Origin of the sequence: Pectobacterium sp. CHL-2024 (assembly GCF_044751765.1) — a bacterium.
Classification (GTDB): Bacteria; Pseudomonadota; Gammaproteobacteria; order Enterobacterales; family Enterobacteriaceae; genus Pectobacterium; species Pectobacterium brasiliense.
In genome coordinates, this window is sequence record NZ_JBIXKO010000006.1 from 1 (window position 1) to 57,671 (window position 57,671).

The 57,671-nt window shown below is 54.1% G+C and carries 34 protein-coding genes (1 of these 34 running past the window's edge); 15 read left to right on the top strand and 19 right to left on the bottom strand.

The genetic code is table 11. The annotated features are described in order from the left end of the window. Positions 1-157 precede the first annotated feature (157 nt). From proY to phoB, 6 genes are all read right to left on the bottom strand, one after another. Positions 158-1,534: a proline-specific permease ProY gene (gene proY / locus ACIPUG_RS11090; protein WP_010299043.1), complete on the bottom strand. Its 1,377-nt coding sequence runs from the start codon at positions 1,532-1,534 to the stop codon at positions 158-160. 141 nt (positions 1,535-1,675) lie between these two features. Next, complete coding sequence (brnQ, locus tag ACIPUG_RS11095) at positions 1,676-2,995, bottom strand: branched-chain amino acid transport system II carrier protein (RefSeq protein WP_014914506.1); 1,320 nt, start codon at positions 2,993-2,995, stop codon at positions 1,676-1,678. Between the two features lie 478 nt (positions 2,996-3,473). After that, a complete protein-coding gene (locus ACIPUG_RS11100) occupies positions 3,474-4,580 on the bottom strand; it encodes a cobalamin-independent methionine synthase II family protein (RefSeq protein ID WP_039275420.1) in 1,107 nt (368 codons plus the stop codon). 242 nt (positions 4,581-4,822) lie between these two features. Next, the gene (locus ACIPUG_RS11105; protein ID WP_039520975.1) at positions 4,823-5,761 is read right to left on the bottom strand and encodes a PstS family phosphate ABC transporter substrate-binding protein; all 939 of its coding nucleotides are present in this window, start codon (positions 5,759-5,761) and stop codon (positions 4,823-4,825) included. A gap of 15 nt (positions 5,762-5,776) precedes the next feature. Next, the gene (gene phoR / locus ACIPUG_RS11110; RefSeq protein WP_039275418.1) at positions 5,777-7,099 is read right to left on the bottom strand and encodes a phosphate regulon sensor histidine kinase PhoR; all 1,323 of its coding nucleotides are present in this window, start codon (positions 7,097-7,099) and stop codon (positions 5,777-5,779) included. Positions 7,100-7,126: 27 nt separating this feature from the next. Further along, entirely contained in the window at positions 7,127-7,816 is a 690-nt protein-coding gene (gene phoB / locus ACIPUG_RS11115) for a phosphate response regulator transcription factor PhoB (protein ID WP_005975981.1), read from the bottom strand. 294 nt (positions 7,817-8,110) lie between these two features. Here phoB and sbcD point away from each other — a divergent pair, with 294 nt between their 5' ends. Both sbcD and ACIPUG_RS11125 read left to right on the top strand, forming a co-directional pair. After that, on the top strand, positions 8,111-9,337 hold the full coding sequence (gene sbcD, locus ACIPUG_RS11120) for an exonuclease subunit SbcD (RefSeq protein WP_400338411.1): 1,227 nt from the start codon (positions 8,111-8,113) through the stop codon (positions 9,335-9,337). After that, positions 9,334-13,017: an AAA family ATPase gene (locus ACIPUG_RS11125; RefSeq protein WP_400338413.1), complete on the top strand. Its 3,684-nt coding sequence runs from the start codon at positions 9,334-9,336 to the stop codon at positions 13,015-13,017. Before sbcD ends, ACIPUG_RS11125 begins: the two co-directional genes overlap by 4 nt. 18 nt (positions 13,018-13,035) lie before the next feature. On the opposite strand, the gene mak is transcribed toward ACIPUG_RS11125, so the two are convergent. Then, positions 13,036-13,947 (bottom strand): fructokinase, encoded by a 912-nt coding sequence (mak, locus tag ACIPUG_RS11130; RefSeq protein WP_010281792.1) that lies wholly within the window; start codon positions 13,945-13,947, stop codon positions 13,036-13,038. 287 nt (positions 13,948-14,234) lie between these two features. Here mak and rdgC point away from each other — a divergent pair, with 287 nt between their 5' ends. After that, positions 14,235-15,164 carry a recombination-associated protein RdgC gene (gene rdgC, locus ACIPUG_RS11135; RefSeq protein WP_010281791.1) on the top strand — a complete coding sequence of 310 codons (930 nt, stop codon included), beginning with the start codon at positions 14,235-14,237 and terminating at the stop codon, positions 15,162-15,164. A 60-nt stretch (positions 15,165-15,224) separates the two neighbouring features. Here the strand turns inward: rdgC and ACIPUG_RS11140 are convergent, their stop codons facing one another. Continuing rightward, on the bottom strand, positions 15,225-17,015 hold the full coding sequence (locus tag ACIPUG_RS11140) for a methyl-accepting chemotaxis protein (RefSeq protein ID WP_400338414.1): 1,791 nt from the start codon (positions 17,013-17,015) through the stop codon (positions 15,225-15,227). A 536-nt stretch (positions 17,016-17,551) separates the two neighbouring features. On the opposite strand from ACIPUG_RS11140, the gene ACIPUG_RS11145 reads away from it, so the two are divergent. Beyond that, positions 17,552-18,298, top strand: a complete 747-nt coding sequence (locus ACIPUG_RS11145; RefSeq protein ID WP_039275412.1) for a GntR family transcriptional regulator — start codon at positions 17,552-17,554, stop codon at positions 18,296-18,298. Here ACIPUG_RS11145 and ACIPUG_RS11150 read toward each other — a convergent pair. The 7 genes from ACIPUG_RS11150 to ACIPUG_RS11180 form a co-directional block, all read right to left on the bottom strand. Next, positions 18,272-19,249, bottom strand: a complete 978-nt coding sequence (locus tag ACIPUG_RS11150; protein ID WP_400338415.1) for a PfkB family carbohydrate kinase — start codon at positions 19,247-19,249, stop codon at positions 18,272-18,274. The genes ACIPUG_RS11145 and ACIPUG_RS11150 overlap by 27 nt on opposite strands. Beyond that, on the bottom strand, positions 19,249-20,250 hold the full coding sequence (locus ACIPUG_RS11155; protein ID WP_400338417.1) for an ADP-ribosylglycohydrolase family protein: 1,002 nt from the start codon (positions 20,248-20,250) through the stop codon (positions 19,249-19,251). Before ACIPUG_RS11155 ends, ACIPUG_RS11150 begins: the two co-directional genes overlap by 1 nt. After that, positions 20,247-21,527 carry a nucleoside permease gene (locus ACIPUG_RS11160; protein WP_400338418.1) on the bottom strand — a complete coding sequence of 427 codons (1,281 nt, stop codon included), beginning with the start codon at positions 21,525-21,527 and terminating at the stop codon, positions 20,247-20,249. Before ACIPUG_RS11160 ends, ACIPUG_RS11155 begins: the two co-directional genes overlap by 4 nt. A 262-nt stretch (positions 21,528-21,789) precedes the next feature. Next, entirely contained in the window at positions 21,790-22,074 is a 285-nt protein-coding gene (gene ppnP, locus ACIPUG_RS11165) for a pyrimidine/purine nucleoside phosphorylase (protein ID WP_005975968.1), read from the bottom strand. Between the two features lie 139 nt (positions 22,075-22,213). Then, on the bottom strand, positions 22,214-22,735 hold the full coding sequence (gene aroL, locus ACIPUG_RS11170) for a shikimate kinase AroL (protein WP_014914494.1): 522 nt from the start codon (positions 22,733-22,735) through the stop codon (positions 22,214-22,216). Between the two features lie 282 nt (positions 22,736-23,017). Further along, the gene (locus tag ACIPUG_RS11175; RefSeq protein WP_400338420.1) at positions 23,018-24,067 is read right to left on the bottom strand and encodes a type II asparaginase; all 1,050 of its coding nucleotides are present in this window, start codon (positions 24,065-24,067) and stop codon (positions 23,018-23,020) included. A gap of 206 nt (positions 24,068-24,273) precedes the next feature. Beyond that, positions 24,274-25,920: a multidrug ABC transporter permease/ATP-binding protein gene (locus ACIPUG_RS11180; RefSeq protein ID WP_400338422.1), complete on the bottom strand. Its 1,647-nt coding sequence runs from the start codon at positions 25,918-25,920 to the stop codon at positions 24,274-24,276. 721 nt (positions 25,921-26,641) lie between these two features. Between ACIPUG_RS11180 and ACIPUG_RS11185 the strand changes: the two genes are divergently transcribed. The 4 genes from ACIPUG_RS11185 (at position 26,642) to ACIPUG_RS11200 (ending at position 46,566) form a co-directional block, all read left to right on the top strand. Next, complete coding sequence (locus tag ACIPUG_RS11185; RefSeq protein ID WP_400338423.1) at positions 26,642-41,254, top strand: Ig-like domain-containing protein; 14,613 nt, start codon at positions 26,642-26,644, stop codon at positions 41,252-41,254. A gap of 513 nt (positions 41,255-41,767) precedes the next feature. Continuing rightward, on the top strand, positions 41,768-43,207 hold the full coding sequence (locus ACIPUG_RS11190) for a TolC family outer membrane protein (protein ID WP_400338425.1): 1,440 nt from the start codon (positions 41,768-41,770) through the stop codon (positions 43,205-43,207). Between the two features lie 39 nt (positions 43,208-43,246). Further along, on the top strand, positions 43,247-45,385 hold the full coding sequence (locus ACIPUG_RS11195; RefSeq protein ID WP_400338427.1) for a type I secretion system permease/ATPase: 2,139 nt from the start codon (positions 43,247-43,249) through the stop codon (positions 45,383-45,385). An 11-nt stretch (positions 45,386-45,396) separates the two neighbouring features. After that, entirely contained in the window at positions 45,397-46,566 is a 1,170-nt protein-coding gene (locus tag ACIPUG_RS11200) for an HlyD family type I secretion periplasmic adaptor subunit (protein WP_400338428.1), read from the top strand. Positions 46,567-46,660: 94 nt separating this feature from the next. Here ACIPUG_RS11200 and ACIPUG_RS11205 read toward each other — a convergent pair whose 3' ends face one another. Further along, a complete protein-coding gene (locus ACIPUG_RS11205; RefSeq protein WP_010281756.1) occupies positions 46,661-47,869 on the bottom strand; it encodes a glycoside hydrolase family 28 protein in 1,209 nt (402 codons plus the stop codon). Positions 47,870-48,447: 578 nt separating this feature from the next. On the opposite strand from ACIPUG_RS11205, the gene pelI reads away from it, so the two are divergent. Then, positions 48,448-49,491: a pectate lyase PelI gene (pelI, locus tag ACIPUG_RS11210; protein WP_010281754.1), complete on the top strand. Its 1,044-nt coding sequence runs from the start codon at positions 48,448-48,450 to the stop codon at positions 49,489-49,491. Positions 49,492-49,791: 300 nt separating this feature from the next. Here pelI and uxuA read toward each other — a convergent pair whose 3' ends face one another. Then, complete coding sequence (uxuA, locus tag ACIPUG_RS11215; RefSeq protein ID WP_400338430.1) at positions 49,792-50,988, bottom strand: mannonate dehydratase; 1,197 nt, start codon at positions 50,986-50,988, stop codon at positions 49,792-49,794. A gap of 392 nt (positions 50,989-51,380) precedes the next feature. After that, positions 51,381-52,115: an FCD domain-containing protein gene (locus tag ACIPUG_RS11220; protein ID WP_010281749.1), complete on the bottom strand. Its 735-nt coding sequence runs from the start codon at positions 52,113-52,115 to the stop codon at positions 51,381-51,383. A 212-nt stretch (positions 52,116-52,327) separates the two neighbouring features. On the opposite strand from ACIPUG_RS11220, the gene ACIPUG_RS11225 reads away from it, so the two are divergent. The 6 genes from ACIPUG_RS11225 to ACIPUG_RS11250 all read left to right on the top strand — a co-directional run bounded on the left by ACIPUG_RS11225 (position 52,328) and on the right by ACIPUG_RS11250 (position 57,656). After that, positions 52,328-53,521 carry an alpha/beta hydrolase gene (locus ACIPUG_RS11225; RefSeq protein WP_400338432.1) on the top strand — a complete coding sequence of 398 codons (1,194 nt, stop codon included), beginning with the start codon at positions 52,328-52,330 and terminating at the stop codon, positions 53,519-53,521. A gap of 198 nt (positions 53,522-53,719) precedes the next feature. Continuing rightward, a complete protein-coding gene (locus tag ACIPUG_RS11230) occupies positions 53,720-54,964 on the top strand; it encodes a SpoIIE family protein phosphatase (RefSeq protein ID WP_039520927.1) in 1,245 nt (414 codons plus the stop codon). 13 nt (positions 54,965-54,977) lie between these two features. Then, positions 54,978-55,532 (top strand): SiaB family protein kinase, encoded by a 555-nt coding sequence (locus ACIPUG_RS11235; RefSeq protein WP_039276236.1) that lies wholly within the window; start codon positions 54,978-54,980, stop codon positions 55,530-55,532. Between the two features lies 1 nt (position 55,533). Further along, positions 55,534-55,986, top strand: a complete 453-nt coding sequence (locus tag ACIPUG_RS11240; RefSeq protein WP_039466925.1) for a DUF1987 domain-containing protein — start codon at positions 55,534-55,536, stop codon at positions 55,984-55,986. After that, entirely contained in the window at positions 55,973-56,680 is a 708-nt protein-coding gene (locus ACIPUG_RS11245) for a GGDEF domain-containing protein (RefSeq protein ID WP_039276240.1), read from the top strand. The genes ACIPUG_RS11240 and ACIPUG_RS11245 overlap by 14 nt, the downstream gene beginning before the upstream one ends. 79 nt (positions 56,681-56,759) lie before the next feature. After that, positions 56,760-57,656: a LysR family transcriptional regulator gene (locus ACIPUG_RS11250; protein ID WP_400338433.1), complete on the top strand. Its 897-nt coding sequence runs from the start codon at positions 56,760-56,762 to the stop codon at positions 57,654-57,656. On the opposite strand, the gene ACIPUG_RS11255 is transcribed toward ACIPUG_RS11250, so the two are convergent. Then, positions 57,653-57,671: the final stretch of a sulfite exporter TauE/SafE family protein gene (locus tag ACIPUG_RS11255; protein ID WP_400338434.1), read on the bottom strand. Its footprint extends 707 nt past the window's final position; 19 of the gene's 726 nt are visible here — the last part of the coding sequence; its start codon lies off the right edge, out of view; the stop codon is at positions 57,653-57,655. The genes ACIPUG_RS11250 and ACIPUG_RS11255 overlap by 4 nt on opposite strands.

A 57,671-nucleotide genomic window follows, 5' to 3' on the forward strand; every position in this document is an offset into this window, starting at 1 on the left:
CAGATTCACCCTGTTTCAGGTGATGGTAGCTAACCATCACCCACTACCTAGTTCAAGATACAATGGACGTATTCACAGCGTCTTTACGATCTATCCGTTACTCCCGCTCTGCGGACTTTGTCAGCAACCTCGCTTCTTCTGATAGCAAGCGACTAACTTAATTCTGTGCCGCTACCGCGTTCTGACGCTTCTTCTTCCAGACATAGCCCACTAAAAGCAGCAATATCCAGATGATACCGACATACAGCGACACGCGCGTGTCCGGGAAGTAGCCAATCAAACCAATGATGAAGAACAGGAAGACAATACCGAACACGGAGGTCACGATGCCGCCGCGCAGTGGGAACGCCAGCGCCTTCACTTCATCCGGGCTCAGACGACGGCGGAAGGCGATCTGAGAAAACAGAATCATGATCCACACCCAGACCGTTGCAAAGGTGGCCAGTGAAGCAATCACCAGGAAAACTTTACCGGGCATAATGTAATTCAGGTACACCGCCACCAGCAGCGCCATCATCATCACAACAACCGTGACCCACGGGATACCTCGTTTGGAAATACGGCTAAACACCTTCGGTGCATGCCCCTGCTCTGCCATCCCGTGCAGCATACGGCCAACGCCGAAAACATCACTGTTAATCGCCGACAGCGACGCGGTAATCACAACAAAATTCAGGATACCTGCCGCCGCCGTAATACCCATATGCTGGAACGTCAGCACGAACGGGCTTCCGTTGGTGCCTACCTGATTCCATGGGTAAATCGACATAATGACGAACAGCGTACCGACATAGAACACCAGAATACGCCATGGCACAGAGTTAATCGCGCGAGGGATAGACTTCTGCGGGTCTTTGGCTTCACCGGCCGTAATCCCGATAATCTCAACGCCGCCATACGCAAACATCACTAGTTGCAGCGACAGAATCATCCCCATCACGCCGTTACTGAAGAACCCGCCATTGCTCCAGAGGTTGTGGATCCCCGTCGGTTCCCCCCCGTTGCCAATACCCCAGATGATGATGCCGATCCCGGCTGCGATCATGATGATAATGGTGGCGACTTTGAAGAAAGAGAGCCAAAACTCCAGTTCACCAAAGGCTTTCACATTCATCAGGTTAATGGCACCAATGATGAGCACTACACTCAGAACCCACACCCAGTGCGGTACGGCAGGGAACCAGACGCCCATGTAGATGCCAAACGCGGTCACATCGGCAATGGCGACAATCAGCATTTCAAAACAGTAGGTCCAGCCAGTGATATACCCCGCTAATGGTCCGAGATAATCCTGCGCATAGCGGGAAAACGAGCTGGACTGCGGGTTGTGCACCGACATTTCGCCCAGTGCGCGCATGATGATATACGCGACGACCCCGCCGATCAGATAAGCCAGTAACACACTGGGGCCAGCCATTTGGATCGCACTCGCGGAACCATAAAACAGACCGGTTCCGATCGCCGAGCCAAGGGCGATAAAGCGGATATGCCGCGTGCTTAACCCACGCTTGAGCTTGGAGGATGGTTGTTCCATTGATAAGCAACCCTGTCTTATATAAAGAAAAACATTACAAAAAGAAAAACCACAGGCAAAGACCTGTGGTGCATAAACCCAACCTTGTGCTGGAGCAGTACGCTATCTCTACCGCCCCAGCGCTATCAGGCATTAACGATATTATTGATGTACCGTCACTTCCTGACGGCCACAAAGTCTGTCGTAAATTACCGCAACCAGTAAGATCAGCAGTGACGGAGGCAGCCAGGCCAACCCTTGCTCGCTCAGCGGCAGGTTGAGGCTCCACTCTGGCAACAGCGATTTGAAGGCCGACGATTTTATACCATCAATCATGCCAAATAACAGACTGACTAACATGACGGGGGCCACAATACGTGAAGCGCTATTCCACCAACGCAGCGTAAAGCTCAATAAAACCAGAATGATACACGGTGGATAAATCGCCGTCAGTACAGGAATGGAAAGTTGAATCAGATGGCTCAAACCCAGATTAGATACCACCATCGAGAACATTCCCAGCACAAATACCAGCGTGCGGTAAGACAACGGCAGGTATTGCGCAAAGAATTCCGCACAGGCACAGGTCAGCCCCACCGCCGTTACCAGACACGCGATGAAAATTAACAACGCCAGGAAGCTGCTTCCCATGTTACCGAACGAATGTTGCACATAGGCGTGGAGAATTTCTGCACCGTTCTGCGCCTGCGGCACCAGTTCACCACTGACGGAACCGAGCTGGAACAGGCTCAAATAGACTAATGTCAGGCCAATACCAGCAATTAATCCTGCCCACATGGTGTAACGCGTCAGTAGCACGGAGCTGGTCACCCCACGCGAGCGCGCCGCATTGACGATCACGATACCGAATACCATCGCGCCCAGCGTATCCATCGTCAGATAGCCGTTGACGAAACCATTAGAGAACGGCAGTTGCTCATACGTTTCTGTCGCCGGGATAGGCGAACCGGCAGGCCACAGCACCGCAGCAATGCCCAGAACAGCCAGCGCAATGATCTTTAACGGTGCCAATACATGGCCGACCGTATCCAGCAGTTTGCCCGGATACAGGGAAATCGCGATCACAATGGCAAAATAAATCAGGCTATAAATCAGCAGCGGAGAGGCTCCGTTGCCGACCAAAGGAGCAAGACCGACTTCAAACGAGACGGTTGCCGTGCGAGGCGTGGCGAACAGTGGCCCAACGGCCAAATAGCACACGGTAGCCAGAACAACACCGGCCTTTTTACCAATCGGCGAGCTGAGCGCATCGACGCCACCGCCAACCCGGGCCAGCGCGATCACGGTCAACACAGGTAGACCAACCGCCGTTAGCAGAAAGCCGAGCGCTGCGGTCCAAACGTGCTCTCCCGCCTGCAATCCCACCATCGGCGGGAAAATAATATTTCCTGCCCCCACGAACAAAGCAAAGGTCATAAAACCTAATGCCACGATATCTTTGGAAGTTAAACGATGACTCATAGTTATGTCGTGTTGCCTGTATCAAATCGATAAAAAGAAAACGGTGCCGTTTATCGTCGCCAGAAGACATTCACAAAGAGCTAGCTCGAAGCTGACGCCAACACTCTGGAAACGCGAAAGATGGCGAGCATAGAGGAGTTATTTTTTGCACAGCCATATTGGGTGCTAAGTAAAACGTTTATAGCGTAAAAAGACAAGCAGAGATCCAAAAACCAGAGTATATGGCCTAACTATGCAAAAAAATAAGAATATAAATTGGTTTATCCTGATTTGCATAACACATGATTTGCGCATTTATCGATATTTCATTGCAATAAAACTGACAAAAAACGGAATAAAATGCGTTGTTCGATCATAAAAAAAACATATTTCACAAAAATGCCGTGAGTGGAAAGCCGGATAACGGGCACAAAAAAGGCCGGATCGTATGATCCAGCCTCTGTATCTCTGTTGCAGAGATAGCGCTACCTCATCGGTATCACCACACGCGGTTGGCGATATCCACAACAAGCTTCAGCTTATTCCACTGCTGCTCTTCCGTCAGGCTATTGCCCTCTTCCGTTGAAGCAAAGCCACACTGCGGGCTTAAGCAAATCTGGCTGAGATCGACATATTTTGCCGCTTCCGCGATACGCGCCTGCACGACTTCTGCCTCTTCCAGCTCACCGTTCTTCGTCGTGATCAGTCCCAGCACCACCTGCTGATGGCCTGGCTTCACAAAACGCAGCGGCTCAAATCCACCGGCTCTCTCGGTATCGTATTCCAGGAAGAACGCATCAACATTCACTTCGCCAAACAGAATTTCTGCCACAGGCTCGTACCCGCCTTCAGAAATCCAGGTTGAACGGAAATTACCGCGACAGACGTGTAAACCGATAACCAGATCCGCAGGCTTATCAGCCAGCGCTTTATTCAGCACATCAGCGTAGGTTCGCGCCAGCTGTGCCGGATCTTCACCACGTTCACGGATCTGGCGTTTTTGATCGTCAGAGCACAGGTAGGCCCATACGGTGTCATCCAGTTGCAGGAAGCGACAGCCTGCGTCATAAAATGCGTGAATCGCATCGCGCCAGGTTTGTGCCAAATCGTCGAAATAGTCCGCCAGATCGGGATAAACCGTCGCATCAATCGCTTTGCGACCGCCGCGGAAATGCATCACGCTAGGGCTTGGAATCGTCATTTTAGCGACGGCATCGCCAGAAATGCTGTTCAGGTAACGGAAATGATCGAGCATCGGATGCTGGGGATTGAAACTCACTTTATCCACGACACGAATCGCATGGGATTTGGTCTGAATACCGTTGAATTGAATACCGTGATCGGCTTCGTAGCGCTCCACGCCGTTCAAATCGGCAAAGAAGTCGAAATGCCACCAGGCACGACGCAGTTCACCATCCGTCACAACCTGCAGGCCCGCTTCACGCTGCTTTTCTACCACCCGCAGAATCTCACGATCTTCTATGTTACGCAGCGCGGTATCATCAATTTCACCCGCCTGATGCTGAAGACGTGCTTCCTTAATCGCTGCTGGACGCAAGAAACTGCCGACGCTATCGGCACGGAAAGGGGATAAGGTATTCGCCATATGTCGCTCCTGACATGTTGCCAGCACCAATCTTTGGGAAAGAAGCGTACTGACAGATAGTTTCAATATGAAATATTTGCCCAGAGGGATAGTTACATTTAATCTTATTTAGCCATCTGGACGTCTATATTTAAAACTATCCTGTCACGTGACGAATCACAGGGCAATGGAAGAATTTTCACGTCACATGAAGAAAGTTCATGTGACGTGAAAACATCACAAATTCGTAGTGGAAAGAGGAATTATTGCGGCAGGCCAATCTGCTGGCGCGCCTGACGACGCGTTTCTTCCGGCAGCGGTAAATAACCATCCTGATTCACCAGCGCTTGCCCCGTTTCGGACAGCACACGATCTAAAAATGCCGCCGTCAGCGCTTCCAGCGGTTGGCTGGGCGCTTTGTTTACATAGATATAGAGATAGCGGGTGTAAGGGTATAAACCACTACGGATATTTTCAGTCGAGGGGTAGATGTAGTCGGTGCCTTGTGCGGCTAACGGCAGCATCCTCACGCCGCTGGTACGAAAACCCACGCTGGCATAGCCGATGGCATCGGTTGACGCCGCAACCGCTTGTACGACAGACGCTGATCCCGGTAACTCATTAACCTGAGGAAGGAAATCGCCACGGCATAGCGCCTTTTGCTTAAAGAACCCATAGGTTCCCGACGCAGAGTTTCGTCCATAGCGCAGTAGCGTGCGCTTTTCCCAACTGCCGTGTAGGCCGACATCACCCCACTGTTTTATCGGCTGGTGGTTACCGCAGCGCTGCGTAATTGAAAAGATGGCGTCCAGTTGCGACAAATTCAGCCCAGGTAGCGGGTTATCCTGATTGACCAGCACAACCAGCGCATCCATTGCCACCGGCACCGCCAGCGGCGGATAGCCATAGTGCTGGACGAACGCCTCAATTTCGCTGGCCTTCATCGCCCTGCTCATCGGCCCAAGCTGCGCGGCACCGGATGCCAGAGACGTCGGCGCAGAGGACGAACCGGCGGCCTGAATCTGTAAATTCACGTTCGGGTAATGCTGGCTGAAATCCGCCGCCCAAAAGGCCATCAGGTTAGCCAGCGTATCCGACCCCGCACTGGAGAGGTTACCCGCCAGCATCTGACGAGGCTGTGCGGAGCACAACGCGCTGAACAGCAATAAAAAAGCGCCCGCAATACGAGTGGCGGATGTCATAGATAGCGTCTTCCGTCAGGCTGAAGGTTTCACCGTATTTTCAGCCAGAGAGGCAGGGACAATCAACCGATTCGGCAACGTAAAGACAAAACGTGAGCCCAGACCATCCTCACTCATGATCTCCAGACGAGAATCATGATGGCTGAGCGCATGCTTCACAATCGCCAGCCCCAGCCCGCTGCCGCCCGTTTGTCGTGAGCGCGCCTTATCCACCCGATAAAAGCGTTCCGTCAGGCGCGGCAAGTGCTCGGCCGCAATGCCCGGCCCGTTATCGCTGACCTGAAATTGCGCGCCCTGTGGGATCTTCTGCCAACAAACTTCGATACGCGTTCCCGCTGGCGTATGGTTGACCGCGTTATACACCAGATTGGATACCGCACTGCGCAGTTGTTCTTCATTACCAAACACGCGGAGGCTTTCGTTCACACGAAAGACGATCTCATGACGCCCCTGACTCAGCGTCTGCGCTTCACGCTGCAATACGCGCAGCATCAACGGAATATCGACCTTTTCATTCAGATCGATTGCCGTTGCCGCCTCAATACGGGACAGGGTCAGCAGCTGTTTAACCAGCCCATCCATGCGTCGGGTCTGTTCCTGCATGGTATTCAGCGCTTTTCCGCGTAGCGCCGCATCCAGCGTTTCTTCCTGCATCATTTCCAGATAACCCTGCAACACCGTCAGCGGCGTACGCAGTTCATGGCTCACGTTGGCAAAAAAGTTACGTCTGGCACCTTCAAGCTGGTGCATTTGCGTAATATCACGCGCCACCATCAATAGCTGGCCTTCAGAATAGGGCATCACGCGGAATTCAACATGGTGGGAATTATTCAACTGCAGCGTGAGAGGACGGCTAAAATCCTGTCCTTTCATGTAATTCGTGAATTCGGGATAGCGCAATAAGTTGAGGATATTCTGACCGTTATCCTCCGGCCAGCGGAAATTCAACAGGTGCTGCGCCAGATGATTACACCAGAAGATCGTTCCTTCTTCGGTGGTGATCACCACCGCATCGGGCAAGGATTCGGCACCGCTGCGAAAGCGCTTGATCAGGAGCGCTAGCTCACGGCGTCGGCGTCGATTACGCAACTGCATCTGATAGAGCCCGTAAAACAGCGGTTCCCAGCTCCAGCGGCCGGGCGGCGGCGTCATGCTGCGGTCAACCCACAGCCAATAAGAGAGTTTTAGCTGGTTATAAAAGTTCCAGCACAGCAAGCCTAATACGGCGACCAGCAGAAACCAGGGCAGATAGCCAAAAATCAGCCCCAGCAGTAAAGCGGGCAAACAAAAAAAAGCTAGCTCCAATGCCAGCCTTTTCCAGGATAAACGTTCTAGCACGTTAATGTGTCTCCGGTTACGATCACCTCAGTAACGCGTTGAAAAACGGTAGCCCGTTCCCCGAACGGTTTGCACCATTTTGTCATGTCCGCTGGTTTCCAGCGCTTTACGCAGGCGACGAATATGGACGTCGACAGTACGATCCTCAACATAAACGTTAGTGCCCCAAACGTGATTCAGCAACTGTTCCCGGCTATAAACACGTTCAGGATGCGTCATAAAGAAATGCAGCAGTTTAAATTCCGTCGGCCCCATGTCCAACGCGTGCTCTTCGGTCGTCACACGATGTGAGGAAGGATCAAGGCTCAGACCACGCATTTCAATCACTTCTTCCACCGCCATCGGTGAAATGCGGCGCATAACGGCTTTGATACGTGCCACCAACTCTTTGGGTGAAAACGGTTTGGTAATGTAATCATCCGCACCCACTTCAAGCCCGCGCACGCGGTCTTCTTCTTCGCCGCGCGCGGTTAACATCATAACCGGAATATCACGCGTCAGCGCCTCGCGTTTCATATGCTTGATGAATTGCAGGCCCGACCCGCCTGGCAGCATCCAGTCCAATAACACCAGTTCCGGGAATGGCTCCGACAGTTGCGTTACCGCGCTGTCATAGTCTTCAGCTTCAACAGGTTGATAACCATTTTGTTCCAGTACAAAGCAGACCATTTCACGAATTGGTGCTTCATCTTCCACGACTAATATGCGTTTTGCCATTGTTAATCCTGTCGTTAATCATCGTCGCTGTTAGCAGGCGGAGGCATTATGCGTCAGTTTTATGACAGATTTATGAAAAACGCACGGACCGCTCTGCACGATTGTTACAGCGCGTACATCCGATTTTTCGAGCCGCTTTCCAAACGTCTGATTGCACCGCGACAGCCGCCATCCCTGCTATATATAATCATGGCATTACGATGACAAAGCACCAGGGCGACGACACACCCTTTCACATAATAAATAATGACAACGTCATCCACCGCCACGCGGTATGAATATCGAGAGAACACGATGCGCATTATCCACACCGCCGATTGGCATTTAGGACAATATTTTTATACCAAAAGCCGCGCTGCTGAGCATCAGGCTTTTCTGAACTGGCTTATTGTTCAGGTGGAACAACACCAGGTCGATGCCATTATCGTTGCTGGCGATATTTTTGATAACGGTTCGCCCCCTAGCTATGCGCGGGAAATGTATTATAGCTTCGTGGTCGCGCTACAGCGCACAGGCTGCCAGCTCATCGTTCTCGGCGGTAACCACGATTCTGTCGCGATGCTAAATGAATCTCGCGAGCTGCTGGCCTGCCTGAACACGCAAGTGATTGCCTGTGCCAGCGACGATCCGGCCCAACAGGTGCTCCTGCTAGAAAACCGTCAAAGGCAGCCCGGCGCCCTGCTCTGCGCGATTCCGTTTTTACGTCCACGTGATGTGTTGACCAGCAAAGCCGGGCAATCCGGGGATGAAAAACAGCTGGCGCTACAGGAAGCGATCACCGCGCACTACCAGCAGTGTTACCAATTGGCTTGTCAAAAACGCGACGAACTTGGCCTGCCGCTGCCGATTATCGCAACCGGGCACCTGACGACGATTGGCGCAACCGCCTCAGAATCCGTACGCGATATCTATATTGGTACGCTCGATGCCTTCCCTGCTCAGGCTTTTCCGCCTGCGGATTATATCGCGCTCGGCCATATTCACCGCCCGCAGCGCGTGACCCAAAGCGAGCACATTCGCTACAGCGGTTCGCCCATCCCGTTGAGTTTTGATGAGCTAAACAGCGAGAAATCCGTCTGTCTGGTGAGCTTTGTACCCGATGTGCCACCGAAAATAGACATCCTGCCGATTCCCATGACTCAGCCGATGCAGCTGATTAAAGGTAGCCTGAGCGACATTGAACAACAGTTGGCCACCTTCAAGAACTATCAGGGCGATAAGCCTGTGTGGTTGGATATTGAAATCAACACGCAGGATTATCTGAGCGACATGCAAAAACGCATTCAGGCGATGACCGAGAACCTGCCCGTGGAGATACTGCTGCTGCGTCGCACGCGTGAACAGCGCCTACAGGCGATTACCCGACAGGACAAGGAAACGCTGAACGAACTGAGCGTACATGACGTTTTTGAACGTCGCCTGGTAACGGAGACAGACATGGAAGACAGCCGCCAACAGCGGGTTCGCACGCTGTTTAGTCAGGTTATTGATGAACTGGACAATAGCGAGACGGCCAAATGAAGATTCTCAGTCTACGCTTAAAAAACCTTAATGCGTTGAAAGGCGAATGGAAGATCGATTTCACGCAGGAGCCATTTTCCAGCAACGGCTTATTTGCCATTACCGGCCCGACCGGCGCGGGGAAAACCACGCTGCTGGATGCGATCTGTCTGGCGCTGTACCACGAAACGCCACGGCTTGGCCTGCTTTCCGCCAGCCAGAATGACCTGATGACGCGTAACACCGCTGAGTGCCTTGCCGAAGTCGAGTTTGAAGTTAAAGGCGTCGGATATCGCGCCTTCTGGAGCCAGCGTCGGGCAAGAAACGCCCCAGACGGTAACTTGCAGTCTCCCAAGGCCGAACTCGCGCTCATTGAAGACGGCAAGATTCTGTGTGAAAAGCTCAATGATAAGAAAGAGATGATCACGCAGCTCACCGGGCTGGATTTTGGCCGCTTCACGCGATCCATGATGCTGTCACAAGGCCAGTTCGCCGCCTTCCTCAATGCCAAAGCAGACGACCGAGCAGAACTGCTGGAAGAGCTGACCGGCACGGACATTTACGGCCTGATTTCCGAACGCGTCTATGACAAGCACAAGCAGGCAAACGTCGCACTGAGCACGTTACAGGCACGTGCATCAGGCATTCAGCTTTTAACCGACGACCAGCGTCAGCAGGTGGAAGAACAGCTTGCCGAGTTGATCCAGCAAGAGCAACGGGGCAACATCGAACGTGAGCAAGCGCTGACTACGCTGCGCTGGTTTGAGCAACTCACGCAGCAGCACACGCAGAAAACCAATACGCAGGCGCAACATGCAAGCGCCGAATCCGCCATTCAGCAGGCTAAACCGCAGCTCGACAGGTTAACTCACAGCGAACCGGCAGAAAAACTGAGGCCGCTACATCAGGAACGAGAGCGCTACCGACAGGAATCTCTCACGCTGGCACAGCATATTGAGCAACTGACCGGGAAGCAGGCCGCCAAACAGGTGACGTTAACCGCGCTACGCCAGCAGGAAGAAAAAGCAGAGCGGGATGTGAGTGAGCACAAACGTGTACGGCAGCAGCAAGAGCAGGTGATCAACGAACAGGTTGTGCCACTTGACCATCGCATTGCCACGCTGGAGCAGCAAAAAGCGCAGCAACAGGACGAACTGACAAAAACGCAGGCTCGTCTGCACGCCGATGAAAGCAAACAAACCCAGACGGCAGCGGAACAGCAGCAGGCTAAACAGCAGCTTGAACAGATCCAGTCTTACCGCCAGCAACACGCGCATCATCAGCAGTGGGGAGAACAACTTCCTCTGTGGCGCACCCAGTTTCGACAATTGCGCCAACTTCAGGACGAGCAAGAGAAGCTGAAGCAAAAACAGGTGCAGCACACCGCACAATCGGCAGTGCTACAGCAAGAGACTCTGACTCTGGCGGCACAGCAGCGTGAACAACAAGCGGTCGTTGATGCAGCCCGTCAGCAGTTCATGCAACACGATGAGACACGGCAACAGCAGGAAGCGCACCAGCCGCTTTCCGTCCTGCAACAGCAGTTTAATCAACGCATTGACCAGCGCGCTGAACGCCAACGGCTCGCGACAATCAGCGACCAGTTCCAGCGTCTGCATGTTCGCAAGCAACAGTACCTCGCCAAACAGGATGAGGTACAAGGGCATATCAGCCAGTCAGAAATCTTAAAGAAACAGCAGCAATCCGAGCATGAGCAGCGCAGCCAGCATCTGGTCGATCTGGAAACGGTGTATCGGCAGGAAGAGCGTATCGTTAAGCTGGAAGCCGAACGTCAGCGGCTACAGGCTGGAGAAGCGTGCCCGCTATGTGGTTCAACCGAGCATCCCGCTATCGAACGCTATCAGGCGCTGCAACCGTCTGAAACCCAGCAGCGCCTGACGGCGCTACAGCAGGACGTGAACCAGTTAACGACAGCGCTGGCGAATACGACCGCACAGTTGGCCTCGCTAGCGCAACAGCGGGAATTGTTGCAGCAGGAGATCGCTCAGATCGATAGCGAACATCACGTCCTGCAGCAACAGTGGCAAGATGTCAGTGAGCGCTTACAAGTTAACTACACGTTGGAACAGCCAGATGAGATCGCGGCCTGGCTTGCGCAAAATGAAGTTGAAGAACAGGCTATTCGACAGCAGATTACCGCACGCGAGCAATTGCAAAAACAGTGGCAGGAAAGTAAGGATTTACTGACTGCCGCAGAGGCATTGCAGCGGGAACTCGACCAGAAAATCGCGCTGAATACCCAGCAGCAATCCTCGCTAAGCATTACGCAGCAAGAAATCGATCAATCGCTGCAAAACGTGCATCAGCAGATCACGCAGCATACGCAGGAAATCACGCAGACGCTGGCAACCTTAAACCTTCCTCTGCCAGCGGCCGATGCCCAGAATGACTGGCTGGCTCAGCGTGAGAACGAGTGGCAAGACTGGAAAACCAAAGAGCAGGAGCAATCTCGCTTAGTTCCTCTATTAGCCACGCTGGAAAGCGATCTTCAGCATCTGAATCGCAGCGTGGCCGAGGCAAAACAGCTGTTCCAAACGCAGCAACAGCACCTGGAACAGCACCTCGCGTTACTCAGCGCGAGCCAACAAGAGCGGCTGGCGTTGTTTGGGGACAGGCAGATCGCTACCGTGCGCGAACAGCTACAGCGAACCAGCCAGCAGTACGACGATGCACTCAGACTAGCCCTGTCAGCTCGTCAGCAAACCGAAACAACGTTGAGCCGTCTGACGGGAGAGCTGGCTAGCACGCAACAGCAGTATGAACAGAGCACACGCCAGCATGAGAGTGCGACCGAACGCTTTACTCAGGCGTTGCAGCAAAGCACTTTCGCCGATGAAACCACGTTCCTCAATGCGCTGCTTGATGAGCAGGAACGCCAGACGTTGCAGGCATGGAAGGAAGAACTGTATCAGCGTTTGCAGCAGGCGGCGGCACTTCACCAGCAGGCTGAACGGGAGTTGCTCGCCCATCAACAAAAGCGCCCCGCTTCCCTGACGGAAGACACCACACAAGAAGCGATACAGCAGCAGTTGGCAGCGCTGGATGAAACGCTGAAAACCAACCTGCGGCAGCAAGGCGAGTTCCAGCGTCAGTTGGCTGACGATAAACAACAGCGCCAGAATCAGCAGGATTTACTGAATGAGATCGCCCAAAGTCAGCAAATGTATGACGATTGGAGCTGTCTTAATACGCTCATTGGTTCACAAAGCGGGCATAAATTCCGTAAGTTTGCTCAGGGGCTAACGTTGGATCATCTGGTTTATCTCGCCAATCTCCAGCTTTCTCGCCTGCACGGACGCTATATGTTGAAACGAAAACCCGGTGACGATCTGGAGCTGCTGGTGATGGATACCTGGCAAGCGGACGCCGAGCGTGATACGCGTACGCTGTCCGGCGGCGAGAGCTTCTTAGTGAGTTTGTCGCTGGCGCTGGCGCTATCCGATTTGGTCAGCCACAAAGCCAGCATCGACTCTCTGTTTCTGGATGAAGGCTTCGGCACGCTGGATGCCGAGACGCTGGATATCGCGCTGGATGCCCTTGATAACCTGAACGCCTCCGGTAAAACCATCGGCGTCATTAGCCATGTCGAAGCCATGAAAGAGCGTATTCCGGTACAGATCAAAGTGCAGAAAATTAACGGGCTGGGCGTTAGCCGACTGGCGCCGCAGTACGCCGTGTAGCCATCATTCGATCTGCAATTACTTCGTCTTCGGCCAGAGCCAGGCGGCTCCGCGTACCCCGCTGGAGTCGCCGTGTATGGCCTGAAGCACGGGCGTTTCGCACTCACCGCCGAAGATCCACGGTTTAATTTTTTCCGGCACGGTCTGATAGAGGCGAGCAACGTTGCTCATTCCGCCCCCCAGCACCACGACATCAGGGTCGAGCAGGTTAATCACGTGCGCCAGCGATTTTGCCAGACGATGTTCATAGCGCTGTAACGCCAGTTCTGCAATGGGATCGCCCTGCTCCGCTAAGGAAATAACTGCCTCACCCTTGTGCGGCTGGCCGCTCAGGCGCTGGTAATCCACGGCAAATCCGGTGCCGGAGATAAACGTTTCAATACAGCCAGACTTACCGCAGTAGCAGGGAACCGTCTGCCGATAGCGCAGCTCATCGTCATCCATCCAGGGCAGCGGATTATGTCCCCACTCGCCCGCAATACCGTTGCCGCCGACGTGCGCCTGACCATTCAGCGCAATACCCGACCCGCAGCCGGTTCCGATGATGACGGCGAAAACGGTCTGCTTCCCAGCCCCGGCACCGTCAACCGCTTCTGAAACCGCGAAACAGTTTGCGTCATTGGCAACCCGCACGGGCCGATTCAGCAACGTGGCGAGATCGAGATCCAGCGCCTGACCGTTGAGCCAGGTGGAGTTGGCATTTTTTACCTTACCGGTAAACGGCGACAGCGTACCGGGGATCCCCACGCCGACGCTGCCGCGAGAGCCGGTCGCTTTTTCAGCCATTTCCACCAGCGTGACGATAGTCCGCAGCGTTTCCGGGTAGTCATTTCTTGGCGTCGGCATACGCTGCCGAAAACGTTCCTGCCCTTCATCATCCAGCGCAATGACTTCCGTTTTCGTCCCGCCTAGATCGATACCGATTCTCATGATGTCTCCCCGCGTGTTGTAAATAGGCCCGAGGCAATTCGCCACCGACCTGAAAACGTTCTTATATGGATAAGTACCCTAAATAATTCGAGTCGTGCAGCCAACGCACATGCAGCTTGAAGTATGACGGGTATAACCAGAGAAACCAATCAGCTGCCATTCAAAGCGTGATAGGTATTCCTCTGAATCCCGGTATTTTATTCCACATAACCGCTTCGAATTCGTTATCATGCGCGCAACATTACAAACCCGCGTGCAAACCTGCGCGCCCAGTCAGGGATAACACCATGTTGTGGTTTAAGAACTTAATGATTTACCGCCTAAGCCGGGACAGCGTGCTGTCCAAAGATAACGTTTTGTCTGCGGACGAACTGGAAAAACGGCTCAGCGCTTTCGCCTTCACCCCATGCGGCAGTCAGGATATGATGAAAACGGGTTGGGTATCGCCAATGGGATCCCATAGCGATGCCTTAACGCACGTCGTTAATGGGCAAATCGTTATCTGCACCCGCAAAGAAGAAAAAATCCTGCCTTCCCCGGTCATCAAGCAAACCCTTCAGGCCAAAATTGAGCGTCTGGAAGCGGAGCAGCACCGCAAGCTGAAAAAAACCGAAAAAGACTCGCTGAAAGATGAAGTGCTGCATAGCCTGCTGCCGCGTGCATTCAGCCGTTTCAGCCAGGTTTGGCTGTGGATCGATACGGTTAACGGCCTGATTATGGTCGATGCCGCCAGCGCCAAAAAAGCGGAAGATACGCTGGCGCTGCTGCGTAAAACGCTGGGCTCGCTGCCCGTTGTGCCGCTGACGATGGAAAACCCTATCGAGCTGACGTTGACCGAGTGGGTTCGCTCCGGTGAGCCGGCGGCAGGTTTCGCGCTACAGGATGAAGCAGAGCTGAAAGCCATTCTGGAAGACGGCGGCGTTATCCGCTGTAAAAAACAGGATTTGGTCTGCGATGAAATCGCCGTACACATTGAAGCAGGCAAACTGGTCACCAAGCTGGCGCTGGACTGGCAGGAACGGATTCAGTTGGTCTTGTCCGAAGACGGTTCGGTAAAACGCTTGAAGTTTTCCGATACGCTGCGGGAACAAAACGACGATATCGATCGGGAAGATTTTGCTCAGCGGTTTGATGCCGATTTTATTTTGATGACCAGCGAGCTGGCGGCATTGATTGCGAATCTGATTGAAGCGCTGGGCGGAGAAGCCCAACGTTAATGCTGTCGGTGATTGCCCGCCAATGTTCGGCGGGCAATACCTCTTTAATGCCTGAACCCGTTAGACCCGGAATGCCCCGACAACGGCGTTCAGTTCTTCAGCCTGTGTCTGCAACGCCCCCGACGCAGCAGCAGATTCCTGCACCAGCGCGGCGTTTTGCTGCACCATCGAATCCAACTGCGCGACCGCTTTGTTGATCTCGTTGATGCCACGCATTTGCTCATCAGCCGCATGCGTAATTTCAGACATCACCGAACTCACCGTGGAGACGCCGCCGACAATTTCATTCATCGTGTCGCTGGCCTGACGAACCTGCACAGAGCCAGACGTCACGCTGGAGACCGTCGATTCAATCAGCTCTTTAATTTCTTTTGCGGCCTGCGCACTGCGCTGTGCCAGGCTGCGAACTTCACCGGCAACCACGGCGAAACCACGGCCCTGTTCACCCGCACGCGCCGCTTCTACCGCAGCGTTAAGCGCCAGAATGTTAGTCTGGAATGCAATGCCATCGATCACGCCGATGATATCGCCGATTTTGCCAGACGCGACCACGATCTCTTCCATCGTGACAATCACATCGGAGACCACTTTTCCGCCCGTACCGGCATCTTTCGACAGCAGCAGCGCTTTCGCGTTAACCTGCTGCGCAGAACCTGCCGACTGCGTGACCGCCGCAGAAATTTCTTCCAGCGAGGCTGCGGTTTGCTGAATGCTTGATGCCGCAGATTCAGTACGCGCAGAGAGATCGTTGTTCCCCGCCGAGATTTCATCCGCCGCCACCTGAAGCGATGCGCTGATATCGCGAATCTGCATCATGACCTGACTGATCTTGTCGACAAAGATATTAAACGAGCGGGCAATTTGCGCCACTTCATCATGCCCTTCGTCCGGCAGACGTTGCGTCAGATCGTTATTACCGTTGCTGATATCATCCATTGCGTCGCGAATTTGCAGCAGACGCTTGAGCGCAGACGCAATGATGAAACCAATCACCAGCGTGCCCAGCAGCGCGATAACAACTAGCGTAATAACAGAGGTAGACAGCAGAGAATTCATGCCCGCTGTCGCTTCAGCTTTATCCAACGCCACCAGCATGAACCAGTTCGTGCCCGCAATCGGTTTTGCCACCACGAGCTTTGTCACGCCAGAAAAGTCAACATCGCGGGCGCTATCGGCTGAAAGAATGTCGTTCAGATCAATCTCAGGGGCAATGTCGGTGATATTTTTCAGCGTCAGTTTTTCATCCGGGTGAGCAATGATCAGACCGCTACGTTCGATGAGAACACCGAAGCTATCTTTGGCTGGGTTAATCGCTTTGACGTTTTCAATCACGCTTTTCATCGTGACGTCGCTACCGACAACGCCTCTGACCGTTCCGCCTTCCACCACGGAAGCAACGAAAGAAACCACCAGCGTATTCGTCACCGCATCAACGTAAGGGGCAGTGACCAGCGGTTTGCCCTCTTTCACCGCCTGCTGATACCAGGGTCGGACAGTAGGGTTGTAATCGGGGGGGATACCGCCAGAATCGGCAAACTTGGCCGTGCCATTGGCATAACCCATGTACACATTCAGGAGTCCGCCGGATGCCGCAATCTGTTTAAACAGCGGAATCGGATCCTCATCGGTGATGACACGATCGTGCAACGCAGAAATCATCAGCGTTTTAGAAGCAACCCAGTCGCTAATAGCAATACTATGGCTAGTGGCTACCGCATTCAGCGTATTCTGGATCGATTCCTTATTCGCGTTATTGGCGATGGTGTAATTAAGAAAGGTATTGATAACAAGTGAAAGCACAACAATGGTCGAACAGGCCGCAAGGATGCGGGAGCGGGTCGTTTTCAGCATAAAATACTCTTTGCGTAGAATAGTTATACTATCCATAACGGCAGAGAAAAATAAAACTTGAATGCGATCACATTCAACAATCGCTATTTGTCTTAAAACTCAGAAAAATAGTTACTACGTTTAACCACACTCTTATAAAAAAGAAGACATCAAATGGATTTCCAATCGGTAACTCAACATAAAACCCCAAATTAAAGAAAATAAATAAAATAAAAAACTTACTTAACCGCATAATGTAAAATTATTATCACATGCCGTAATGTGTTGCATTTTAACAACTCAGGGATTATTCCTAATAATCGTGACATTCTTTTACCCTGTTAATTAATAAAAATCATTAAATAAAATAACTCATATATGGAATTAATGATTAGCGTTACAAAGAATGGATGACATTTTCATTACAGAGCAACATGCTAAAAATCACTAAATATATTTTATTTTATATGGTAACACGCGGTTGCCATTTTCAGTATAGAGGTAATAAGACCAGTGGTATTATGGCGTCTACGCAGGCCGATCAGGATCAGAGAAAAATGGAACACGCGCATACTCGATTAATAGAACAGCTTACGCAGCGCTTTGCGGCAACAGACAATACCCCACTCTACCTAAAGTTTGCCGAAACGGTAAAAAATGCAGTACGCAGCGGCACATTGGAACATGGCAATATTCTGCCGGGAGAACGTGACCTGAGCCAGTTGGCTGGCGTGTCGCGCATTACCGTGCGCAAAGCGATGCAGACGTTGGAAGAAGAAGGCGTGGTGACCCGCGTACGCGGCTACGGTACGCAAATCAATAATATTTTTGAATATTCGTTGAAAGAGGCGCGCGGATTTTCACAGCAGGTCGTGCTGCGGGGCAAAAAGCCCAATACGCTGTGGGTGAACAAACAGATCGTAAAAAGCAGCAAGGAAGTGGCCGAGCAGTTGGCTATTGTGCCAGACACCCCTGTTTTTCTGTTGAAACGTATTCGCTATGTGGATGAGGACGCCGTTTCGATTGAAGAATCGTATGTTCCTGTTGATTTGATCGCTGACGCTGACGATATTGGCGTCTCGCTTTATGACTATTTTCGTAGCCAGAATATCAATCCGCAGCGTACACGCAGCCGCGTCAGCGCCCGTATGCCCGATGCCGAGTTTCAGTCACACATCCAGCTTGATAATAAAGTACCGGTTCTGGTCATCAAGCAAATTGCACTCGACCCACAGAACCGGCCCATTGAGTACAGCATCAGCTATTGCCGCAGCGATCTATACGTTTTCGTCTGCGAGGAGTAGCCGCGCACGCAGTTCAGCCAGCGTAGGCGCACAGTCTCCACCGCGGTGGCTCACGACATATGCCGCAACGGCGTTCCCCAGCGTGACGGCATCGGCCAGCGACCACCCTGCGGCCAGGCCGGCCAGCGTCCCGCCCGCGTGGCTGTCCCCCGCCCCGATAGTATCCACCACCGTTGCGGGGAACGGGGCAACGATGCCCTCAGAAGCGGCATCGAAATACCACGCCCCCGCTTTGTCCTGACGAATAATCACCGGTGCTCGGTACGCCGCCCGCCAGGCTCGCCCCAGCGTTTGTACATCAGCCGACACGCCGAGCAGGTCCGACGCCACGTCCGCTTCCTGACGATTAAGGGAAACTACAGGGTGAAGCGCCATAATGCGAGCCATCAGGCTTGCCGGTATATCAGCAATACGTGGGCCAAAATCGATGAATGGCGTGACGTTATGCAAATTTTCCAGCCAGCTCACCAGACGTTCACCGCACGGTGCCGCCAGTTGATAGCCAGAAAGGTAGACCAAACTCCCCGATGCGACGGATAAGGACGCCAGCCAGCTGTCGCTCCACTGGTTCTCGACGCCGCTAAAGGACATAAAAGTCCGTTCGCCGTCCGGTTCAACCAGCGCCAGACACCAGCCGTTGTCTCCCGAATCGGTTTGTACCACCGTGGTGATATTCTGCTTTTCCAGACTATGACGAATGATATCCGCCCACACGCCCTGCCCGACGGGCAAAGCGTTTTGTGCGGCTATCCCAAGGCGTTTAAGCGCGATGGCAATGTTCAAGGCACAGCCGCCAATATTCACGCTTTGCTGCTTCAGTTCGATATCACACCCGCGATACGGCAGGGCGTAAGCATCGGCAATCACGTCAATCACCGCCGCCCCGATGATGGTCAGCGGCTGACGTGTCGTTAGCCCATCCAGTTTTGCGGCAAGTTCGCGGGCCTTCATCACGCCTCCCGTGCTGAGCGGTATTGCTGGAGCAGGCTGGCATAGCGGCAAAAATCAAGCTGGTTAATGTCATCCAACTCCTGCTTCAACGTGGCATCAATCACCGTGACCCCGTGCAGCGCACCGCATATTGCGGTCGCCATCGCCCCGATCGTGTCGGTATCCCCTCCGAGGTTGGCACACAGAATCGCACAGCGATTTGGATCGGTCTGTGCCAGTTCCACCATCGCGATGGCGGTAGCAACGGATTCAATGGTGTTCGTTCCCGCACCAATCAGCTGATAAAGCTGCTCGCTGGCGCTTTCCGTCCCGTTTGCACGGCGCACGATACTCAGCGCCAGCTCCAGACGCGCGGCAAGGGAGGCGCTAAACGTCGTGATACGCTTTTCCTGCGCGTGGCGTGCCACCGACGGCAACGCATCGACAATCTCCTGCCAGCTGGCACCGTCGATCGCCCGGGAAATAGCCCAGGCAACGACAACCGCTCCCGCAATTGCCAAATCGGATTTATGCGTCGGACTGGATGCCAGCGCCACCTGATCGATGAATTCATCAAGATCGTGTGCAGGCAGCAGGCAGCCTAACGGAGACGCCCGCATCGCCGCGCCGTTCGTGACGCCATTATTTTCCAGCTCACTGACCGGTGTGCCCTGTCGAATCGCCTTCAGCGCAATTTTAGAGGTCGGGCCGAGTACATTCTTATTAAAGGCATCGAACGATTCCGCCCACTTCAGGATGTGCCGGCCAATCGCATCAGCATTGATTTCACCTTCACATTCAATGATGGCGTCGGCCAGACTCAGCGCCATCGAGGTATCATCCGTAAACTCACCACGGCCAAAATAGCACGCCGCATTGTTTTCCGCCGGACCGGGTAAAAAGCGATCAATCCAGCCAAAATGCGCTTTCACGCGCGTTCGCGGCCACAGTTCCGATGGCATACCCATCGCATCCCCTAAAGCCTGGCCGTATAAGGCACCGAGAATACGTTCTTGTTTCATTTGCTTTCCTCTGTACTGAAATGCTGGTTTTTTGCACCGTCTACATCAATGGTCGAGATCGTCTTATCCGATTCACGGAAAAACAGGATAAAGATCAGCGCAATAATCGCGATCATCACTGCACCAAACAGCCACATGCCGGTCCAGTTAAAGGTCAGGCCGTTCACCGGTTCACCGTGGGCGAAAAGTTTCTCCATCATCACGCCCCCCAGACGATATCCCAACAGGCTGCCGACCCCCTGACAGCAGAGCGTAATCAGCCCCTGCGCGGCCGTACGCATATGCACCGGCGCTTTTTTATCAACGTAGATATAGGCGGTCACATAGTAAAAATCGTAACTCACGCCGTGCAGCAGAATGCCGAGGAACAGCAGTGCATACGTGAAGTAGTGGTAAGCGTCGCCGTAGACGAAGAAGACATAGCGGATCGCTGCCGTAATTAGCCCCAGCAATAATACCTTTTTAATACCAAAACGCTTGGTGAAAAACGGCAGCGCCAGCATAAAGAAAATTTCAGAGAACTGGCCCAGCGTCATCCAGCCAGTGGCATTTTTCATGCCGACTTCGGTGAGGAAGCCCGTGGCAAAAATGTAATAAAACGCCAGCGGCATCGCGAATAAGAAGGAGCAGACAAAAAACACCAGAAAGTTTTTGTCTTTCAGCAACACAATCGCGTCCAGCCCCAGCATGACTTTAACATCCATCTTGCCAGTACTTTTTGGTGGCGTATTGGGCAGGAAAAACGCAAAGAAGCCGAGCAACGCGGAGCTGGCAGCCGTAATCAGCAGCGGAATGTTGGTGGGCGAAATATCGTTAAATCCGAGCCATGTCGGCAGAAAGCCGCAGACGATCCCGGAAGCGATCCAGCCAATGGTTCCCAATACCCGGATGCGAGGAAAATCACGCTCCACATCGGCCACATGCGAGAAAGCGATACTGTTAGTCAGTGCGATAGTCGGCATGTAGGTCAACGAATAGGCCAACAGCAGCGGGAAGAAATACATAAATTCCGTTTGCTGCGCCGCCAGGTACATCAGTATCGCCCCGGCGAACATCAGTACTGCCAGCACCTTTTGCGCGGCAAAGAAGCGATCGGTGAGCGAGCCCACCAGAATCGGCGACAAGATCGCGGCAATCGCAGTACAGGCATACGACCAGCCGATTTCACCCGCCGTAAATCCGCTTTTGCTCAGATAAAGCCAGAGTGGAACAAACCAGGCTCCCCAGATAAACCATTCAACGAACATCATGAACGACAGCTTTGCTGTAGTTTTCATATTTACATCCTTCATGACTGAGTAAGGTACACCTTTAAAATACCAATTAATAATACCTTTTAAATACCTTTGCGTTCATTACTTGAGCTACTTAACATTTTTGCAGCATTATTTATTACCATCAGGGGAAGAATGGCAGAGAAAGGTGCTAACCGCGTTGGGGGTAACAAGGGGAATGAGGCAGGACTCGCATAAGAAAACGCCGCGTTATGTCGTACATAACGCGGCGAGAATGATCTACTCTACAGAGAGAGAATAGAAATTACAGATACTTACACAGATAAGAGGTCGGCTCGACCACCTGTAAGTTGAACTCACTTTTTCCCGGAACGAAAAACGTTTCTCCCGGTGTGAAAACCTGCCAATCCGGTGCGCCTGGCAGCAGTACTTTCAATGCTCCGGTGATCACCGTCATTTCTTCCGGCTGCCCAGTTCCAAAGGTGTATTCACCCGCATCCATGACGCCGACACTGGCGCGGCCAATGCTGTCGCCTTCAAAACCGATTGATTTGACCTTCCCTGCAAAATACTCATTTACATTCAGCATAGCGCGGCACCTATCATCGAAAAAATTCAGGAAATTCATCTTAAAAGGAGAGTCGAGCCACTGTCACGATCTATTCATTGAAAGTTGGTGTTCGGTAACACTGACTGGTGATTATTTTGCCAGTGCCCGGTCCACCTTCCTATGCTGCAGACGGACGCAGTGCCTTCAACACGCTTGCCACAATCGCTTCTGGCGTTTGTGAGGCATCGATGACGTGGTGCGCAACACCGCGATACAGCGCCTCGCGCGCGGCCAGTACATCCGCCATTTCCTCGGCGATAGGACGACCGGTCAACGTCGGGCGCTGGTTATCCTGCGGATTTTCTTCCAGCCGCTGGGCCAGCAGTTCGGCATCCGCGTGGAGGTAAATGACGGTGCCTTTATCATGCATAAAGCGCCGATTGGCTTCCGCCAGCACCATACCGCCGCCTGTCGCGACGATACAGCGGTTGGACGTCACCTGCTGAAGTGCCAGACTTTCACGTTGGCGGAACCCATGCCAGCCTTCCTGCGCAACCACATCAGCCACCGTCATATTGGTGGTCTGCTGCATAAACAGGTCGGTATCGACAAAGTCATATCCTAACGCCTGCGCCAGTTGATGCCCAACGGTGGTCTTCCCACAGCCTCTGGCACCAACCATAAAAATGGGGTGTGTCATATAATGACGTATCCTTCTTCTTTAATTCACCCGCTCCGCCATACTTCAAGCTGGACGCGCGTAGGCCGTCCCGCCACTCGAATTATTTCGGGTATCAAAGATAAATAGGGGTGATTACCTGCTTTGTCGTGGGTTGAATCATACCGATAAAATCAACAGAGAGGGAAGTGACTTCTCAGTGGAAACGAAAAGTTGAATAACTAAAAGTCAAAATCGAATGACAGGAAATAAAAAGCCCCGCGTTTAAAGACGGGGCTATCACGCTAAAAATCGATCGGCCGATTAATACGCGTGGAAATAATCCTGAATCACCGCAGGATTCGTCGTTTTCGTCAGCGCCAGCATCAGCAGAATGCGTGATTTAGCTGGGCTCAGAGAATCAGCAACCAGACCCGGCTGACCCGCATCCGGTGGTACGATGCCGCTGCCGGTACGGCTGGAGCGTACAACAACAACGCCTTTGCTTTCCGCTTTACGGATACCTGCATCGCCGCGTTTAGATACGCTACCTGCGCCCATACCCGCATACACAATGCCTTTTACGCCGTGTTTGATGGCCGCGTCATACATGTATTCTGGATCGTCCTGATAGCCATAAATAATGTCAACGGCTGGCAGTTTATCGACGTTGGTCACGTCAAATACGGAACGCGTGGTGTGCACTTTATCCAGACGCGTCTGGTAGTAAACTTTGTCACCGATAATCACGCCCAGATAGCCTTCCTCTGGCGCTTTAAAGGTGTCCAGCGTAGAGGCGTTGGTTTTGCTGATGAAACGAGCAGAACCAATGCGGTCGTTCAGCACGACGAGCACGCCGCGACCGCGAGAGTTTTTATCCGCTGCCACTTTTACCGCACCGTACAGGTTCATCGGGCCGTCAGCACTGATTGCCGTTGCCGGACGCATCGCGGCGGCAAAGACCACTGGTTTGTCACTCTTCACCGTCAGGTTCAGGAAGTAAGGCGATTCGTCGAGTGTATCCGTACCGTGCGTAATCACCACGCCATCAACATCGCTGCGTGCCAGCAGCTCGTTCACGCGCTTGCTTAGCTTCAGCAGAACATCGCTGGTCATATTTTCACTGCCGATGCTGGCAACCTGCTCGCCTGAAATATTGGCAAGCGTTTTCAGCTCTGGCACCGCTTGAATCAGCGTCTCTACGCCCAGCGCACCCGCTTTATACCCCGTGGTTTGCGTATTGGCCGCAGCGGAACCGGCAATCGTACCGCCCGTTGCCAGAATAACAATATTAGGTAGGTTTTCTGCGGCATTTGCCAGAGACGAAAAACAAACAAAAACAACAACGAATAATGCGTTAAACATCCTTTTCATAACATATACCAACTTATTGAGTTAAGTGGCAGACCAGATACGTCAGGTGCCTGATCTGTAAGTAAAAAACGTCCATTCTGTTAGCAGCCTGCCAACATTGGCGCTTATTCTGCCCCAGAATTCAACGAATTAATATATGCCTGTCAGACTTCACATTAACGATGTGTGATGCCTCACAGCGCGGCATTCCGCCGCGCTGATTAACGTTACCGACTAATCTGCGCCACGGCATCCTGCGAGGCCTGTTCACGCGCGTCGCCCGTCAGCTCTGACAGCGTTCCCTGATGCATTTCCAGCAGGCGATCGGCATGTTCAAAGTAGTGATCGTCATGGCTGATCGCCACAATCGTTTTCCCCAATGCACGCAACTGCGGTAACAGCTCAAGATAGAACACGCGGCGGAATTGAGGATCCTGATCGGCTGCCCATTCATCCAGCAGGAGGATGTCACGCTGTTCAGCGACGGCCAGCAGCAGCGCCACGCGCTTACGCTGCCCTTGAGAAAGCTGTAAGTTCATCACCTGATGCTTCTCCAGCGTCAGCTTATGCCGCATGTTCAGGCGATCCAGCCAGCTATCGACCAGCGCCGTATCCGGCTCCGTTCCGTGCGGCCCCATCATCTGTCCGAACAGGTGGAAATCCGTAAAGATGGCAGAAAATAGCTTTTGGTAATCCTCGCGCGTTTCCGCCGTAACGGGGCGGTTATCCAGCAGCAGCGAGCCGGAAACTGGGGTATAGAGCCCCGTCAGCAGCATCGCCAACGTCGATTTTCCACTCCCGTTCCCGCCAATCAGAAACACCAGTTCGCCACGTTTTATCACCAGATTGATCGGCCCGACTTCAAAGCCGGAATCATCATAGCGAAACACCACGTTACGCAGTTCCAGCGTGTGCCAGTCTGCAGGGGCAACCGCAGCGGAGAACGGTTCCTGATAATCTGCCAAATCGAAACGTTTCAACTTATTAAACGCGACTTGTGCGCTCAACAGCGTCGGCAGTGCGCCAACGGCCTGTAGCATTGGCGTGCGTAAAAACAGCAGCGTCAGTGAGTACGTCGCCGCCACGTTGGTATCCGCCCAGCCGAGATTGTTGGCCATGAAAAAGACTGCGCCAATCACGCCCAGCATCATAATGTTCGACCAGTTCACCGCACTGAGGTGAAAGGTGTCGGCGCGAATCACGTTCTGTCGGTAATCCTGCGCATTGGCCTGATAAATATCTTCATACAGCTTCTGTGCCCGTTCACGGTTGAGCGTCAGCTCTTTACGCCCGTTAATCACGGTTTCATAGTCTTTCTGAAGACGATCTTCCGCTTCTCGCACCTTAGTGAGATGGCTATACACGCGGGAAACCAGCATAAAGCCGCCCCAGAGCGTTATCGCAATCCACACGGACGTCACCACCAGCATTTTCGGGGAAAGCCAGGCCAGATAAGCGGCCGAACCGATGGTAAGCACAATGCCCTGAATCAGCTCCGGCAGACGCACAAACGCAATCGTGATATTGCGGATATCGCTGGACAGGCTGGCAAGCAGCTGCGCACTGCCGATCTGTTCGATACGGGCAATGTTAGTGTCCAGAATACGCTTGATAAATTGCCCACGCAGACGATAAACGAAGTGGTGCCCCAGCGTGGTCAGCGCCAATTGCGACACCAGCGTGACGCCCATCAGGAGGAGCAGCAAGCCCAGAAATTGTGGCAATACGCTCAACGACTGATTGACCGTTTCAATCAATTGCAGGTTGATAAAGGCAATAAGCCCAATGCCCAGCGCGGCACTCAACAAACTTAACAGGATAACGGCCAGAAATGGCCAACGGTACTGCTGGTAAACAATGCGGAGCAACTCCATAACAACCTGGTCTCTCTGATGAAAACAATCGCCCGCAGTGTAATAGGGATGACCGTGATATCAAGAATAATTCTCATATCCAGCGTTACGCCAGACGCCATCTGTTCAAAACCCACACCCGACATTACCAGCACCAACCATAAGAAAAAGTCATTGATTATCACGCTTCGTTATTACTTTACTGGCAACACGTTTCGTTTAACGCCACGCATTAACAAAAACACAAATTGATACAACAAATATAGATAAAGACACTATCTTCACGGTGAGTATCCCCCATCGCCTCCGGCTCAAATGTGGACAAAAGGCGTATTGCCACGCCACAAAATGCACTAAGAGATGGTAATTTAACATGATAATTAGTGTGGTAATGATAAGACTGGAAGGGTAATGTCGCTAAGTTATTTAATACGTAAGAATATTGTCACATTTTTTATTTTCAAAACATTTCAAAAAAGTTGGATTTTTAGTTAAGCCACACCTATAAATATCAAGAATTGGGTGAATATGACCCCGATAACCTAATCCCCATAGCAGAGGGATACACAGCAATATTATTAATCATATTTGACGACTACTGCTTTTTGTTTCTGAACCAGGTCAGCTTTAGCACCCCTCTTTTTGTGTTGGCGGTGCATATCCCCATACGTCTCCCGTTGCGGCTCCAATCCGCCGTGAGAGGTATTAAGACAATGGTTGCAGATAAGCAAGAGGCTATTTCATGTCAGATATGAATGTTATTGCGGGAAATGCAAATATCCTGTCGCGTCATAGTGGTCAGTTCATCAACGCCGTTCCTCAGGGAACAACGAATATCGAATTGCTGGAAAGCAGCACCGTCAGAATCTTTGGCACACCTGACGTGGTGTCTCGCTATGAGCGTGTTGGCAACGATCTTATCTTGCACATGAAAGACGGTACCACCGTCCGCTATGAAAGCTTCTTTACTCTGGATGCCGCCGGTTATCACAGCGAGCTGGTTTTTGACGATGGCACCCGACTCATCCACGCACAGTTCTCCGGCGCAGCCGCGGCAGAAGGCGCCGCACTCGCGGCGGAAGCCGTTGCCCTTACGCCAGAATACACCGCGCTGGGCGATATGACGTCATTACTGATTGGTAGCACAACCACCAGTACGTTATCTGCAACCACGCTGGGCAGCATTCTGGGTGCGGTCGCCGTCGGCGGAGCCGCTGTCGCTGGGGTCGCCGTCGCGGTTGCGTCATCAAGCAATGACAACAGCTCCACACCGCCACCGCAAGAACCCTTAACCGTCGATGCCTTTGCCGGAAATAACGGGCTAAACCGTACGGAAATCGGCCAGCCCCATGTCCTCAGCGGGAAAACAACCGGCGTCAATGCAGGGCAAACCGTCACTATCACGCTGAACGGCGTGGTTTACACCACCACCATTGCCGCCGACGGCAGTTGGCGCTTTACGCTGCCAGCCGATGCATTTACCGGGCTGCAAGACGGCGTTTATGCATTGAAAGTGAGCGTACCGGGTGCAAACGGCGTCATCCATGAGAAAACCATCGATCTCACCATTGATACCCTGCCGCCGAATTTAACCGTTGATAAATTCACGGGCGATAACTACCTCACCGTCGGAGAGCTGGCAAACGGCCAGATCCTCAACGGAACCGGTGAAGTCGGCCAGAACGTCAGCATCACGCTTAATGGAAAAACGTATACCACGACCATTAATGCCGCCGGTACCTGGACCCTGACCGTACCTGCCGCAGACCTTCGCGCACTGAGCGAAGGTGAGCACGCTATGTCGTTCACGATTAGCGATAGCGCCGGCAATACCACCGTGGTCAACCGCACCATTATTGTCGATACCACGCCGCCAGAACTGTCCCTGTCACCGTTTACCGGCAACAACCTGATCACCGCCGACGAACTGCAATCCTCACAGTTTGTCTCCGGTACGGCTTCCCTGTCGGATGTCGGCCAGACCGTGACGGTGACACTCAACGGCATCACCTATACCACCACCGTAGAGAGCGATGGCGCCTGGAGCGTGTTCATTCCTTCCGGTGATATTCAGGCGCTGACTAACGGCACCTACAATCTGGTGGCGTCATTAACGGATAAAGCGGGTAACACCACCACTCTGCCGCCACAAACCATCACGGTGGACACCAACGCCGAAGCGGTCAACATCAGCATCATCTCATTTGATAACCGTCTGAATGCCGTGGAAGCCGGGCAGCCGCTAACGATTGATGGCACAACGGCCAACGTTGCCGCAGGCCAAACCGTCACAGTGACATTGAATGGGAAACCCTACACCACCACCACGGGGGCAGACGGCAAATGGTCTTTGGATATCCCCAGCGCCGACCTGCTTTTGCTGTCAGACGGCAGTAATACCCTTACCGCCAGCGTACAGGGAATCAGTGGTGATACCGTCACCGTCGACCGCACGCTGGATGTACATATCAACACGCTCCCTTCCATTACGCTGACACCGCCTTTCGCCGACGGCGTATTAAACGGAGCCGAAGCCGCGCAGGATCAGGTCATCCGCGGGGAAACGGGGATTAGCGGCAGGGGCCAGACTGTCAGCCTGACGATTGGCGGGAATTACGTTACCGGAACGGTGGATGCCAACGGGAACTGGACGGTCACGATCCCTAAAGACGTGCTGCAAAGCCTGCCCTCGGACAACATCAGCGTACTGGAGATCGTCGTCCGCGATATCGCAGGCAACGAAACCATCGTAACGCAAAATATCACCGTGGATACGACGCCGCCGACGATCACCGTCTCCGCGATTGCTCAGGATGACGTCCTCAATGGCGCAGAATTGGCCGTCAATCAGGTGGTCAGCGGGACAGCATCGCTCAGCGAAGCCGGTCGCACGGTCACCGTGACGCTGAATGACAAACCCTACACCACCACCGTTGGCAGCGACGGAAACTGGAGCGTTACGCTGCCAACGGCCGATCTGGTCGCTATCGCAGACGGTAACCAGAATCTGACCGTTACGCTGACCGATGCCGCAGGCAACACCACCACGGTTACCCGTCCGCTGACCATTGACAGCGGTACAACCAGCGCGCCAACCATTACCATCAATAATTTCGCGGACGATAACGTCATTGATGGCGCTGAAGCAAAAGTCAGCCAGCAGTTGAGCGGGACCACCACCAATGTTGAGGCAGGACAAGTTGTCACCATCAGCCTGAATGGGAAAACCTATCTTGCCACCGTGCAATCCGGCGGCATCTGGAGCATCAACGTTTCAACCGCAGATATCGCCTTGCTGGCGGACGGTGCGCACAGCATTAGCGTTAACGTGAGTAACAAAGCGGGCAACGCCGCGAGCGGAAGCCAGAATATCAACGTCGATAAGTCTGGCGACAGCATCGCCATCAACATTATCGCCAGCGATAACCTGTTAAGCCGGGCAGAATCCCTGCAACCGCTGGCGATCAGCGGGAATACCTCCAATGTCCCTGCGGGGCAGACGGTGACCGTGACGCTGAACGGGAAAAATTACACCACCACCGTTGCCGCGGACGGCAGTTGGACGCTGCAAATCCCCAGTGCCGACCTCCAGCTTCTGTCAGATGGCAATGCCACCGTGACCGCCAGCGTGAATGTGGCGGGAAGCGGTGCCGTAACGGACAATCACACGCTCGGCGTTCACATTCACACCCTGCCGCAACCGACGATTGATACCCCATTTGGCAACGGTTCACTGAACGGTGCAGAGGCGCTGGTCAGCCAGACGATTACTGGTCACACCGGCATCAGCGGTGCGGGTCAGACCGTCATCTTGTCCCTCGGCGGGAAATCTTATTCGGGAACGGTTGATACGGCAGGTAACTGGAAAGTCACCGTTCCTGCGGCCGATCTCCAGCAGTTGCCGGAAGGTAATAACACCCTGTTGGTGACCGCACAGGATGCCGCGGGCAATCAGGCGGGTAAAACGTTTGTTAGCCCAACCGACTTTACCGCCCCTACCCTGACTATCGGCACCATTGCTGGCGATGACACCATCAATCTGGTCGAATCCCAAAGCAACCAGACCGTCAACGGCACCGCCTCAATCAGCGAAGCGGGTCGTACTGTCGTTATCACTTTCGATGGGCAATTTTATACCGGCGTTGTCGGTAGCGATGGCAACTGGAGTATCAACTTACCCACAGCAGCCTTGCGCGGCATGGCCGATGGCAGCTACAAACTGTCTGCCTCTCTAAGCGATGTCGCCGGGAATACCGTCAGCGTCGAGAAATCCGTTGAGCTCAGCGCAGATCCGGCATTCCAGCCGACGATCTTCGTTAACGCCTTCGTCAATGAGAATAACGTCATCACCGCGGCCGATCTCAAAGTCAGCCAGTGGCTGACGGGTACCAGCGCGAATGTGGAAACCGGTCAGGTTGCGACCATTCTGCTCAACAAAAAATTCTACTTCGCCGCTATCAAGAGCGGTGGCAACTGGAGCGTGGAAATCCCCGCCGCCGACATGGCACAGCTCTCTGAGGGCACCGTGTCCATCAGTGCGCAGGTCGCGGATCTGGCTGGAAACGAGGGCAGTCATGAGAACTGGTCCAATGTTGATATGGATAATGACAGTATCTCCATCAGCATTGTCGCGATTGATAACCAGATCAACCGTCTGGAAGCCTCACAGCCGCTGATCATTTCAGGTTCGACGGTCAACGTGACTCTGGGAGAAAGCGTTACCGTCACGCTCAATGGCAAAACCTATATTGGTACGATTGCCGCAAACGGGAGCTGGAGCGTCACAATCGAGAGCAGCGATATGCTCGCCTTGCCGGATGGCACCGCGACCATTACCGCCAGCGTCGCCAACCCCGGTGATGCCCCTGTCACCGCCAGCCGCAATATTGATATCCATATTAACAACCTGCCACAGCCAACGATTGACCAGCCTTTCGGTGACGGCATACTGAATATCGTCGAATCGGCCAGCGGACAGAACCTGACGGGGAAAACCGGGATTACCGGAGCGGGCCAAAGCGTCATCGTCACGCTGAACGGCAAAACCTATACGGCAACCGTGGATAATCAGGGGAACTGGAGTGCTGCGCTTCCCGCCGCCGACCTGCAATCCCTCCCATCCGGCGTACAGACCATCCATGTAGAAGCAACTGACATTGCTGGCAACAGCATAGAGAGCATGAGAGATATTACCGTCGATACGGTTCGCCCTCTTCTGACGCTGAAACCACTGACCAACGACGGCATCATCAACGCTACCGAAAGCCTGAACGATCAGACGATTTCAGGCAATGCGCTACAGTCAGAAGCTGGGCGCACGGTGATTGTCACGATCAACAATAAAAATTATCAGGCGCAGATTCAGGCTGACGGCAGTTGGAGCACTACCGTTCCCGCCGCCGATCTTCAGGCGCTGGCTGACGGCAATTACACAGTGACAGCAACATTGACCGGCGCATCAGGCAACAGCACCGCCGTCACAGGGACATTAACGCTGGATGCCAGTCCGGCCAATCTGCCTCTGCTCACCGTCAACGCCATCGCGCTCAATAACATCATCGACGGAGGCGAAATCAACGTCGCACAAATCATCAGCGGCGGCAGCCTGAATGTCGAGGCGGGGCAGCGCGTTACCGTGACGCTCGGCGATAATACCTACACCGCAACGGTTGACAGCAACGGCCAATGGCGCGTCAGCGTACCGTCTGTCGATCTCCTTCATCTGGCACAAGGCACGCATACCGTCACGATTGGCGTCAACGACGTCAGCGGTAACCCGGCAACGCTCAGCCAGACAATTACGGTGAATACCTCCCTGAGCGGTATCGCCATCGATACCGTCGCGGGCGATGACAAACTGAATCAAGCCGAAGCCGCGCAAGATCTCACCGTCAACGGCAGCAGCCAGAACGTGGCAGCGGGCACCGCCATCACGATTGCGCTGAACGGGAAAAGCTACGGAGGCGTCGTACAGCCTAACGGCACGTGGAGCATTACCGTTTCTGCGGCGGACGTCGGCGCATTAACCGATGGTACGTCAACCCTCACCGTCACCACGGTAGACAGTACAGGGAATGTGTTAAGCGGCAGCCGTACCATCGAGGTATTCACTCACAGTAGCCCGTCGCTGACGCTGAACACACCGTTCAGCGACGGCATCCTCAATGCCGCAGAAGCAGGCGTGACTCAGACGCTCAGTGGCACAACCGGTATCGTCTCACCAGGGCAAACCGTCACCGCTACACTCGGCGGCGTGACGTACACAGGGATCGTCGATGCAGCAGGTAACTGGACGATCTCTCTGCCTGCAAATAGCCTGCAAAATCTGCCGAATGGCACCACCGCATTGCAGGTGAGCGTCAGCGACGCAGCCGGAAACAGCAGCACCCTAACCAGTAACGTTACCGTAGCGCGAACACCGCCTACCTTAACGGCGGGCAACTTTGCTACTGACAACATTCTGAACAGCACCGAGGTACAAAGCAGTCAGTTACTCACTGGCACCGCCTCACCGTCCAGCGCGGGGCAAACGGTCACCACCACGCTGAATGGCAAAACCTACAGCGGCACCATCGGCAGTGACGGCACCTGGAGCATCACCATTCCGTCGGCCGATCTGAGCAACCTGTCCGATGGCAATTACCCCATCGTGACACGCCTGACCGATGCCGCAGGCAATACCACGACCACAACGCAAACCATTGTCGTCGATGCCAGTCCACTCAACGCACCGGTCGTCACGATTGGTACGTTCGCCGGCAACAACATTATTGACGGGGCGGAAGCTCGGGTCAGCCAGGTGCTCAGCGGCACCAGTAAAAACGTTGAGCAAGGCCAGACGGTAACGATTAGCTTCAATGGCAAGCCGTATACCGCACAGGTTCTGTCGAATGGAAGCTGGAGCACCACGATTTCAGATGCCGACATGGCACTGCTGGTTAACGGTAGCCAGACGATTACCGTCAGTGTGAGCGATGTCTCTGGCAATACCGCGACATCCAGCAGCAGCGTCACGGTAAATACCAATGCGAGCGGGCTGTCTATTGCGCCAATCACCGGGGATAACCAGCTCAATGCGCTGGAAGCGACAAACGGCATTACGATTAACGGCGGTGCCGTCAACGTGGCACCGGGCACGGATGTCAACGTCATCCTCAACGGGAAAACCTACACCGTACAGGTGCAGCCAGACGGCACCTGGAGCGCCACCATTCAACCGAGCGATCTGCAAGTGCTGGGAGATGGCGTCATCACGGTTAACGTCACGGCGGTCGATCAGGCGGGTAATGCCCTGTCGGGGACGCAGCAGTTGGGCGTCAGCATCCACAATCCACCGGTGGCATCGCTGCATATGCCATTCAGCAACGGTTACCTGAATCTCAGCGACGCTCAGGCCGGACAAACACTTTACGGCACGACGGGCCTGCGTGGTGCCGGGCAAACCGTCAGCGTCACCATTGGCACCACGGTCTATGCCGGCACGGTGGACAGCAGTGGCAACTGGAGCCTGCAACTGCCGCCGTCCGCTCTGACGGGATTGCCAGATGGCCTCCTCAACATTTCTGTGACCGTCAGCGATGCGGCAGGCAATACCTCCACCGTTCAGGGCGGCGCATTCGTTGACTTGACCCCACCGGTGCTGACCATCAATCCGATTGGCATTGACGATATCATCAACATTGCGGAAAGCCTGCTGCCACTGGAGATCACCGGTACGTCGCCCATCCACGACAGCGGCCGTCCTATCATTGTTAACGTCACCATCAACGGGCAGATCTATCAGGGGCTGGCGCAGACAGATGGCACCTGGAGCGTCACCGTGCCTGCTGGCGACCTGCAAAATATGCCAAATGGCATCACGGCAATCACCGCCAGCTTGACCGATGCTGCCGGCAACACCGGCACGGTAAGCCATTCGATTACGCTGGATACCGACCCGGCCAAAGCACCGACCCTGACGATAGCCACGCTGTCGAACGATGATTACCTCAATCTGGCCGAATCGGGCCAGCCGTTGACCATCAGCGGTAGCAGTCAGAATGTGGAACAGGGTCAGCAAGTGACTATCACTCTCAACGGTGGAATTTATTTCGCCACCGTGGGTGCGGATGGAAGTTGGAGCGTACAGATCCCTGCAACAGATGTCGGCAACCTCCCTGACGGCAAGCAGACCGTGAGTGCCAGCGTAACAGACGTGAGCGGCAACCCCGGTTCAGCAACGCACAGCATTACCGTCATCACCGATGCGACTAACCTGCCAGCCATCACCATCGCCACCCTGTCCGGCAACGATGTCGTCAGCGCGCAGGATACGCAATCCGACCTGCTCATTTCTGGTTCAACGACGAATGTTCAGGTAGGGCAGCGCGTCACGGTGACGTTGAATAGCAAAACGTATCTGGCGACCGTTGGCGCTGACGGCAGTTGGAGCACCACCGTTCCCGCCAGCGATGTGCAAAATCTACCGCAGGGCAGCCAGAATGTGACCGCAACGGTCAGCGATATCGCGCAGAACCCAGCCTCGGCAACCCACCCGTTTACAGTCGATACTGTCCCACCGCTGCTGTCTATCGATATGCTGGTTGACACCAGCGACATCGGTCTGGCAGACGCGCTGGCTGGGCTCCCGTTAAGCGGCAAAGCCGAAGCGGGTCTTCTGGTTACGATCAAAGTGGGTACGGCAGTGTATAGCGTTGTCGCCGATGGCAATGACGTCTGGCAAATCGCCATTGCAGCGAACGACCTGCTGGCGCTGGGCGACGGCGTGAAAACCCTTGAGGCCAGCGTGACCGACGGCGCCGGGAATGCCAGCGCCACCAGCATTAATATCACATTAAAAACGCAGTCACTGCCGACGCTGACGTTGGATACGCTCTATGACAACAACGTCCTGACTGTCGCGGAGCTGGCGACGGCAACGACGATTGGCGGCAGTTACACCAATCTGCCTGTCGGGACAACCATTCAGGTCACGATAGGGACTTACACCACGACGGGCGTGACGCTCGCGGGCGGCTTGTGGAGCGCCACGATTCCGGCCAATGCGCTGAGCATTCTGGCAGATGGCAACATGCAGGTCAGTGCGACGGTCACAGACAGTGCAGGCAATACCGGCAGTGCGAGCGGCTCATTGGATGTCGTCATCAACACCAATTTCGCTGTCAGTATCGCCACCCCGTTTGTTGATGGCGTGCTCAATCAGGCAGAAAGCACGGTAGATCAACTCCTGACGGGCACGACGGGGTTCATCGATCCGGGCCAGAGCGTGTCGGTTTCGGTAACCAACGGTACGATCACCACCACCTACAACGCGATCGTAGCGGCAAACGGCCAGTGGAGTGTGACGCTGCCCGCCGCCGATCTCGCTGCACTGGGTGATGGGACACACACCATCAACGTGACCGCCACGGACCATGCCGGCAATACCGGTTCAGGCAGCGGAACCTTCACCAGCGTCATTGTGGGCGTTCCCGTTGCGTCGCTGGATACCCCGTTCGGCGATGGTAAACTGAGTCTGGCCGATGCGCAGCCGGGCGTGACGCTATCCGGGCAAACGGGGCTCACCAGCAACGTGGGGCAAACCGTGTCGGTCAGCATTAACGGCACAAGCCTCCCCGCGACGGTGAATGCCGACGGCAGTTGGTCATTATCGCTGGGTCGCCAGGCACTGATCGACCTGCCGGATGGCACGGTGAATTTCACCGTCATCGTGACCGATTCTGCGGGCAACACCAGCACCGCAACAGCCACAGCAAGCGTGCTAACCACCACCCTGCCTGCAGCCACATTGGATCTGCCGTTTGGCGACGGCATCCTTAACGCCACTGAAATTCAGGCCATCCAGACATTAACTGGTAAAACCGGCATTACCAGCACGGGTCAGGAAGTCATCGTAACGGTGACCAATAAAACCACGCTGGCAGAAACCACCTTTACCGCCGTCGCTGACGGGTTGGGCGGCTGGTCCAGAGATCTGAGCCCTGCCGATTTGGCGATCTTCACCGAAGGCAACTACAGCATTAGCGTCAAGGTCACCGACTGGGTAGGCAATACCAACACCAGCGCCTCGCTCGATGTGAGTTCGGCGCAGACGCTGCCAGCCCCGCTTATCGACGTGGTCCCGTTTGGTCTCGATAATATTCTGAGCAGTGCCGAAGCTGCATCCGCACTGACCTTCTCTGGCCGCACGCAGATTGGTGGCAACGGGCAAAGCGTTAAACTGGAGATCGACCTCAACGGCATCCGCTACACTGCGACAGTAGACAGCGCGGGCAACTGGTCGGTGACGCTGCCGCCGAATGCCTTGAACTCACTGGCCGACGGTTCACATACCATCACGGTGACAGCCGTCGATGCGGCCGGCAACGTGGGCTCCGCACCGATTTCTTTTACCAGCGATCTCACCCCACCGGCCATTACGCTGAATACGCCGTTTGACGATGGTTATCTGAATATTGTCGAAGCTGGCACACTGGCGGGCAGAACATTAAGCGGTAACGCGGGTGACGCAGAGAGCGTGAATGTCACATTTGGCGGGCTGCCGCTTGTCGTACAGCTTAGCGGAGGTATATGGACCGCAACGCTGACCCCAACCCAGCTTTCCCAGCTTGCTGACGGCACCCACACTATCAGCATTACGGCAACGGATAGCTTGGGCAACAGCGCTACGTTGAATTCTCAGGCAATCCTTGCCGTGCAAGCGGCCCCCACCGTCACCATTACCACTTTTGCGGGTCTGGACGGCCTTAATTATACCGAAAGCCGCGCCACGCAGGCTGTCAGCGGGACATCGACCGGGCTGGAGGTCGGGCAAAACGTCACCGTCAGGCTGAATGGCGTCGACTACACGACGAAAGTGCTTACTGGTGGTACGTGGAGCGTTAATATTCCGCCTTCTGCATTGCAGGTTTTACCCAATACGTCGCACACGCTTTCCGTCAGTGCCCAGGATAAAGCGGGGAACCCAACGGACCCATCCAGCGTTAACTTTAACGTCAACCTGACACCGCCTCCGACGGTGATGACCATTAACCCGATTTCGACCGACAACATCATCAACGCCGTCGAGATCGGCGGCAACATCACGATTTCCGGTCGCTCGATCGGGCCAGCTTCCGCGCAAACTGACATACTCGTTTCGGTCAACGGAGTGCTACTTCAGCCTAATCCCGTCACCGATATCAACGGCAACTGGACCATTACCATCCCCGCACTGCCTGCCTTTGCCGGTCAGGGGCCGATCAGCGTAACGGCGACATCAAATGACGCCACACTGACCACGATCGTCACCGTGGACACCGTCGCACCCGACTTGAATATTGTCGCTCTGGCTACGAACAATGTGCTCAATGCCACGGAAATGACGACGGAACAGGCGATTACCGGTACCGCCTCAGTCGCAGATGCCGGGCAAATCGTCTCGATTAGCCTGAATGGGAAAACCTACAACGCGCAGGTTTCTGTGACAGGAGACTGGAGTGTCAATGTGCCGGCCGCCGATCTGGCATTGCTCGCGGATGGCAGCCACACCATCACGGCGACCCTCACCGATAAAGCGGGCAATACCACCACCGATACGCAGGTCGTTACCGTTGATACCGACATCCCGCTGCTCAGCGTCACGCTGTTCGATAACAATATCCTGACGCTGGCTGAAGCACTGGCTGGCGCAGCGATTACCGGCAGAGGGGAAGTGGGGGCCACAGTAACCTTAACCGCAGGGCCGCTGACGGGCACCACCACTGTAGGCCTTGACGGCAACTGGAGTATTCCAATCCTGTCCGCCGATCTGCAAAGCCTGACAGACGGGGCACAGGTCATTGGCGTCACGCTGACGGATACCGCCGGCAACACTGCGCACCTTGATGCCACACTGGACGTCGCATTGAACCAAACGCTCGGCGCAGGCATTAATGATATCTTCGGTAACGACGGTATCCTCAATCTGGCCGAATCACTGGTCACACAGGTCATCAGCGGTAACGCAACCGGCAACTATCTCGGCGCGAAAGTCGTCATTAAAGGATTAGGCGCCGATCTGGAAGGCACCGTTGGTGCTAACGGAGCCTGGAGCATTTCGATTCCGGCTGATAGATTCAGTTTGCTAAGCAACGGACTGTTGCAAGTGAGCGTAGACATTGTCGATTCACACGGCAACGTGAAGAATCAACTGGTCGATATTGACGTGTTGAAATCCCTGCCGGTCATTAACTCCGTCGTGGCCTTCACGGATGGCGCGCTGAATGCGGCAGACGTCGTAACCAGCCAGATTATCAGCGGCGTGGTCAGCAATGTGAATATCGCCGCGGGTGCAACGGTCGCCGTGACGCTGGGTACCAAAATTTACACCGGGATTACCGTCGGTGCAGGTGGGGCATGGAGCTTATCCGTCCCTGCCCTCGACTTGCAGGCGCTACAGGACGGAACGCTGTCGCTGGGCATCGCGGTCACCGATCACGCGGGCAACACGACCAGTCAGATAGTCAACGTTCCGACGGTCATCAAGAACTTGCCGAGTATTACGCTGAATCCAGCCTTTGGCGATAGCGTGCTGAATCTGGCCGATCTGCTGGTCAATCAGACCCTCAGCGGTACGGCTACCGGTCTGACAGGCGGAACCATTACGCTTAGCATTGCGGGGTCACAAGTCGCCACCGCTACTGTCGGCACGGATGGTAAATGGAGTGCCGCTGTCACCCCGAGCGTATTGGGTATTTTGCAAGGTCTGGGCAACGGCGATTTCACCGTGACGGCTACCGCGACAGACAGCGTCGGCAATAGCGCCAACGGCACTGCCGGCATCAAATTTGATTTCGCCCAGCCGGTGATTACGCTGAACCCGGTATTTGGCGGAGATGGCTTCATCAATGCGGCAGAAGCGCTGGTGGCGCAAACCATCAGTGGCGTGGTGACCAATGCCAGCGCCGGATCGCAGGTTTCAGTTACCCTTGGCGGCAAAACCTTCCTGTCTACGGTCGGGGCGGGTGGCGCGTTTAGCCTGACGCTGCAACCGTCCGATCTCAGCACGCTGCTCGATGGCAACACCACGCTGAATGTGTCGGTCACGAATACGTCCGGCAATATCGGCACGGTCAATAACGCTATCAATATTATTGCCAAAACCCTGCCAACGATTAGCCTTGGTTCACTGTTTGGCGGTGATGGTTTCCTCAATGCCGCAGAAGCGGCGCTGACGCAGACGATTAGCGGCACCACCACCAACGCCGTCGCGGGATCGTCGGTCGTGATACGCATCGGCACTCTGACGCTAAACGCCACCGTCGGCAGTGACGGCACCTGGAGCACCAGCGTTACGCCACTGCAACTGTCTGGCCTGACGAACGGTAACCTCACCGTCAGTGCGACGGTAACCGACCCGGCAGGCAATAGCACCGGCGTCAGCACCGGCCTCAACATCGCCATCTTGCCACCGACAATCACGCTCAATCCGTTGTTCAGCAACGGTGTACTGGATCTTCCTAGTCTGTTGAGTACGCAGCTCATCGGCGGGACCACGGCCAATGTGCCAGCGGGCACCGCGATCAACGTCACGCTGGGCAGTAAAACCTACACCACAACGGTCGGTGCAAACGGCAGTTGGAGCCTGCCGGTCCCTAGCCTCGACCTGAAAGCTCTTGCGGATGGCGTCACTAACGTCGGTGTTCGTCTGGTTGATGCGGCGGGTAACGTCGGCACGCAAACCGGTACCGTAAGCGTGGCGATTAACGGTCAGCCGACGCTGACCATCAATCCGCTCTTTGGCGGTGACGGCCTGCTCAATGCCGTCGAGGCAGCAGCGGGTCAGCTCATCAGCGGAACCAGTACCAATGCGATAGGTTCCACGATCCAAATCTCACTGGGTACCAAGACCTACTCTGCCGTGGTGCAAAGCAATGGTAGCTGGTCCGTCAGCCTGCCTGCACTCGATCTCAACGGTTTGACTGACGGCACGCTTTCCCTCAATGCCTCTCTAACCAACGCGGCAGGAAAAAGCACCAGCGTGGGTGCATCCATCGGCGTGGGCGTTCACACACTGCCAACGGTCAGTCTCGGCTCCCTGTTTGGCGGGGACGGTTACCTGAATCTGGCCGAAGCGGGCATAAACCAGATCATCAGCGGAACCACAACCAACGCGGCAGGCGGTAGCGTCACGCTCACCGTGGGCGGGCTCGTGCTCAACGCCGCTGTCGCCAGCAACGGCACCTGGAGCATCAGCGTACCGAGCGCTAACCTGCTCAACATCGCCGATGGCAATTTGTCCGTCGGCGTCAAAGTTACCGACCGCTATGGCAACACCAACAACACCAGCAGCAACGTGATCGTGAAAACGCACCAGTTGCCGCAGTTGGGCATTGATGCAGTGGGATCGCTGATTGGCAACACCGTTGGCCTGCTGGCAAACGGCATCACCGTCAGCGGAACATCACGCTACGTACAGCAAGGTGCCAAAGTGACCGTCACGCTGCTCGGCCAGACGCTACAGGGCACCGTCGGTGCCGATGGCAAGTGGAGCGCGCATTTCACCAGTTCACTACTGGGGATCAACATCCTGAACGTTGGCGCAATTTTGACGGCGCTGCTGGGTACGGCGGTTGAAGCCTCCGTCACCGATCAGGCAGGTAACTTCACCGGCGTATCCGCCGGATTAACCTCCGGTATCTCTCTCGGGTTACCGCTGATGAGCATGATGGCGCTGGACGTTGACGATAGCAGCCTCGCGCAGGTGGCCTCGCTGTCCAGTGAACCGCTCGACACTGGGGAAAGCACGAATGTGCAGCCTCTTAATGTCAGCTCGAAAATGGCGGCGGCTGCGCTCAGCGAGACGAACACGACCAACAATAGCACCAGTACCGAAGCGGAAGACGGTGTTTATGCCATCGGCGGTGTTGTCATCAATCTGGCCGACGGCAGCGTGCAAACGGGCGAGGATGTCGAAGGGGGTGAAGGCGACGATCTCATTACGCTCTCAACGCTCGATTTTACCCAGATCGATGGCGGCAACGGCATTGATACGCTGGTTCTGGATGGCACCGATCTCAATCTGGACCTTACCGCGCTGGGGCTGAAAATCGACAACGTGGAGGTCTTCGATTTAGGCCAAAACGGCACCAACAGCATCACGCTGGATCTCGACCGCGCTCTGAATGTCACCGACCGCCCAGAAGACGACTTACTGATCGTCGGGGGAGAAGGCAATCAGGTGAACCTGATTCCGGGCGAAGGCGTCTGGAGCACGGTAGGACAGCGCGATATTGATGGTCAGCGTTTCGACGTCTACCACCATTCATCGCTGGATAGCGCCAACAACCTGGGAGATGTACTGGTGCAACAAGGCCTGCTCGTCAATATGGTGTAACGGTGTTTTAAGCGCCGGCTCTACCAAGAGCCGCTGCTTATACACAAATGCGGAGATCAACGCGGATTTTGTCGTTATCCGGCGTAAAAAATTATGCTGAGGAGATAGCAGGTTTAGGATGAGCCGCATGGACGCGGCGAAAGCTTGCGCCACGTCGGACAAAAACGTCAGAGACGTTTTTGAACAGCACTTGTGCTGGCCCGAAGGGCTAGCCCCATTTATGGGGCGAGTAAACGTGTCGCAAGCGGTCCGTTAAACCTGATATCTACGAAGGAACCGCGCCAGCGGCATAATTTCCGCCAAAAGCCTGGGGTCTCGGGGCGAGCGGCGTTTGAGCCGTCCCGAGTCGGGCGCGTGCTACGAGATAGCATAAAAAATCGCCATTATCGCGCACGAAACGGCCTCTGCAGCGGCATAGATACGTGTCCAAGAGACGGTACGAAACTGCCTCGATAGCGGCACAAATATGTGTAAAGGAACTAAAACAAAGAGTGATGAAAACAGGGGTCATTGATGCACAAACCATTTTTTATCAGGGGCATGTTTTTTCCACGCAATCGCGCTTTTTTGACGCGCACATTACGCCATCACACGCCGCGCGATGTGCTGACGATCGGGATGGCGATCGGGCTGGCCTTCGGTGGCCTTCCTTTCTTCTCTAGTTCGCCAACGTTCGCGCAGACCGTCGCGTTTGACTGGTCCGCCGCCCCGACAGAGCAGCAGGTCGATAGTCTGGACCTCAAACAGGCCATTCTCCGCGCGTTCGCACGCAACCCGCAAATCGCACAGGCCTCGGCACAAATTCGCGTTGGCGAAGCCGACCTGCGCGTGGCACAAAGCGCCTGGTTCCCGCAAATCGGCCTAAGCGGCAACGTCGGCCGGTCAGATCAAAGTGATACCGGCGGCACGATGAGCAATAATTCTACGGCGGGTCTTACGCTGAAACAGCTCCTGTACGATTTCGGGAAGACGGGCGGCAGCATTGATGAACAACACAGCTTGTCAGACGCTTATCGCTATCAGCTCTACGGCACCATGACCACGGTCGGTCAGCAAACCTTGCTCACCTACCTGAAGGTCAAACGCTATCAGGAACTGAGTCAGGCGGCCGAGCGCAATATCACGTCACTCAATGTGGTAAAAGACACCGCGACGCTCCGTGCCGAAGCTGGTCTCAGTACGCAATCCGACATCCTGCAAGCGGAAACCCGCATCGCGGGTATGAGAGCGACGCTGGAACAGTACCGTGCGCTGGAGCGTTCCTCGCTGGCGCAGCTCAGCGTGTTGACCGGCGTTATCCCCACCGCCCTGCCCGATCTGCCACGCGCGCTGCTGCAACAAAAGATTACGCTCAAGGCACTCCCGTACCAGCAGAGTAATGCGGTGCTGAGCGCACAGTCCAAACAAGAGGCCTCGCGCCACCGGATTCGTCAGGCAGAAGCGCAACACTGGCCGACCATTGCCGTGCAGGCGGGCCGCACCCGCTATGAAACCGACAGGCGTAATTACTGGGACGATCAGCTACAGCTGGTGGTAGAAGCCCCGCTTTATCAGGGCGGCGCCGTCAGTGCTCGCGTTGATGCCGCGTCAGGCACGCGCGAAGCGGCGCAAGCCGAAGTCGAAGCGGCAAAGCTGGATATGAACCAGAAAGCCTCCACGGCCTATGCAGATCTCATTGGTGCACAGCAGCGTGAAAAAGCCAGTCAGCAGCAAATCACCAGCGCGACCTACACCCGCAACGTCTATCAGGATGAGTACAAGCTCAGCAAGCGCAGCCTGAACGATCTGCTCAGCGTGGAACAAGACGTGTTGCAGGCCGAAACCTCACGCATCGGCGCGTTATACGACGGCTGGGAGGCGACGGTTAACTACGCCGCTGCCGTCGATAATCTGCTGGATATGCTGGGTATTGAGCGTCATGAAACCACTGGCGAGACGTTACCGTCGCTGTAAGCCGGCTTGCCTGCCGGATAAGAACATGCAGGAATATCAATGACACAAGCAACGAAAACGGAGATCTGGATTGCCGCCATGGCCCGCGCCGCCGCCCACTATGGACAGGTAGTCGATATCCAGTCGGTACGCCAGCAGATGCGCTGGTACGAACAGCAGCCGATTGCCCGCCAGTTAGAACAAATCAGCCACCTGATGGGGTTGAGCATCAGCCTGCGCCACACGGAGAAACTCCGCTGGCGCAACAAGATCTTACCGGTACTGGCAGAAACCGATGACGGCGGCGTGATCGTCATCGAATCATTGAATGAGGAAGGTATCGCCACCTACTGGCTGAATGACGGCGGCGACCTGCAACGCGAAGCCGAACTGACGGAACTCATCAAACACAGTCAGGGGATTATCGTGCTGGTCGGCATCGCAGAGCGTGGCCGCGATACCCGCATCGATGATTTCGTCAAACCGTACCGCAAGCACTGGTTCTGGCAACACTTTCGCGGCGCAAAACGACAGATCGGGGAAATTTCTCTCGCGTCTATCGTGGGTAATGTTTTGGCACTGGCGGGGATTCTGTTCTCCATGCAGGTGTATGACCGCGTGATTCCGGCGCAGTCGATCCCCACGCTGTGGGTTCTGTTTTTCGGCGTGCTGCTGGCCGCCGCATTAGAGTATGCCATCCGTTTATCACGCACCATCGTCTCCGATCTGATGGGAAAAAGCATCGATCTTAACGTGTCGGGGATGCTGTTTGCCCGTGCGCTAGCGATAAAAAACGAGGCTCGACCGAAATCCACTGGCTCGTTTATTTCACAGCTGCGAGAAATTGATCAGGTGCGTGAACTGCTGACCTCGACGACCGTCGGGGCGGCAGCCGACATGCCGTTCGTTTTGCTGTTTCTCGGCATCATGGCGATGATCGGCGGTCCGCTAGTGTTTATTCCCATGCTGGCAATCCCACTGATTGTGATCCCCGGCCTGCTGCTGCAATGGCCGATGGCGAAGCTCGCCAAAGAAGGGATGCGTGAAAGCGCATTGCGCAATGCGGTGCTGGTCGAATCCATCGAAGGGATCGAAGATATTAAAGCGTTGCAGGCCGAACCCTACTTCCAGCGCCAGTGGGAGCAAACTCACGAAGTCAGCGCCGCCATCGGCATGAAGCAGCGCGTATGGGGCGCACGGCTCAGCGGCTGGGCATCGACCGTTCAACAGCTCACCTACGCTGGCATGCTGGTCTTCGGCTGCTATCTGGTGATGGCGGGCGATATCACCACCGGTACGCTCGTGGCCTGTAGCCTGCTTTCCTCCCGCACCATCGCCCCGCTCATGCAGCTAACAATGGTATTTTCCCGCTGGCAGCATGCGAAAACCGCCATGACAGGGCTGGATGACCTCCTGCAAAAACCGCTGGATCGGCCGGAAGAGGGAAAAATGGCGCACTGTCCGATCCTTCAAGGGCACTTCCAACTGCACAACGTGCAATACAGCTACGACCCCGAAAAGGGCGATACCGCCTTGCAGGTCGGCAAACTGGAGATCAAACCGGGCGAAAAAGTGGCGCTGCTCGGTAAGGTCGGTGCGGGGAAATCCACGCTGCTCAAGCTGCTTGCCAATCAGGTCACCGCGACGCGCGGCAAGGTCATTATTGATGGCGTGGATATCAGCCAGATCGATCCGGCCGATGTCCGCCGCCAGTTGGGTTTTCTGTCACAGGAATCGCGTCTGTTCTTCGGCAGCCTGCGGCAAAACCTGATGCTCGGCAACCCACACGCTACTGAGCAGGAACTGTTGCAGGCGCTGCGTATTAGCGGCGCGCTCAGCCTGATCCAACAGGATGCTTCCAGTCTGGATCGCATTATTCATGAAGGCGGGCGCGGCTTATCCGGCGGGCAGCGACAGATGATCCTACTTAGCAGAATGCTGTTACGTAATCCCCAGATCGTGCTGCTGGATGAACCCACCGCGTCGATGGATGAACAGTTGGAAAGCCACGTTATCCACCAGCTAAGCAGCTGGCTCACGGGCCGCACGCTGGTACTGGTGACACACCGTCCGGCGCTGCTCAAGCTGGTTGATCGCGTCGTCGTCATGGATGGCGGTCGCATCGTGGCGGATGGCCCGCGCGATCAGATCCTGAAAGCGGTCAGCAAACCGGCAGACACCGCACAGAGCGTGGCGTAAGGGGAAAGACAATGAGTAGCATCACTATCCATGATGACCTGAAACGCCAGGGGCGACGCGTCTCCGCGATTATCTGGCTCAGCCTGCTGGGGCTGATCGCGTTTTTTATCTGGGCCACCTTCGCCGTACTGGATGAGGTTTCCGTCGGGAGCGGCAAAGTCACGCCGTCGACCCGCGCACAGGTGATTGAAAGCCTGGATGGCGGGATTATCGGGCAGATCTATGTGCAGCAGGGCAACGTCGTCGAGAAGGGTCAGGTGCTGGCACAGCTGGACATCAACCGCTTCCAGTCCGTCTACGGCGAAGCCTTCTCTCGCGTGCAGACGCTGCGCGCCTCCGCCGAACGCCTGCACGCCGAGCTCAGCGGTGCGCCGCTAACCTTCAGCGAAGAAACCCTGAAGGAGCCAGCGCTGGCCGCACGTGAACATCAGCTTTATGAATCACGCTTGCGCAATCGCGATGAAACGGTCGCCAATCTGCAACAGTCTATGCGGCTGGTGGAACAAGAGCTGCGGATGACGGAGCCGCTGGTGCAGCGCGGTGCCGCCAGCGCCGTCGAGGTGATTCGGTTACGCCGTCAAATTAGCGAAATTCGCGGCAAAATCGACGAAGCTAACAACCAATATGCCGTACGGGCGCGGGAAGAACAGGTCAAAAACAACGCCGATCTGGAAGCCCAGATGGAAGTGGTCAGCGGAAAAGCCGACCAGCTCAAACGCGCCACCATCACGTCACCGGTACGCGGAATTGTGAAAGACATTCAGGTAACGACCGTGGGCGGCGTGCTGCAACCGGGCGGCAAGCTGATGGAAATTGTACCGCTGGAAGATCAGTTGCTGATCGAAACACGTATCAACCCGCGCGATATTGCCTATATCCGGCCGGGTTTGCCCGCCACGGTAAAAATCACCGCCTATGATGCTTCCATCTACGGCAATTTAACGGGCGAAGTCGAAAGCGTGTCGCCGGATACCCTTCAGGACGAAGTCAGGCGCGATCAGTTTTATTATCGGGTCTATGTGCGCACCACGCAGGCGGAGCTGACCAACAAAGCCGGGGAAAAATTCCCCATTGTGCCCGGCATGGTCGCCAGCGTGGAGATAAAAACCGGTCAAAAAAGCGTGATGGACTATCTGATTAAACCGCTGAATAAGGTCAATGAAGCGCTGCGTGAACGTTAAACTCGCACGCAGAACCACGAGTGCAAGTAACAAACAACAGCGCCGCACGGTTTCCCGCGCGGCGCGGTTATGACAGAACGATTTTTTAATCGCGTTACTTCTTAACGGTGACGTTCTTAATCTGCCATGTGCTGTCGCTGGTCAGTTTGACGTTCTTCATCGTCACTTCGATCGGCTTTTTCGCGTTCTCGCCGTTCAGCACGACCACGCCTTTGGTTTGGGACGTAATATCTTTAAACGTAATGTCGCTCCAGTCAGGCACATTACTTCCCTCTTTCTTCTCATACACCGTATCAATCACAATCGGTTTCGCCACATTCTTCATGACCACATTACTATACCGAACGCCATTGACCACCCCGGCAGCCGATTTGTCACTCTTAATGCGTAAACCATTTGTAGTGCCATTCATGTTCAGATCATCAACGGTCACGTTGTAAACGCCCATCGTTTCACTGCCGATCGACATGCCGTGTCCCGTTCCGAACTCGTTATGCAAAATGGAAATATTGCGCGTCTCGGCACGGCCTTTATAGGCTTTGATCGCCACGTTATCGTCGCCCGTCGAAATACTGCTGTGGGCAATGGTGATGTTTTTTGATGACATCGGATCGATCCCGTCGGTGTTTCTGGCGGTGGACGGGGTTTTGATCGTCGTTTTCCAGGCGGTGAAACCATCACCATCGCTGAACACGACGTGGAAATTCGGAGAGTTAATGAGGGAAACGTTATACAGCGTGAAATTCTTGCTCTTATTAATCTGAATCAGCCGGGGGGTATTCTGTTTTAGCTTTTTCACTTTGGCATCGGCAGCCAGATCCCACCAGCTCACCTTTTTATCCTGAAGCTTCACGCCACCTTGCCCGTCAATCGTGCCCGGCCCATAGATTCCGCTATTCGTCGTGCTCGTGGCGGTAATGAACGCATCACAACCTTTGCCGTTTTTATCAACCACGCCACAGGATGACGGGGCATTCTCAAAAGACTTGGCGTTATTCACCGCTCGCAGCGTCACCCCTTTGTCGATTAATAAGCTGACACCCGAAGGCAGGGAAAGCGGGCCGCTCAGAAAGACAGACGAACTTCCTGTACTCAGCCTGACCGCTTTTCCTTGCCCGCAATTATTCAACGCTTTTTGAATAGTGCTGGTGGCCGTGCTGCTGTCCGCTTTAAGCACCGTACAGGAAGACGGTACTTTCGGCTCACTCACCGTTCGTGAGTCAGAAGCAAATGCCGATGCGCTAAACAGCCCGATAAGCCCTAATGATAGTGATAAAACCCGCTTGCCTGATTGATATTCCATGTCAAACCTTCCCTTATAGATATCCGCAATTTCTTGTGACTAAAAAAGAATGGCGCATTCATTTTTATTAATTAAGAAAAATGAAACGTCTTTATAGAAACTAAAAACTGTCGCATATGAATATGTAGAATAATAAAATTCCGTTTACATAAAAATTTGCCAATGTTTATTAATAGAAGCATCCAGTTTTATGCATGATTAAATTATCACCAGAAAAGTAAATGGCACATCAACGAAACGTGGAAACAAACCGAATCCCATCACGCACAGCTGTAGGCGAGTGATAAGATTTTCATCTCGCTACACCCTTCACTTTTCTTATTTTTTTAATAAGAACCTTCCGAATATTTATTAATTCCAAAGAAATAATTAAACAGAATATAATAAAAGAGAAATAAAATTAAAAATAAAATAATAACATACTAAATTAAATAACCTGATTAATCTCAACAATTTCTTCGAATTATTATTCATTTCATATTCCCTGCTATATAATCCTTTTCGATGCGCAAGGACTCCCTCTTTATTTGGAATAAATAAAGAGAAAAAATATCCGTTTAATTTACAAGGAAAAACACATGTTTAAGTATTTAACACCGATATTTTTATGCACCGCTGCTATTTCTTTTCAGGCTCAAGCTGATGACACCATGTTGATGCTGCTGAAAAAAGACAACGCCACTTATTTAAGTTGGTCTACCGATGCTGGCAATGTGGTTCGCCAGGATGTGTATCGCAGCACCAGTAGCGCTCAGGCAGGCAGCGAAAAAATTGCAGAGCTCAATTCCACAGACAGAACCTTTACCGATTTAACCGCCAATCCACAGTCAGACTATTGGTATTGGGTGGATACCGTTAGCGGTAATAATAGCGTTCTGAAATCGAATGCGGCCTCAACGGCACCAGCGCCATTGCGTGCAGCGCCGCTTAAGGCAGCCAGTCCAGAATGTAAAGCGGGAGCGGTAATTAAAGATAAAACCGTCGACTGTGGCGGTATTACTCTGGGTCTGAGCTGTAAAGGCGACAGTGATAAACAGCCTCCGGTTATCACGCTGGAAAATGCCACCATTAAGAACCTGCGCATCTCTGAAAAAGGCGGTTCTGACGGTATCCACTGTAAGTCAGGCAATTGCCGTATTGAAAACGTGATCTGGGAAGACGTTTGTGAAGATGCAGCAACCAACCTGGGTAAAACCATGACCATCGTCGGCGGTGTTGCCCATAACACCACCAATGGCCCTGGTGGCAAGCCGGACAAAGTGCTGCAACAGAACTCCAAGAACAGTCACACTATCGTACAGGGCAACTTCACCCTGACTGGCCAACACGGCAAACTGTGGCGCTCTTGCGGTGACTGCACCAACAACGGTGGCCCACGTAACCTCACCATCATCAGTGCAACTGTTAACGGCACCATCGACAGCATCGCTGGCGTAAACCGTAACTTTGGTGATGTCGCTGAAATCCGTGATTTGCGTATTAAAAACTACAAAGCAGGTAAACCTAAAATCTGTGAAGAGTTTACTGGTGTAGAAAAAGGCAAAGGCACACCAACAAAACATGACGAGCAGTGGGATACCAAGAACTGCAAAGTCAGCCGTTCAAACGTTAAAGCTCTGTAATTCTGCTGGCAGAATTCATACCTATACTCTAAATAATTCGAGTTGCGTGAAGGCGGCAATCGCATGACAAATCGGTTTTAAACCGATTTGAACAGCGCTAGCACTAGCCCGAAGGGGGAACCTCATTTATGAGGTTCATTAATCCCCAGGAGCTTACTCAGGTAAGTGACTGGGGTGAATAAGAGCAGCCAACGCACAAGCAGCTTGAAGTATGACGAGTATAAATTAATACCCCCTCTGGGGTCCTGACGCATCAGGCATCTACAGACCGTGCAACTAAGCACGGTCTGTTTCATTTCATCACCCTTGCTGCAATTCGGTAAACAGCGTGCGTTTCAACGCCAGCTCGACGCCACGCAGTTCCGCCAGTCCTTTCAACCGCCCAATTGCCGAGTAGCCGGGGTTGGTTTTCTTTTTCAGATCGTCCAGCATCTGATGCCCGTGATCTGGCCGCATCGGGATCGGACGGCGATCGCCCGTCTTCTGACGCCGTAATTCTTCCGCCAGAATGGCATTAATGATCGCCACCATATCCACATCCCCCTGTAAATGCGCCCCTTCGTGGAAGGAATTGGGATTCTTCTCGCGACAGGTCGCACGCAGATGGGTGAAATGCACGCGATCGGCAAACGTTTCCAGCATGGTCACCAGATCGTTATCGGCCCGTACGCCGTACGATCCTGTGCAGAAGGTAAAGCCGTTATGCAGGCTATCGACCGTCTGTTTCAGCCAGCGCATGTCGTCAATCGTGGACATCACGCGCGGCAGCCCAAGAATCGGACGCGGTGGATCGTCCGGGTGAATGGCAAGGCGGAGGCCAACGGCTTCCGCCACGGGCACAATCTCACGGAGGAAATACCCAAGGTGCTCGCGCAGTTTCGCATGGTCGATACCATCATATTCCGCCAGACGGCCACGGAATTGCTCCAGCGTATAGCCCTCTTCAGAGCCCGGCAGTCCGGCGATAATGTTGCCTGTCAGACGCGCGATATCTTCTTCGCTCATTGCACGGAAGTAGTCAGCAGCCTGTGCCTGTTCATCCGCCGTGTAATCTTTTTCAGCACCGTGACGCTTAAGGATATGCAGTTCAAAGGCGGCAAAGGCAATATGATCGAAACGCAGCGCCTTTGAACCATCCGGCAGAACATGCTCCAGATCGGTTCGTGTCCAGTCCAGTACGGGCATGAAGTTATAACACACCGTATCGATGCCGCACTGCGCCAGGTTACGCAGCGATTGCTGGTAATTGGCAATATGCTGCTGATAATTCCCCGTCTGGGTTTTGATCTCTTCATGAACCGGTACGCTTTCCACCACCGACCATACCAGCCCTTTCGCCTTCAATTCGGCTTTGCGCTTTTCAATTTCTTCAACTGACCAGATTTCGCCATTGGGGATGTGGTGCAATGCCGTCACCACGCCGGTCGCTCCGGCTTGTCGAACATCATCCAGTGAGACAGGATCGTTCGGGCCGTACCAACGCCAGGTTTGTTCCATACCGAGTTACCCTTTTATTTTCGTCAAGATAGTGAGTTTTCGTCGAGAATAGGAAAAGCCTACCTCACCGGGACAGGCTGTCAAACGAAACTCACGAATTGATTGACCAATTACACAAAAAATTCGCATTTTGGACTAACATCATGCGTATTCAGGCTGTAATCATGAGGAAAAGAGTCAGGGATGGGTTATTTGGTCTGATATCTTTTCTCTCCGTACACCGATGCAATGTCGGAGAGAAAATTCACACAGTGACATATACCCTAAATAATTCGAGTTTCAGGAAGGCGGCAAGAGAAGACATCCCGATGAGCTTACTTAGGTAAGTGATTCGGGTGGGTGAACGCAGCCAACGCACATGCAACTTGAAGTATGACAGGTATACAGGGGAATCAGGATTCCAGACGAGAAGGAACAGACTCGAACAGGTAGCCGTCGAAGGCCGGATCGTCCACATTCGAAATTTCCAGCAGTTTAATTTTTACGTTTTCCAGATGCTGCCACATTGCCTGACGCGCCATGTTCACATCGCGGCGAGACACGGCACGCAGGATTTGTTCATGATCGTCCAGCCACTGGCGCTGATAGCTGAAATCGTCGGTATGGGAGTGAATGCCCTGCCACATTGGGCTGCGTTTACGCGCCTGCCACACCTCATACACCATATTGGCTAAGACGCTGTTTTGGGTAGACTGCGCCAGCAGGCAATGGAATTGTTCATCGGCGCTTTCATCTACGCTGCCGTTCTCAAGCGACGCCCGTTCTTGTTCAATGGCCTGCCGCATTTTTAGGATGTCACTCTTGGTCGCCTGCATCGCGGCAAATGCCGCAACTTCACCTTCCAGCAGCTGACGCGCCTGCATCAGCTCGAAGGGGCCATAGCCGCTGTCCACCACGCTGTCTTTTCCCTGCGCGCTTGGCAGTTGCATGACATAAACGCCAGAGCCTTTACGCACCTCAATCAGCTTTTCCAGTTCCAGCATGATCAGGGCTTCACGCACCACGCTGCGGCTGACGTTGTAGGTTTCAGCAATATCACGCTCGGGAGGCAAGCGGTCGCCAATCTGATAGTTTCCCTTCAGAATTTCCGCGCGAAGATTGTCGCCAATCTGCTGATATAAACGCATACCGCCATCCCTTTATTCAACATCGGCCACCGCAATATTGGCCTGACCAAAAGACAGAAAAAACGCCAGAGTTGTCCGAAGTATAACATGAAGCCATACAGCGCAGCACGTTGAGCAATCTGCACGCGAAATAATTTCAGATATAGTGTTGTCGAAACGCCATTACCCCGTTCGCGAGCAGATTGATGTTGCCCAATAGGCAAGGAGCATAAATGACAATAAACGTATTCCGGTTCGTTTCGTGGACCACCTGGAAGCAGGTGATGGCGAGCCTGTTCACTCTGGTCGGTGTGCTTTTTATCGTGGGATGCAACAGCAGCTCGCGCGACATCGCGCCATTAGGGCAAACGTCATTCGAGCGTTATCAGCAAGACACGACGCGTTGGGTAGAACAACACCGCGCCTTCCAAACCACGGATAAACAGCTGGAATTACGCTGGAACACCCCCAGTGAAACTCGTCCCCTCGGTCAGCCGCAGAAAGCCATCTTATTAGTGCACGGATTGGGCGATTCACCCGGTTCATTCACTGACATCACCCCCAAATTGGTCGAACAGGGATTTCTGGTCAGAACCGTGCTGCTACCGGGTCATGGCACCCGCCCCTCCGATCTGTTGCACGTTACCGTAGATGACTGGCGCAAAGTCGTCGCCGAGCAGGCGGCCATCCTCAGCAAAGAGGTCGATGAGGTCTATCTGGGCGGCTTTTCCACCGGTGGTAATCTGGTGCTGGAATACGCGTTGCAACACCCTGAAATCAAAGGGCTGGTGCTGTTTTCGCCCGCGATTAAATCCAATGAAAAATACGACTTCATGACGCCGCTGCTGTCCGTGTTTACCGACTGGCTGATGCCGCCGCGCCCTGGCTATCCTCAGCAGTTGGCAACCCGCTATATGCGTGTGCCGACCAACGGTTTCGCCCAATATTATTATTCCAGCAGCGGGGTGCGTTCAGAGCTTGCCAAAAAGACTTATGACAAACCGGTGCTAATCGTGCTGGCGGAACATGATTCCGTCGTCGATACGACTTACATTGTAGACACGTTCGATAAACAGTTTACCCACCCGCGCAGCCGTCTGATCTGGTATGGCGATCGCCCTGCCGGTATCCATTCCTCACGCGTGTTGGTGCGGACAGGCTCGCTGCCCGACTGGCGCATCAGCCAGTTTTCCCACATGTCGCTGCTGTTTTCACCAGACAATAAGGAATACGGCAAAACCGGAGCAATCGTCATCTGCGCCAACGGCCAGCCCCTGAACGACCTGAAAACCTGTCAGGATCGCAGCACGCTGTGGTATTCCGACTGGGGATACGTGGAAAATGGCAAAACCCATGTGCGCCTGACCTTTAACCCCTACTTCGACTGGCAAAATCAGATCATGGCTAACGTACTGGACGCGCAATAACACAGGTGTCTCCCTAAATAATTCGAGTTGCAGGAAGGCGGCAACCGCGCGAATCCCCAGGAGCTTACACCAGTAAGTGACTGGGGTGAGTAAGGGAAGCCAACGCACCTGCGGCTTGAAGTATGACGGGAGTTGTCATCATTTGGTCATCAAGGGCAGGTATTTTGACTTAAAGATAAATCCGCCCAAAGATTAACCATGATCGCCATGCCCGTTCCTTGCGCCCGACCACTCCTCCGGGGTACACCGGTAGCGCGAGATCTTTGTATTCCTCTGCCGGATGTTTCTCCTGACACCGACAATGCCACCGTATTGCAGCTGTTCAGTAAGAATAAAGAATGGGTCAGCTTGCCTGTCGTGGAGGATGGACGCCCTTTCGGCCTCATCAACCGCCATATTTTTCTCTCGCAGATGTCTCGGCCTTTTTATCGTGAGCTGTACGACAAAAAGAGCTGTATCGCGTTTATGGATAAAAACCCGCTGATTATCGACGCGCTGGCATCGTTGAACGACGTCGCCGATCAAACGGTGATTACCGGTGATAAATCGCTGACGGACGGCTTTATGATCACCGAGAACGGGCGTTATATCGGTATCGGATTAGGCATCGATCTGATCAAGGCCGTCTCCGATATGCACCTGCGCCAGCATCAGCAAATTATGCAGAGCATCGAATATGCCAGCGTGATTCAGACCGCGATGCTGACAACGTCAACGCAGGCGATGTCCCGCACGCTTGCCGACTGGTGTTTAGCCTGGGAACCGCGAGACTGTGTTGGCGGCGACTGCTATGCCTTTAAAACCTATCAGAACGGCTGGCTTGCCGCCGTCGCGGACTGTACCGGGCACGGCGTACCCGGCGCATTCATGACGCTGATTTTCTCTTCCGCGCTGGAACAGGCGCTAACACAGCACGGCCCGATGCTGCCAGCGCAGCTATTACAGGCGATCAATCGTCATATCAAAGATACGCTGGGGCAGCGTGACGAAGCACATCAGCTTTCTACCTCTAACGACGGCTGCGACGCGATGCTGGTGTTCTGCGATATGACGCGAAACACGCTGACGTTTTCCGGTGCGCGCATGCCCGCCTTCATGCTGCAACGCGATACCGGACAGCTGACGCCGCTCCAGTGCGATCGTATGGGGGTCGGCTATACCGAAACCCCTTATGACTACCAGTGGTCGAGCTATGAATTGCCGCTTCACGATAACGATATGTTTTTCACCACCACGGATGGCTTGACGGATCAAATCGGCGGAGAACGCCGGATTATGTTTGGTAAACGTCGCCTACAGGAGTACCTCCAGCACCATCAACACCAGCCGATGCGCGAACTGGCTAACCAGCTCCTATCGGCACACAAAATCTACCAGGGCGATCAGACCCGGCGAGACGATTTAACATTTTGGGGCTTCCGACATTGTTCGACTTTTGTTTAATCAGGCAGACAGAATGATGCCAAACATCAAATACACTGAATTTTTTTCGCCCTCACACCAGCATGACATCACGCTGTATTACGTGGGATATTTTTCACAAAACATCATCAGTTCACTGGCCGAAACCATGCGGCTACAGCTGGAGAAAAAGCAGCTGCCCGCAGGCATCCGTCGCCGACTGTTCTCTACGTTCGTCGAAATGGTGCAGAACATTACCCGCTATTCCGCTGCACCGTTAACCGCGCTCGATCACACCGTCGAAGTCCGTCATGGCTCCGTGTGTCTGGGTTACGAAAATGGGAAATACTTCCTGTTGTGCGCCAACCCGATACACCCCGACGATGTCGAGACGCTGCGGGGACGTCTTGAACCGCTGCGCGGCATGACGCTTGATGAAATCCGACTCGCCTACAAAGTCTCTCTGCGTGATGAAACCCCGTCATCAAGCAAAGGCGCAGATATGGGGCTGTTGACCGTCGCGCGGGATGCCAGTGAGCCACTCCAGTTTACGTTTCGGGCCGATGCATCAACGGGGCTATCTACGTTTTATCTGAAGGCAATCATTTAACATGAAAAATATAACAACCCTAAGCAACCTCCATATTTCGGGGACATCCTGTACCCCGACGGTTGATTTTCACTTTGACACACACCGTCTTTATCTTTCCGGCGAATCTTACCCTGAGAACGCCGCGGCGTTTTATCGCCCGCTGCTCACCGAGATTCAGGCATATCTGGACGCGTTAACAACCTACGCGGAAACGATGCCGCCGGATGGAGCACTGCCGAGCATCGAAATTCACGTCTCCCTGATTTACTTCAACAGTTCAAGCACCAAGATGCTGTTCAGTTTATTCAATCTGCTTAATCAGGCTGCGGAACAGACGCTCTCAATTGCGCTGTATTGGTATTACGACAAAGACGACGACATTGCGGAAGAATTTGGTGAAGAGCTTCACATCGATTTCCCTGCCCTGACCTTTCACAGCACCATTTTGAGTGATAATCATGAGCACAATTGAATTGTTTACACCGGAATACGACATTCTGCTCGCCGCGCGCAACATTGCTAACCAGCAGGAAAGACCAGCCGAAGTCTATCGCGACACGCTGCTGGCATTAACCGACCACTATCAGCGGCTGGTACGCGAGTCGCACCGCCTGATTTCACGCAGCGACCGGGCGGAGAAAGAGCTGAACCGTCTGAACGCGCAGCTCAATCAACTGGCCGTCGAGCTGGAATACAAAGCCAGCCACGATCCGCTGACCAGCGTGTATAACCGCGGCGCGATTATTGAACGCATCAACCACGCGCTGGAGCGCAATCAGGCCGCGCTCATCGTGCTGGATATCGATCATTTCAAACAGGTGAATGACACCTATGGTCACCCCACTGGCGACGCCGTGATCTGCGATCTGGTCTCGCGCGTGCAGAACGTGCTGAATACCACCAGCAGCATTGGCCGCGTCGGCGGTGAAGAGTTCACTATCCTGTTGGAAGGGCACACGCTCATGCAGGCCGTCTCACTCGCCAGCCGCCTGCATCAGGATCTCAACAGAATGCCGCTCAGCGTACTGCCGCAACAGCGCGTCACCGCCAGCTTTGGCGTCAGCTGGGCCCCACAGAAAACCCGTTTCGATGCGCTCTACGGTGCCGCAGATGCCGCGCTCTATCAGGCCAAGGAAAAAGGCAGAAATCGCGTGGAGTTTCAGTAAGTCGCAGGCAGGGCGATTGCTGTCGCCCTGACTCATGACCATAATAGGGGGTATCGGCTTCTCCGAGACAGATTCCCCTATGCGATTCGATTTAACCGATCTCCGGCTGTTTCTCAATACTCAGAAAGCAGGCAGCATTACCGGTGGCGCAGCGGCGTCCAGCCTGACCGTGCAGGCCGCCAGTGAGCGAATCCGGGGCATGGAAGATGAACTTGGCGTGCCGCTGCTGCTACGCTCAAAGGCGGGTGTCTCGCTCACCGACGCGGGCTTTTCGCTGGCGCACCATGCCCACATTATCCTGCGTCAGGTAGACCATATGCGCAGCGAATTACACCAGTACAGCAAAGGGCTGCGCGGTCATATTCCGCTGCTGTGCAACTCTGCGGCGCTGAATGAATATTTGCCTGCCCTGCTGGGCCGCTATCTGGTGGTCTGCCCGCAGATATCCGTGGCGGTGAATGAAAAACTCAGTCGCGATATCGTCGATGCGATTCGCAATCAAACCGCCGACCTTGGCATTGTGGCCGATTCCGTGCCGCTCGACGGGCTGGAAACGCGCCCGTTTCGTCAGGACGAACTGGTGGTTGTCGTTCCCCGTGACAGCATCTGGTCTGACGCACAGCAGCTCACCTTTTCCGCCATTGCCGACGCCGAATTTATCGGGCTTAGCGAAGGCGCAGCTTTGCAGGAACACATTGACGAACATGCCAAAAGGTTAGGAAAACGCCTCAATTATCGCGTGCGTCTTGCCAGCTTCGACGCCGTCACGCAGGTGATTCACAGCGGTATCGGTATTGGCATTCTTCCACGACATGCCGCACAGCGCATGATGGAACGGCTGGCGATTCGCACGATCCCGCTCGCAGACGACTGGGCGACGCGTAATCTGGTGATCTGCGCCCGCCAGTTTTCCGCACTGCCCGGCTATGTTCAGGATTTCGTGACGTTTATTACGACAGAGAACGCAGCAGGTTAAAGCAGCCCGCGTGCG

Coding starts and splice junctions, on each gene's coding strand:
- proY (WP_010299043.1), bottom strand. CDS start 1,534: ATGGAACAACCATCCTCCAAGCTCAAGCGTGGGTTAAGCACGCGGCAT.
- brnQ (WP_014914506.1), bottom strand. CDS start 2,995: ATGAGTCATCGTTTAACTTCCAAAGATATCGTGGCATTAGGTTTTATG.
- ACIPUG_RS11100 (WP_039275420.1), bottom strand. CDS start 4,580: ATGGCGAATACCTTATCCCCTTTCCGTGCCGATAGCGTCGGCAGTTTC.
- ACIPUG_RS11105 (WP_039520975.1), bottom strand. CDS start 5,761: ATGACATCCGCCACTCGTATTGCGGGCGCTTTTTTATTGCTGTTCAGC.
- phoB (WP_005975981.1), bottom strand. CDS start 7,816: ATGGCAAAACGCATATTAGTCGTGGAAGATGAAGCACCAATTCGTGAA.
- sbcD (WP_400338411.1), top strand. CDS start 8,111: ATGCGCATTATCCACACCGCCGATTGGCATTTAGGACAATATTTTTAT.
- ACIPUG_RS11125 (WP_400338413.1), top strand. CDS start 9,334: ATGAAGATTCTCAGTCTACGCTTAAAAAACCTTAATGCGTTGAAAGGC.
- mak (WP_010281792.1), bottom strand. CDS start 13,947: ATGAGAATCGGTATCGATCTAGGCGGGACGAAAACGGAAGTCATTGCG.
- rdgC (WP_010281791.1), top strand. CDS start 14,235: ATGTTGTGGTTTAAGAACTTAATGATTTACCGCCTAAGCCGGGACAGC.
- ACIPUG_RS11140 (WP_400338414.1), bottom strand. CDS start 17,015: ATGCTGAAAACGACCCGCTCCCGCATCCTTGCGGCCTGTTCGACCATT.
- ACIPUG_RS11145 (WP_039275412.1), top strand. CDS start 17,552: ATGGAACACGCGCATACTCGATTAATAGAACAGCTTACGCAGCGCTTT.
- ACIPUG_RS11150 (WP_400338415.1), bottom strand. CDS start 19,249: ATGAAGGCCCGCGAACTTGCCGCAAAACTGGATGGGCTAACGACACGT.
- ACIPUG_RS11155 (WP_400338417.1), bottom strand. CDS start 20,250: ATGAAACAAGAACGTATTCTCGGTGCCTTATACGGCCAGGCTTTAGGG.
- ACIPUG_RS11160 (WP_400338418.1), bottom strand. CDS start 21,527: ATGAAAACTACAGCAAAGCTGTCGTTCATGATGTTCGTTGAATGGTTT.
- ppnP (WP_005975968.1), bottom strand. CDS start 22,074: ATGCTGAATGTAAATGAGTATTTTGCAGGGAAGGTCAAATCAATCGGT.
- aroL (WP_014914494.1), bottom strand. CDS start 22,735: ATGACACACCCCATTTTTATGGTTGGTGCCAGAGGCTGTGGGAAGACC.
- ACIPUG_RS11175 (WP_400338420.1), bottom strand. CDS start 24,067: ATGAAAAGGATGTTTAACGCATTATTCGTTGTTGTTTTTGTTTGTTTT.
- ACIPUG_RS11180 (WP_400338422.1), bottom strand. CDS start 25,920: ATGGAGTTGCTCCGCATTGTTTACCAGCAGTACCGTTGGCCATTTCTG.
- ACIPUG_RS11185 (WP_400338423.1), top strand. CDS start 26,642: ATGTCAGATATGAATGTTATTGCGGGAAATGCAAATATCCTGTCGCGT.
- ACIPUG_RS11190 (WP_400338425.1), top strand. CDS start 41,768: ATGCACAAACCATTTTTTATCAGGGGCATGTTTTTTCCACGCAATCGC.
- ACIPUG_RS11195 (WP_400338427.1), top strand. CDS start 43,247: ATGACACAAGCAACGAAAACGGAGATCTGGATTGCCGCCATGGCCCGC.
- ACIPUG_RS11200 (WP_400338428.1), top strand. CDS start 45,397: ATGAGTAGCATCACTATCCATGATGACCTGAAACGCCAGGGGCGACGC.
- ACIPUG_RS11205 (WP_010281756.1), bottom strand. CDS start 47,869: ATGGAATATCAATCAGGCAAGCGGGTTTTATCACTATCATTAGGGCTT.
- pelI (WP_010281754.1), top strand. CDS start 48,448: ATGTTTAAGTATTTAACACCGATATTTTTATGCACCGCTGCTATTTCT.
- uxuA (WP_400338430.1), bottom strand. CDS start 50,988: ATGGAACAAACCTGGCGTTGGTACGGCCCGAACGATCCTGTCTCACTG.
- ACIPUG_RS11220 (WP_010281749.1), bottom strand. CDS start 52,115: ATGCGTTTATATCAGCAGATTGGCGACAATCTTCGCGCGGAAATTCTG.
- ACIPUG_RS11225 (WP_400338432.1), top strand. CDS start 52,328: ATGACAATAAACGTATTCCGGTTCGTTTCGTGGACCACCTGGAAGCAG.
- ACIPUG_RS11230 (WP_039520927.1), top strand. CDS start 53,720: ATGATCGCCATGCCCGTTCCTTGCGCCCGACCACTCCTCCGGGGTACA.
- ACIPUG_RS11235 (WP_039276236.1), top strand. CDS start 54,978: ATGATGCCAAACATCAAATACACTGAATTTTTTTCGCCCTCACACCAG.
- ACIPUG_RS11240 (WP_039466925.1), top strand. CDS start 55,534: ATGAAAAATATAACAACCCTAAGCAACCTCCATATTTCGGGGACATCC.
- ACIPUG_RS11245 (WP_039276240.1), top strand. CDS start 55,973: ATGAGCACAATTGAATTGTTTACACCGGAATACGACATTCTGCTCGCC.
- ACIPUG_RS11250 (WP_400338433.1), top strand. CDS start 56,760: ATGCGATTCGATTTAACCGATCTCCGGCTGTTTCTCAATACTCAGAAA.